We start from the raw sequence: 57,671 nt of genomic DNA on the forward strand, positions 1-57,671 counted from the left end.
ATGCTTGGACCAACGGCGCATACAGACCATTTTACCAGAAACAACCTGCCTCCGGTTGAGGACTGGCCGGAACTGTCATCCGGCGACATCACCTATCCCGAATGGCTCAATGCCGGCTATGAACTTTCCGATGCCATGGTGGAAAAAGGGTTCGGCGACCACACAGCTCTGATCGGCAACGGACGGCGGCGCACCTATAAGGAACTCACCGACTGGAGCAACCGCATTGCCCATGTGCTGGTTGAAGATTACGGCGTGCAACCGGGCAATCGCATATTGATCCGTTCTGCCAATAATCCGGCCATGGTTGCCTGCTGGCTGGCGGCTACCAAAGCCGGTGCGGTCGTGGTCAATTCCATGCCGATGTTGCGCCCAGATGAACTGACAAAAATCGTCAATAAAGCAGAAATCTCGCTGGCGCTGTGTGACACGCGACTGCTGGAAGATTTGCAGATTTGCGCGGCAAAAAGCCCGTTTCTTAAAACAGTGATCGGTTTTGACGGCACCGCCAATCATGATGCGGAACTTGACCATGCAGCACTCAACAAGCCGGTGCGTTTTGATGCGGTGAAAACCGGACGCGATGATGTGGCACTGCTGGGTTTTACCTCCGGTACAACCGGTGAGCCGAAGGCCACCATGCATTTTCACCGTGATCTGCTGCTGATTGCCGATACTTATGCGAGGGAAGTGCTGAATGTGCAGCCGGACGATATTTTTGTCGGCTCACCGCCACTTGCTTTCACCTTTGGTCTGGGCGGACTGGCCATTTTCCCGCTGCGTTTCGGGGCGGCGGCAGCACTACTTGAACAGGCAACACCGCCTAAGATGATCGAGCTGATTGAAACCTATAAGGCGACCATCAGCTTTACAGCTCCGACAGCCTATCGGGTGATGTTGCAGGCAATGAATGAAGGTGCCGACCTGTCATCCTTGCGCATTGCGGTTTCAGCAGGTGAAACCCTGCCCGCCCCGATTTATGAGGCTTGGATAGAGAAGACCGGCAAACCTATGCTGGACGGGATCGGCGCGACCGAGATGTTGCATATTTTTATCAGCAACCGTTTAGGCGATTCCGGACCTGGCCGCACAGGCAAGCCCGTTACCGGTTATCAGGCCAAAATCGTTGATGAAAATATGCAGGAAGTGCCGCGCGGGGAAATTGGTCGTCTGGCAGTGCGCGGCCCCACCGGCTGCCGTTACCTCGCGGATACACGCCAGAAGGCCTATGTGCGCGATGGCTGGAACCTGACCGGCGACAGTTTCTTTCAGGATGCGGACGGCTATTTCCATTTTGCCGCCCGTGCAGATGATATGATTATTTCTGCCGGTTATAATATCGCTGGCCCCGAAGTTGAGGCCGCCCTCCTCGCCCATGCAGATGTGCAGGAATGCGCTGTCATCGGCGTGAATGATGAAGAACGCGGCCAGATCGTTGAGGCGCATATTGTGCTTCGTAATGGTGCTCAGCCATCTCCTGAAACGGTCAAAGCCTTGCAGGATCACGTTAAAAAGCTGATCGCGCCTTATAAATATCCCCGCTCTGTCCGTTTTGTCGACGCGCTGCCGAAAACCGTTACCGGTAAAATCCAGCGTTTCATGCTGCGTAAGCAAGGCTGAACGCATCATGCAAATTTATCACTTGACCAAATCCATTCCATCCATATGTTTTAAGTATAAAATAAATTGTGTGCCACTATCCGATACCACCGCACATCATAAAAATGACTGTGGCCGTATAGCGGAAAACAGAGCATTCAAGGGGAGAATTTGACCATGCGTATCGTTTGTATCGGTGGCGGTCCGGCCGGACTGTATTTTGCCCTGTTGATGAAAAAGAACCATCCCGAGCATCACATCCGCGTGGTCGAGCGCAACAAACCCTATGACACATTCGGCTGGGGCGTCGTGTTTTCCGATGCGACGATGGAAGCGATGAAGGTCTGGGATGAAACCAGTGCGGCGGAAATTCAGGACGCGTTCAACCATTGGGACGATATTGAAGTGCTGTTCAAAGGCACACGCCAGCGCACAAGCGGTCATGGTTTTGTCGGTATCGGCCGCAAAAAACTGCTGAATATTCTGCAAAAACGCTGCGAAGATCTGGGCGTTGAGCTGATATTTGAAACCGATGTGGATGCAGATACGCAATATCCCGATGCGGATCTGATTATCGCCTCTGACGGGCTGAATTCTAAAATCCGTCACCGCTATGCCGATATATTCGAGCCGGATATGATCGTGCGGCCAAACCGTTATATCTGGCTTGGCACCAATAAGCTCTTTGACGCCTTTACCTTTGATTTCCGCAAGACGGATCATGGCTGGTTTCAGGCGCATATTTACAAATTCGACGACAAGACCTCGACTTTCATTATCGAGACCACAGAAGAAGCCTATCAGGCGCATGGTCTAGACGAGATGTCACAACAGGATTCCATCTCTTTCTGCGAAAATCTTTTCTCGGAAGTGCTGGAAGGTGCACCGCTGATGACCAATGCGCGGCATTTGCGCGGCTCGGCATGGCTGAATTTCAACCGGCTGATCTGCGGCAAGTGGAGCCATTATAACGGCAATTCCCATGTGGTGCTAATGGGCGATGCTGCCCATACCGCTCATTTTGCCATCGGCTCCGGCACCAAACTGGCGATTGATGATGCGATTGAACTGACCAACCAGTTTAACCTGCACGGTCATGACAAAAGTCATATTCCTGCAGCGCTGGAAACCTATGAGGAAATCCGCCGTGTGGATGTAGCGCGCATTCAGAATGCCGCACGCAATGCGATGGAATGGTTTGAGGTGGTTGGCCGGCGCTATGCGGATCATTTTGAGCCGGAGCAATTCATGTATTCCATGCTGACACGCTCACAGCGTATCAGCCATGAAAACCTGCGTCTGCGCGATAAAAACTGGTTGCAGGGCTATGAAAACTGGTTTGCCAGAAAATCCGGTCTGCCGGTAGAGAGCAACAGCAGTACACGTCATGTGCCACCGATGTTCACGCCCTATCAGCTGCGCGGTGTAACCTTGGCGAACCGTATCGTCATGTCGCCGATGGCGATGTATTCGGCAACCGATGGTCTGATCAATGATTTCCATATGGTGCATCTCGGTTCCCGTGCACTCGGCGGTGCCGGTCTGATCTTTGCGGAAATGACCTGCGTTTCCCCTGATGCGCGTATCACTCCGAATTGTCTGGGACTGTGGAACGAAGAGCAGCGCGACGGCTGGAAGCGTCTCGTCGATTTTGTGCATAAGAACAGCGATGCCAAAGTGGCTATTCAGCTGGGCCATGCAGGGCGCAAAGGCGCTACCAAACCCGCATGGGAGGGCATTGACCAGCCGGTTGATGAAGCAAACGGCTGGCCACTGATTTCGGCCTCGGCTGAGCCTTATCTGGTCAACAGCCAGAAGCCGAAGCCTATGACACGCGAAGATATGGATCGGGTAATTGCTGATTTTGTGCGCGCGACTGAGCTTGCCGCAAGCACCGGCGCAGACTGGCTGGAGCTCCATGCCGCGCATGGTTATCTGCTCTCCAGTTTCCTCTCGCCACTGACCAATCAGCGTGAGGATGAATATGGCGGCAGCCACACCAATCGTGCGCGTTTTCCGCTGGAAGTGTTCAAGGCCATTCGCGCGGTCTGGCCGCAGGATAAGCCGATTTCGGTGCGTCTCTCCTGCCATGACTGGGCGGAAGGCGGCAATACGCCTGATGATGCAGCGATTTTTGCGCAGATGTTTAAAGATGCCGGTGCCGATCTCATCGACTGTTCGTCCGGTCAGGTCGTTAAACATGAAAAACCGGTTTATGGCCGTCTGTTCCAGACCCCGTTTTCAGACAAAATCCGCAATGAGATAGGCATCCCGACAATTGCTGTTGGTGCGATATCGGAAGCCGATCACGCCAATTCGGTAATCTCCGCAGGACGTGCCGATCTTTGCGCTGTGGCCCGCCCGCATCTCGCAGACCCCGCTTGGGTATTGCATGAAGCGGCAAAAATCGGGCTGACCTCCGTGCCTTGGCCGAAGCAATATTACTCCGGCAAAACCCAGTATGAAACCAATCTGGCTCGTGAAGCCGCTGCGGCTGCCGCACTGAAATAACCAGAATGAGACCGGATATGAGCAATAATAAATTCCACGGCAGACATGTTTTAATCACCGGCGCGGGCAGTGGCATCGGTGCGGCAATTGCCCGTGACTTTGCTTTGTCCGGTGCCAATGTCACTTTGTCCGGCAGGCGGCATGAGCCTCTGGCGGCACTGGCCGCTGAACTCGATCAGACTGCGGGACGCAAAACCTGTTTTGTCGCCAGCGGTTTTGACGTGACGAATGCGCAGGCGATCAGCACAGGTTTGCAGGCGGCTCAAGCGGCTTTCGGACCCGTGAGTATTCTCGTCAATAATGCCGGTGAAGCGCCTTCCGCACCCTTTGAAAAAACCAGCCTCGAGATGTGGTCGCAGGTACTTGCGGTTGATCTGACCGGTGTTTTTCAGGTGACGCAGGCTGTGCTGCCGGATCTGAAAACCTATGGCGCAAATGCGCGTATCATCAATATCGCGTCCACGGCAGGGTTGACCGGCTATGCCTATGTCTCGGCCTATTGCGCTGCAAAACATGGTGTAATCGGCCTCACCCGCGCTTTGGCGCTGGAGCTCGCAACAAAAGGCATTACCGTCAATGCCGTTTGTCCGGGTTTTACCGATACACCGATTATCCGTGAAGCCATTGCACAAATCATGCAGAAAACCGGACGCTCTGAAGAAGAAGCGCTGGCACATTTTGTAAAAGCCAATCCGCAAAACCGGCTCATTAAACCGGAGGAAGTGGCACACACAGTCTTATGGCTGGCATCTCCTGATGCCGCCTCAATCAACGGACAGGCAATTGCAATTGCCGGTGGCGAGGTATTGGCAGGATGAGCGAACAAACCATCAGCATGAACAGTCATCTGAAAGCGTTCAAAAACTATCAGGCACAGCATTTTCTGTGGGAGGTGAGTGAAGACGGGCGCGTTGCCACCCTCACGCTCAACCGCCCTGATCGTAAAAACCCGCTGACATTTGAAAGCTATGCGGAGCTGCGTGATCTGTTCCGTGATTTGACCTATGCATCGGATATTCGTGCTGTAGTTGTGACCGGAGCGGGCGGTAATTTCTCTTCCGGCGGCGATGTTTTCGAGATCATCGAGCCTTTGACGAAAATGCCGATGCCGGAACTGCTGGCCTTCACCCGCATGACCGGTGATGTGGTGAAAGCCATGCGCAAATGTCCGCAGCCGGTGATCGCGGCTGTAGACGGTATTTGCGCAGGTGCCGGCGCCATTCTGGCAATGGCCTCAGACTTGCGTCTTGCCACCCATGAGGCGAAAACCGCATTCCTGTTTACCCGTGTCGGTCTTGCCGGTGCGGATATGGGGGCTTGCGGAATCCTGCCCCGCATTATCGGTCAGGGACGTGCGGCGGAGCTGCTTTATACCGGTCGTTTCATGTCGGCCACCGAGGGCAAAGACTGGGGTTTCTACAACCATCTGCATGATGGTGAAAACCTGCTGACAGAGGCACAAAAACTCGCCAAAACTCTCGCTGACGGCCCTTATTTTGCACATGGCATTACCAAAACCATGCTGGCTCAGGAATGGGCAATGGGCATTGACGAAATGATTGAATCGGAAGCGCAGGCGCAAGCCATCTGCATGGCGACACAGGATTTCCGCCGTGCATTTGAAGCCTTTGCCGCCAAACGCCGCCCTGAATTTGAAGGGAACTGAACCATGTCAGATACAGCCTGCCGCGAAGCCCCCGTTCATGAACATCTGGAACTGCCGTTTTTCGAGCAGCAGCAGCGTGATTTTGCTCAAAAGCTCAAGGAATTTGCCGCATCCGGTGTTTTGAAAAACATCGATCATCACGACACCGATGCTGCCTGCCGTAAACTGGTGAAACTGCTTGGGCAAGCAGGACTTCTCGATAGTGTCACCGGTAACAGCGGCAAGACCGAAATCGACTCCCGCTCGGTCTGTCTGGCGCGCGAAACACTGGCATGGCATGACGGGCTGGCGGATTTTGCCTTTGCCATGCAGGGGCTTGGCACCGGCGCGATCGGCCTTGCCGGATCGGATGAGTTAAAACAGCATATTCTGCCAAAAATCTCTTCCGGTGAATGGCTGTCGGCCTTTGCCCTGTCGGAGAAAGAAGCCGGTTCCGATGTCGCCGTCATGCAATGCGCCGCGACACAGGACGGCGATGATTATATTCTCAACGGCGAGAAAACCTGGATTTCCAATGGCGGCATCGCCGATGTTTACACCGTCTTTGCCCGCACAGGTGAGGCTGCGGGCACACGCGGCATCTCGGCCTTTGTGGTCTATGCCACCGATCCGGGCTTTTCCATTGCCGAGCGGCTTGAAGTGATCGCACCGCATCCGCTCGCTACAATCCGTTTTGAGAATTGCCGCATCCCAGCTTCACGGCGTTTGGGTGCAGGCGGCGAAGGTTTTAAAATTGCCATGCGCACGCTGGATATTTTCCGTGCTTCCGTGGCAGCCGCCGCCCTTGGCTTTGCCCGCCGCGCCTTGGATGAGGCTCTCAACCATGCGCGTAAACGGCAGATATTTGGCGCAACACTCAGCGATCTGCAACTGACGCAGGCAGCGCTTGGCGATATGGCGACAGAATTGGAGGCGGCAACCCTGCTGACCTACCGCGCCGCATGGCGCCGCGATGTGCAGAAACTGCCAACCACCCAGCAGGCGGCAATGGCTAAAATGGCGGCAACAGAATCCGCCCAGATGATTATTGACCGCGCTTTGCAGATGTTTGGCGGACGCGGTGTGCAAAGCGGAGCAATTACCGAAAAGCTCTATCGGGAAATCCGTAGCCTGCGTATTTATGAAGGGGCGACAGAGGTTCAGAAACTGATTATCGCCCGCGAATTGCTGAAAACGGTTTAAAGGGCGGATTATGGCTTTTCATACTACAAGACCCTTACGGTTCGGCGATTGTGATCCTTCGGGCATCGCTTATTTTCCGTCTTATCTGAATATTCTGATCGGGGTTCTGGAGGACTTCTTCGCCTCAATCGGCGCTGACTGGAAAAGCCTCAATCATGACCGGCAGATCGCAACACCAACAGTGCGGCTGGATCTGACTTTTGTAAAACCCGGCTTCCATGCCGATCTGCTGGACTTCACACTCAAAGTCACTGCGGTCGGTGGCAGTTCGCTGTCACTCGACCATGAAGTGCGCGCCAATGGCGATCTGTTATGGACGGCGAAACACAAGCTCGTCGCCACTTCAAGCAAAACTCATAAAGCCCGCGCATGGCCCGATGATATCCGCGCCGCGCTTCTCAATCATCTGGAGACAGTTCATGCATAAGATTTTACAGCCGGATAACTGGGTTGCCCCGATCGGCTATTCCAACGGTATCTCGGCACGCGGACGCACCATTTTTATCGGCGGGCAGATCGGCTGGAATGAACAATGCGAATTCGAAACCGATGATTTTGTTGAACAGGTTCACCAGACCCTGAAAAACATCGTCGCCATTCTCGCTGTGGATGGTGCAGGGCCGGAACATATTACCAGCATGACCTGGTATTTCACCGACAAGCAGGAATACAAAGCCAATATGCGCGGCCTTGGTCAGGCCTATCGCGATGTTATCGGCAAGCATTTTCCGGCAATGGCAGCAATGCAAGTTGCAGGATTGATTGAAGATCGTGCCAAGATAGAAATTCAAGCCACAGCTGTTGTGCCCGATTGAATAAGCGCCAGAAAAAGTGACTAAAAATCCGGACAGGACATATGATGCACAACCCTTCTGACACGCAGCAGCCGATCAGTTTTTCATCTGCCGTTACCGGTGTGGTGCAGGATCGTGTATTACATCTCACACTGGCAAACCCTCCGGTGAATGCGATTTCAGCCGCCATCCGCGAAGGATTGATGCAAGCGCTGGATTTGGCAGAGAAGTCTGCCGAGATCCGTGCCCTCACTTTGCGCGGTGAAGGCAAATTCTTTGCCGCCGGTGCGGATATCAAAGAATTTGATCTGCCGCCTAGCGAGCCGACTTTGCCGCAGGTGACAGCACGGATTGAAGCATCCGCTAAGCCGGTGATTGCCGCCATTAATGGTGCTGCCCTTGGCGGCGGTTGCGAGATTATCCTCGCCTGCCATTACCGGCTGGCTGTTGAGAAAGCCAAGTTCGGTCTGCCGGAAGTGAAGCTCGGACTTGTACCGGGTGCGGGCGGAACCCAACGTCTGCCACGACTGACCGGCCTTGATGCTGCAATCGACATGATCGCATCGGGCAAAACCATTTCTGCACAGGACGCGCTGCAGAATGGCCTGATTGATGAAATCGCAACAGCTGAGAACCTGACTGCCGCCGCACAAAAGGCAGCGCAACACCATATGGGCACAGAACCGCGCCGCACGCTGGCTTTGTCAGTTCAGCCTGCAAACACTGAACAGACAACGGCAAAAATTCTTGCCAAAGCGCGCGGGCGTCTCGCCCCTTCCGAGGCGGTGCGTCTGGTATCACTGGCGGCAACATTGCCTGTCCAGCAGGCTTTGGCTGAAGAACGCGCCACATTTCTGCGCCTTCGTGAAAGCGATGAAGCTAAAGCCTTGCGGCATGTGTTTTTCGCCGAACGCGAAGCCGGAAAGCATGATCTGCCTGCCGGTACGGTACCACGGCCGGTTGCTACAATCGGCATTGCCGGCACCGGTATGATGGGCTCGGCAATTGCAGTGGCTGCCCTTGCCGCTGGCTATCAACTTATCGGCTATGAGCCGACACAGGAAGCGGCAGATGCCGGTCTTGCCCGCATCACAGCACTGCTGGACAAGCAGTTTCAGTCCGGCCGCCTCAGTGAACAGGCATTGCAGCAACAGCGTGCCAATTGCATAGTCAGTGCTGATATCAGCGCGCTTGCCGGTGCTGATTTGGTGATTGAAGCAGTGTTTGATGATTTTAATGTTAAATCAGATCTGTTTCGCCGTCTGTCCGGCGTTGTGCGTGACGATGCTATTGTCGCCACCAATACCAGCTATCTCAATCCTGATGAATTAGCACAGCAAATCAGTAATCCGTCGCGGGTTATCGGCATGCATTTCTTCTCACCGGCGCATATTATGCGCCTGCTGGAAGTGGTCAATTGTGCAGAAACAGCGCCCGATGTGCTGGTAACCACGCTTGAACTTGCCAAAAAACTGAACAAGCTGGCTATTGTCTGCGGCGTTTGCGAGGGCTTTATCGGCAACCGGATTTTCTCTGCCTATCGCCGCGAGGCCGAGTTCATACTCGAGCAAGGCGCATGGCCGCATGAGATTGATGCGGCGCTGGAGCATTACGGCTTTCCCATGGGGCTGTTTGCGGTCTGCGATATGGCGGGACTGGAGATTGCCTGGGCAAAGCGCAAGCGTCAGGCGGCAAAGCGCAACCCTGATGAGCCTTACTGTAATATTCCCGACCGTCTTTGCGAGGCAGGCCGTTTCGGGCAAAAGAGCGGTAGAGGCTGGTATATTTATAGTGACGGCAAGCGACAGACCGATCCGGATGTCACCGCGATTATCGAAGCGGCACGGCTTGAAAAAAACATTACGCCGCGCTCCTTCACACCGGATGAAATCATCAACCAGCTTTTAAAGGCAATGGCCAATGAAGGTGAACAACTGTTGCGCGAGGGTATTGCAGCGCGCAGCAGCGATATCGATCTGGTGCTGGTTAACGGTTATGGCTTTCCCGCCAACAAAGGCGGGCCAATGTTTGCTGCACAAAACCATAAGGAACACTAATATGAGCGAAGCCTATATTATCGGCGGTGTGCGCACGCCAATCGGCCGTTATGGCGGTGCACTCTCATCGGTGCGGCCTGATGATATGGCAGCGCATACTATCCGTGAGGCGCTGGCACGTTTCCCGTCTTTGAGCGCAGAGATGATTGATGAAGTGGTGTTCGGCTGCGCCAATCAGGCCGGTGAGGACAGCCGCAATGTCGCACGAATGGCGGTCTTGCTCTCCGGTCTTGGTGAAACTGTACCTGCAACAACGCTCAACCGTCTCTGCGGCTCCGGTCTTGATGCGGTGGGCTATGCGGCGCGTGCAGTTAAACTCGGTGAGGCTGATATTATCATCGCCGGTGGTGTTGAGAACATGTCGCGCGCGCCATTCGTAATGCCCAAAGCCGATGCAGCGTTTCAACGGCAGAATGTGGTCTATGACACGACTATCGGCTGGCGCTTTATCAATCCGCAGCTCGACAAAAATTACGGCAGTGAATCCATGCCGGAAACCGCTGAAAATCTCAGCGCTGATTATAATATCAACCGCGCAGATCAGGATGCATTCGCGCTACTGAGCCAGCAGCGTGCGGCAGCAGCCATGCATAGCGGACGTCTGGCACAGGAAATTGCACCTTACACAATTGCAGGACGCAAAGGCACCAGTACAATTGTTGCTCAGGATGAGCAGCCGCGTGAAACCTCATTGGAAAAACTGGCCGCGCTTGATACGCCGTTTCGCCGTGGCGGCACAATCACCGCAGGCAATGCCTCAAGCGTGAATGACGGTGCCGCAGCGGTTATTATCGCCTCCAAACAGGCGGTTGAGCGCTACGGCCTGACACCGCTGGCACGGATCAGCGGCATGGCAACAGCAGGTGTTGCACCGCGCATTATGGGCATCGGCCCTGTGCCTGCCACACACAAACTGCTGCATCGCCACGGACTTACCATGACCGATATCGGTCTGGTTGAGCTGAATGAGGCTTTTGCCGCACAGGCTCTGGCCTGTATGCGTCAGCTCGGGCTGGATGATGATGCAGCGCATGTCAATCCGAATGGCGGCGCAATTGCGCTTGGTCATCCGCTGGGCATGTCCGGTGCAAGGCTGGCTTTAACTTCTGCCATTGAGTTGCAGACACGAGGTATAAATCACGCTCTGGCGACCATGTGTGTGGGTGTCGGTCAGGGCATCTCCATGCTGCTCAGCCAGCCCTGATAGTTTTATTACAACCTGACTGGTCATTTCCGGCAGCCTGATAATATTCCGAAGTCTGTGTGAGGCAAAATCTGCTGAAATTTCAAAACAGAACTTTTTTGCCACACTCAGGACTTTGTGAAACAAATTGTATATTTTTGCACTTGGCAAAACCGATTGCTCATTTATTGTGCAAATATCTGAAACACTGGCAAGAGGTATGAGATGCGTGTCTATCCATTTCCGTCGGTGCCCGGTGTTCGCGCGGGTGCTCCCAGACTTTAAGTCTTTGGCCCGTGCTACAGGCCAAGGCCTGTCCGCCCTCCCTGAAAGGGCGCTTTTCTAAAACTCTTCTTTTTTTGCCGCAACACTCAGCTGTTGTTTGTTTTGTCTTCGTTTTCAAGCATTGTCCGATGCATCGAAGCAGGATCAGAAATCAATCCGGTGAACTGATTTCCCTGCATAGCCGCTTCGCACTTTTGCTGAAAATGTTTTTAAAGGACCAGAATCCGACTCTGCGCGGTCTGGTATGTTTCATATGACCCGGTTTCGCATAAATTTCCGTGGGCCTGCCTTCCGCAATGTCCTCGGCTACACTTTCGGCCACTGGCGAAGTCAGCCTCTGCGGCTGACACTGATGATAATCGGTATGCTGCTTGCAACGGCCGCAGATGTTTTGACGCCGCTCTATTCCGGACGGCTGGTTGACGCGCTTTCGCTGAGCGGCGACAGCGCATGGTCTGCCGCAGTTGAGGCACTTATCGTTCTGCTGGCGCTTGGCGCACTGGCACTGATTACACGTCAGCTGACCTTCTATGTCATCACCGATTTCACGCTGAAAATCATGAGCGACATGGCGGCCAGTTCGTTCCGTAAATTGCAACGCTTCTCCACCGACTGGCACGCCAATGCCTTTGCCGGATCGACTGTGCGCAAAGTCTCGCGTGCAATGTGGGCAATGGATCTGCTGAATGATACGCTGATTATTGCATTGTTGCCATCGCTGCTGATGCTGGTCGGTTCGGTTGCGCTGCTGGCCTGGTACTGGCCGCTCATGGGTGTACTGGTTGCAATCGGCTCTGTGCTGTTCATTGTCTGCACGATCGTGATTTCGCTCGGTTTTGTCGCGCCTGCGGCAACACTGGCTAATAGCTGGGATACACGCATGGGCGGCGCGCTGGCCGATGCCATTTCGTGCAATGCTGTTGTGAAAGCCTTTGGTGCTGAAAAGCGTGAGGATGCACGACTTGCAAAAGTTGTCACCAAATGGCGCAGCCGTACACGCCGCACATGGCTAATCGGAACTCTGAACGGTTTTATTCAGGGGGCTAATCTGCTGATTATGCGCGGTGTTGTCATTGCTTTTGCGCTTTACTTGTGGAGCCAGGGCAAAGCAACGGCCGGTGATATCACCTTTGTTCTGACAGCATTCTTCATGCTGCAGGGTTATTTGCGTGATGTCGGCATGCATATCCGCAATCTGCAACGATCGGTGAATGATATGGAGGAGCTGGTGCAGATTGAGGCAGAACCTTACGGCATTGCCGACAAGCCGAATGCACCGGCCATTCAGATCAGCAATGGTGAAATCCGCTTTGACAAAGTGACTTTCCATTACGGTAATCATGAAGCAGCACTCTACCGCGATTTCTCGGTGAAGATTGAAGCCGGTGAACGGGTTGGTCTGGTCGGACATTCCGGTTCGGGTAAGACGACTTTCGTCAAGCTGATCCAGCGTCTCTATGATGTCAGCGGCGGTGCCATTAAGATTGACGGGCAGAATATTGCTCATGTCACGCAGGCATCGCTGCGTTCGCAGATCGCCATTGTGCAGCAGGAACCGATCCTGTTTCACCGGACACTGGCCGAGAATATCGCCTATGCCCGCCCCGGCGCGACACAGGCGGAAGTTGAGGAAGCAGCTCGTCTTGCCAGCGCCCATGACTTCATCAGCCGTCTGCCAAAAGGCTATGCGACCCTTGTCGGTGAGCGTGGTGTGAAACTCTCCGGTGGTGAGCGTCAACGTGTGGCGATTGCCCGTGCGTTTCTGGCCAATGCACCGATCCTTATTCTGGATGAGGCAACTTCCAGCCTCGACTCAGAATCGGAAGTGCTGATCCAGCAGGCAATGGAACGGTTGATGATCGGCCGTACAACACTGGTCATTGCACACCGACTTTCAACGGTGCGTGCACTGGACAGATTGCTGGTCTTTGACAAGGGCAAGGTCCTTGAGGAAGGCGATCATGATGCGCTTATCCGCAAACCGGGCGGCATTTACCGCCGGTTGTTTGAACGGCAGGCACTGGAACTGACCAAAGGGCTGGAAGATGTACTTCCTGAATAAGAAAGCGGGGCCTGACGGCCCCGTTTTCATATGCATCATATAGCTATACAGCTCAAATATGCGGCAGACTATTCTTCTGCCCGCGGATCAAAAAATGTTCGCGCTGTATCGACCAGCAATGGCGCGATTTCTTTGCGGACACGATCAACCGACCAGTCAGCCATCGAAACAGAACAGTGAATTGCTGCACGCGCTTTACCGCTGGACGACTTAATCGGTGCCGCGATACCGATTTCATTGAGCAGGATTTCCTCCACAGAGACAGCAAAACCATCCTGTCGCGCCTGTTCAACAAGCTCTGAAATTTCCCCGCGATTAACTGTTGTGCGTGGCGTGTATTCCGTCACCGGCCAGTTTTTTACAGCGTCTTGCCGTGCATCTGCATCCCATGTGGCGAGAATGGCACGGCCACCAGAAGTGTTCAGCGCCGGATGAGTACGCCCGACCAATGTACCTTCAAAATTGGTACGTTGCACCGGAAGACGCACCGAGTAAATAATTGATGTGTCACATATTTCTGCCAGATTGAACGACTGCCCGATTTGCTGCTGCAAGGCGAAAAGACGCGGCATGACCTGCGACGTCAGCGGCTCTGCAATGTAATGGGCATAGGCCATATGCAGCCATTGATTTGATAGCCGGTAACGGCGGCTATGATTATCACGGTTCAGCATGCCTTCCGCATAGAGCGTGGCGAGGATGCGCTGTACGCTGCTTTTCTCAATGCCCGTTATGCGCACAAGATCAGAAATACCCAAAACAGCATTTCCCTCCCCGAAGGCTTTCAACAGGGTCATCGCTTTTATTAGCGAACTGATAATTAAGGGATTTCTTTCGCTTTCACTCAATGGGGCACACTCCAGTCGCAAAAAACTCTTGACGCAGAAGGGAAAACTATGGTTCGATATTAACATGCGATCACAAGTATTGCAATACAATACAAAAGGGGAATGCCAATGAAAAATCAAAAAATCTTTGCCGTGGTTTTCAGCACGCCAAATAAGCCGGTAGCCGATATTTTTTAATTCAGCTTTGGCAGTAAACGGCTGAAGAATATTTCCGGTTTGCACGGTATCGCGTCTGCATCATTCCGCTTTGATGACGCGTAAACCGGCAATCCGTTAACAGGTGAAATCCCGCAGTACCCAGCTGATGCGTTCTGCACTGTCACCTCCGGCCACACCCCTCATATCCTAAAACGATTTTGACGGAGCAAAACTTGCTTGGTTTCATCCTCAAGCGGCTCGGCCTTGCCTTACTGGTTGCGCTGACCGTGTCTTTTATCAGTTTCTGTCTGCTCTATCTGAGCGGTGACCCTGCGACGGCCATCGCCGGAGAAGGCGCCAGTGCGCAGGACATTCAAACAATTCGCGAATTTTACGGCTTTGACCGCCCGATGCTGCTGCAATATGCGGACTGGCTGTGGAATGCCGCACATTTCAATTTCGGCCAGAGCTATTATTTCAAACTTCCGGTTGCAGATCTCATTTCCAGCCGGCTTGGCGTGACAATGCGCCTTGGTCTGACCGCTATCGTATTTGCGCTGCTCGTCGCCGTACCCCTTGGCGTGCTTGCTGCCAAACGTCCCAACTCACTGACCGACAAGCTGGCGCTGTTTATTTCTGTCGCCGGACAAGCAATGCCGAGTTTCTGGTTTGCGCTTGTGCTGATCTCGGTTTTCTCCATTGATCTCGGCTGGCTGCCTGCATCCGGTGCCAAGACATGGCAGCATTTTATTCTGCCAACCATTGTACTCGGCTATTATGCCATGCCTGCAATTATGCGCCTCACCCGCGCCGGTATGCTGGAAGTTTTATCGTCGGACTATATCCGCACTGCCCGTGCCAAAGGCTCATCCGAATGGCGGGTGCTGTTCACCCATGCGCTGCGCAATGCGATTATCCCTGTCGTTTCGCTGTCAGCCGTGCAAATGGGATTCATGCTCGGCGGTTCAATTGTGGTTGAATCTGTCTTTGCTTTGCCGGGTGCCGGACTGCTCGCATGGGAGTCGATCACCCGCAACGATCTGCCGACCGTTCAGGCGCTGATCCTGCTTTTCTCCATGTTTTACATCGTCTTCACACTGCTCGCCGACATTATGAATGCCTGGCTTGATCCCCGCATGAGGACCTCATGACCACATATTCTTCCATACCGACCGCAGAACAAATTCTGGAACCGTCCCCATCTGCCATTCTGCGCCGCCGTATTTTCGGTCATAGCGGCTTCATGATCGGCACGATCATCGTGGCAGTGATTGCACTGGTTGCAATCTTTGCTCCGATGCTTCTCAAATATGATCCCTATACGCAGGATCTGCTAAACCGTATGGTGCCGCCGGAATTCTTAGGCGGTAAATCCGATCACGTTCTGGGAACTGACCAGCTTGGTCGCGATTATCTCGCACGCTTGCTGCACGGTGCACGCGTTTCATTATTTATCGGCCTGTCAGCAGCTCTGATCTCTGGCATTATCGGCACAGCTATGGGCGTTGCAGCCGGTTATTTCGGCGGTCGTGTTGATGCTGTGGTGACATTCCTGATCAATGTACGTCTCGCAATGCCGGTTGTTCTGGTTGCACTGGCCGTTGTTGCCCTGTTTGGCGGATCGCTGACCGTTGTTGCCACCGTTCTCGGCCTGTTATTGTGGGATCGCTATGCGGTGGTCATGCGCGCATCAACCCTGCAGATCGCGCGACGGGAATATGTAGCGGCATCCTATGCCATCGGCACATCCACGCCGCGCATTCTGATCTCCGAAATCCTGCCTAATCTGATGAACAATCTGATTGTCGTGGCTACGCTGGAAATGGCGCATGCCATTTTGCTGGAAGCCGCCTTGTCCTTCTTAGGTCTTGGTGTGCAGCCGCCGACAGCCAGCTGGGGTCTGATGATCTCCGAGGGCAAAGACATGATGCTGTTCGAGCCATGGCTTGTGATGATCCCCGGTGTTGCGCTGTTTGTGCTGGTGCTGGCGATCAATCTCATGGGCGACGGCCTGCGCGACATTACCGCGCCGGGCGGACGGAACTGAGGGGAAAACCAATGACTGCTCCTATTCTTAAAGTTCAGGGCCTGACACTGGACATCCCCACCGCCGCGGGCACCCTTCATGCCGTGCGCAATATCAATCTCGAGGTTAAACCGGGTGAAACGCTATGTATCGTCGGTGAAAGCGGCTCCGGCAAATCGCTGACCTCGCTTGCGGTGATGGGGCTTTTGTCACCGGGTATTCAGCGCAATGCGACCGAAATGAGCTTTGACGGTATTGACCTGCAAAAAGCCACAGCACGGGAAATGCGTGCGCTGCGTGGTAACCGTATGGCGATGATTTTTCAGGAGCCGATGACCAGCCTGAATCCTGCCTATACGATCGGCAGCCAGCTGGCAGAAGCATTGCGCCTGCATAAATCTGTCAGCAAAGCTGAAGCATTGAAACGCGCCGCAGATCTTCTGCGTATGGTCGGGATTACCGCTGCAGAAAGCCGTCTCAATCAATATCCGCATCAGCTTTCCGGTGGTTTGCGTCAGCGTATCATGATTGCAATGGCGCTGATGTGTGAGCCGGAATTGCTGATCGCCGATGAGCCGACAACCGCTCTGGACGTGACTATTCAGGCACAGATTTTACGTCTTCTCAAAGACCTGCAGCAGAAAATGGGCATGGCGATGATCCTGATCACCCATGATCTCGGTGTCGTTGCGCGCATCGCCGACAAAGTTGCTGTTATGTATGCCGGTGAGCTGGTTGAGGCCGGTTCTGTCAGCGAAATCTTCCGCAATCCTGCGCATCCTTATACGCGCGGGCTTCTGGACTGCATTCCGATACCGGGGCGCATTAAACGCGGAGAACGGCTGGGCACAATTCCGGGGATTGTGCCAAATCTGGTTGGTCGTCATACCGGCTGCATCTTCCGCGACCGCTGCCCTGAGGCGATTGAAGCCTGCACCGGAACTATCCCGCAGCGTGATCTCTCCGCTCGTCATACATTACAGTGCGTCCATGCAAACGGCATGCGTCAGCCTGCGGAGGCTTTGCTATGAGCCAGCCAGTTTTACAACTCCATAATGTCTCCAAAATCTATCAGGTACGACAGGGCTTTTTCTCCGGCAAAAAACCACTGGCAGCAGTCAGTGATGTTTCGCTGACGGTAGAGCGCGGCTCGGTTCTTGGCCTTGTCGGTGAATCCGGTTGCGGAAAATCAACGCTGGCCAAAATCCTGCTCGGGCTGGAAAAGCCGACCAGTGGACACGTCGAAATTAACGGCGAAGACATCACCAAGCAAAACCGTTTTGAACTGTCCCGCCGTATTCAGCCGATTTTTCAGGACCCTTATTCCTCACTCAATCCGCGCAAAACCATCCGTCAGATCATTATGGCGCCGCTCGTGGTGCATAGTGTCGGCGATCAGGCATCGCGCGAAAAGAAGGTAAAGGAAATCATGGATGTCGTCGGGCTGCCATCGCGCATGCTCAATGCCTATCCAAACCAGATGTCCGGCGGCCAGCGCCAGCGTGTCGCTATTGCCCGCGCGCTGATTATGAAACCGGAAATTGTTATCTGCGACGAACCGACATCGGCACTCGATGTTTCCGTGCAGAGCCAGATTCTCAATCTGCTGGGTGACCTGCAGCGTGAACTCGGTCTGACCTATCTATTCATCAGCCATAATCTGGCGGTTGTTGAATATCTCGCGACACGGGTTGCGGTCATGTATCTCGGACGCATTGTTGAAGAGCGCGAAACTGAAGACATTTTCCGCAATGCCCGCCACCCTTATTCACGGGCTTTACTGGATTCTGTGCTGACACCGGAACCGGAACTCGGCGTACCGGACACACAGCTCGGCACAGAATATCCCAATCCGATCAATCCGCCTGCAGGTTGTGCCTTCCATCCGCGCTGCCCTGACCGCTTTACCCCCTGCGATCAGTCCCGTCCTGTCTTGCAGGAAAACGGTAGCGGTTGTGTCGCCTGCCACCTTTATACCAATGCCACTGCATTGCCTGCCTGAACTGATTAAGGAACTGAAATGCAAACCAGTCTTTCCCGTACACAAGTTACTCGCAAGAATGTCATCCGCACCAAAGGTGGTGTCGTAGCCGCACAAAACAGCCGTGCAGCACAAATTGGTGCGGCAGTGCTTGCAGCAGGCGGTAATGCGATGGATGCAGCAACCGCCGTTTCTTTCGCCATTGGTGTGCTTGAGCCGTGGATGTCAGGCCCTGCCGGTGGCGGCGCGATGATGGTTTGGGATGCAGCTTCCGGCAAAGCCCATGCCGTGACCTATGCAATGCGTGCACCTGTGGAGCTGAACCCTGCCGATTATCCGCTCTCCGGTGCCGGTAAAAACTCCGATCTTTTCCCGTGGGAAGCCGTGGTCGATGACCGCAACATTATGGGCGCAACTGCCGTTGCGGTACCGGGTGTGGTCGACGGTATCGGTCAGGCACATGCACGCTGGGGCACCATGCCTTGGGCAGAACTGCTGGCTCCGGCAATTAAACTCGCAAAAGAAGGCCTGCCGGTCGATTGGTACGCAGCACTTGTTATCGCAGGCGCAACCCGCGAGCTGGCCAAAGATCCGGATGCCGCAGCGCTGTTTCTGGAAGACGGCCAATGGCCGATGATCAATGGCTGGACGAGCCTGTCCGACAAGCGCGTTGATATGTCTGGTTATGCACCTTCGCTGACCGAACTGGCAGAACAGGGCTATCGCACATTCTATGAAGGCGATCTGGCACAGGCACTGGTCAAAGATGTCCGCGCAAAAGGCGGCTCATTATCAATGCAGGATCTGCGTGATTACCGTGCAACCATTGCCGATCCGCTGAGCTTTAAGCGCGGCGATGCGACTTTCTATGTCACACCGCATCTGACCGCAGGCCCGACCATGAGACAAGCCTTTGAAGCCCTGCCGGAAATCGGCAAAGGTCAGCCGGACGCTGATGCCTATACCGGCTACGCCAAAGCGCTGCGCCATGCCTATCAGCAGCGATTGGAAAATATGGGTGATGACGGCGAAGTGCCAAAAGCACCGGGCTGCACAACCCATTTTTCCGTAGTGGATCGCCACGGAAATATGGTCTCGATGACACAGACTTTGCTGTCATTGTTCGGCTCAAAAGTCGTCTCGCCCTCCACCGGCTTTTTGCTCAATAACGGCATTATGTGGTTTGACCCTGTGCAGGGCAAACCAAATTCCCTGCAACCGGGACGGCAGTGCCTGATGAATGTCTGCCCTGCACTTGGTGAGCAAGGCGAACGCCGCTTCGCCATTGGTGCATCGGGCGGGCGTAAGATTGTCTCGGCCGTTGCCCAGCTTTCCTCTTTCATCGTCGATTCCGGCATGGATATTGAAGGTGCTTTCCATCAGCCGCGTCTCGATATGTCTGCCGCCGATGTCATCATCGCCGATGACAGCTTGCCAGCGGATACAATTGCGAAACTGAATAAAGTCGCCAGAACCGTCACCACCCGCCGCACCGTCTGGCCTTTCGCCTTTGCCTGCCCTGCCGGTGTGATGCGTGAAGGCGATCTGAACTCCGGCTGCACCGAGATTATGTCGCCATGGGGTGATGCGGTCACCGAGGAGAACAGCCATGACTTTGCGTGAGACTGTTATCAGCCGGATCGAAACCTATTTCGACAACGGCACGATGAAATCCGAACTGGCCGCTTTGGTGAGCTATCCGACAGAAAGTCAGGTACCGGAAAGAAAACCGGTGCTGGCAGATTATCTGAACACGGCTATTACGCCGCGTTTGCAGGCCGCAGGATTTGAGATCAAAATCTATGAGAATCCGGTGGCTGAAGGCGGCCCGCTGATGATCGCCCGCCGCATAGAAGACGCCGCCCTGCCGACAGTGCTGATCTATGGCCATGGCGATGTCATTCATGCGCAGACCGAACAATGGCGCGAAGGCCTGTCACCCTTCGTTTTAACGGAAGAAGGTGATCGTTGGTACGGGCGCGGTACAGCCGATAATAAAGTGCAGCATCTGATCAATATTGCTGCACTTGAAGCCCTGATTACCGTGCATGGCAAACTCGGCTTTAACGCCACTATTCTGCTGGAAATGGCTGAGGAAAACGGCTCTCCGGGTTTGCAGGCCTTCTGCGCATCACACAAACAGGAACTCGCTGCCGATGTGCTGATTGCCTCCGACGGCCCACGGCTGCAACCGGACAGAGCCACAGTTTTCATGGGTGCACGCGGCGCAGTCACGGTTGATCTGATTGTTGAAAAACGCGATGGCGCGCATCATTCCGGCAATTGGGGCGGCTTGCTTGCCGATCCGGCGATGCGGCTCGTACAGGCGCTTGCGACAATCACCGATGAACGCGGCCAGATCCGCATTCCGGAATGGCGTCCAACCAGCCTGACCGATAATATCCGCGCGGCACTCCGTGATTTGCCGGTGGATATGGAAACCGGCCCGAGCGTTGATAAAGACTGGGGTGAAGCCAGTCTGACCCCAGCCGAGCGGGTCTATGGCTGGAACAGTTTTGCCATTCTCGCCATGACATCCGGTGTGCCCGAAGCACCGGTCAATGCCATCTCCGGCAAGGCACGGGCAACCTGCCAACTGCGTTATGTTGTCGGTACTGATGCGGACGACATTATACCCGCGCTACGCCGTCATCTCGATCAGCATGGTTATGAGGATGTCAAAATCACCCAACGTGAGGATGATGATTTTACCGCGACCCGTCTCGATCCGGATCATCCTTGGGCACGTTTTGTCGCGCAATCGCTGACAGATACTTCCGGCAACCCGCCGCATATTCTGCCTAATCTCGGCGGCTCGCTGCCCAATGAGTGTTTTTCGGAGACGCTTGGCCTGCCGACCGTCTGGGTGCCGCATTCCTACCGCGCCTGTTCACAGCATGCGCCGGATGAACATGTTCTGAAAAGCACTTGCCGTGATGCCTTGCGCTGCATGGCAGGGATATTTGCCGATATTGCTGAGGGCAAAAGCCCGCAGCCTTCAACCCGATAACAACAAAAAATGCCTGACCTTTTTAACCTTGCGTCGAAGTGGAGCGACACATGAGCTTTCATAAGAATTTTGCAATTCTGGCTACCCTTACCGCCAGCCTGTATCTGGGCGTATCCGGTGCGGCACTGGCCGATAAATCGGACGACACCGTCAATATCGCCTTTGCCAAAGAGCTGGACAACCCGAACACCTATTTCAGTTCAGCCCGCGAAAGCACCATTTTCGGCTATGCCGTCTGGGACACACTGGTTGAACGCGACCCGAAAACCCGCGAATGGGTCGGCAATCTGGCTGAGAGCTTCAAATGGGTTGATGATCTGACCCTTGAATTCAAACTGCGTCAGGGCGTGAAATTCCATAATGGCGATGCTTTCGGTGCTGATGATGTTGTGTTCACGCTGAACCATTTCTCCGATCCGAAAACTCCGGTTGCTATGCCGAACACCGTGGCATGGATCAAAAATGCAGAGAAGGTTGATGACCAGACCGTTCTCGTGCATCTGAAAGCACCATTCCCTGCTGCGCTCGATTTCCTTGAAAGCGCCATTCAGATTTATCCGGCAAAATATTATCAGGAAGTCGGCGATGCAGGCTTTTCCAAACAACCAATCGGCACCGGCCCTTATATGGTGGACAAGATCGAGCCAGGCAGCGGCTATACGCTGAAGGCTTTCCCTGACTATCATGACGGTGGCCCGCGCCAGAAACCACAAATCAAAAATGTGGAAGTCCGCAGCATTCCGGATACCAATACGCAGATCGCGGAAATGATGTCCGGCTCCGTGGATTTCATCTGGCAGGTGCCTGAAGACCTCACACAGAAACTCAAAACCCGCGACAGTTTCAATGTGGTTCAGGGTGAAACATTGCGCTTCGGCTACATTTCGATGGATGTATCCGGCCGTTCCAGTGCCGACACTCCGCTGAAAGATGTGCGCGTGCGTCAGGCAATCAATCATGCGATTGACCGTAAAGCCGTGCGTGATGCTTTCTTCGCGCCTTCCTCGCAGATCATCAATTCCATCTGCAGCCCGTTGCAATTTGGTTGTGAACAGGATGTGACATCCTACAATTTTGACCCTGCCAAGGCCAAAGAACTGCTGAAAGAAGCTGGCTATGAAAACGGCTTTACCACCACGATGTATTTCTATCGTGATAAAGCAGCCACCGAAGCTATGGCGCAGATGCTGGGCAATGTCGGCGTAAAGGTTGATCTGCAGATGCTGAAATATGCAGCACTCGCAGACAAACAGCTCAAAGGCGAAATCCCGATGGGCTTTGTCACATGGGGCTCCGGCTCGGTGGCTGATGCCTCTGCCTCGACATCCAAATTCTTTGACGGCTCCGATATTGATGATGTCAAGAATGCCGACCTGACAGCAACACTCAAGCAGGCAGACACAACCACTGATCCGGAAAAGCGTAAAGAATCTTACAGCAAGGCTCTGCGCCAGATCGCCGATCAGGCCTATTGGGTACCGCTCTGGACCTACACAACCAATTATGTGATGGCGAAAGACCTGAACTTCACTCCTACACCGGATGAGTTCGTGCGTTTCTATGACATGAGCTGGAACTAAGCCTTATGAGGTCGCAGCCTGTGCTGCGACCTCACCGGCACTTTTCGTTTTCCCGCATACAGAAATTACAGAGATCAATAATGTTACTCCAGCCCTCGTCACAACTTCGTCCGAAGATCCGGATCGACAGCGCAGAATTACGTATTGTAGAGCTGAAACTCCTCAACCCGTTTCGCATTTCTACTGGCGTGGCAACCAAAAAAACCTTCCCGCTTCTGATCCTGCGCAGCGGCAATATCGAAGGCTATGCGGAAGGTGTCTGCGATACCCTGCCTGATTATCTGCCGGAAACCACAGTTTCATCCATGATGATGATGCGGGACGTTTTCCTGCCGCAGATTATCGGCAAAGAATTCTCGACACCTTATGAATTAACCCAGATGATGCGGCACTGGCGCGATCACCAGATGGCCAAAGCTTGCGTGGAAATGGCCTATTGGGATTTATGGTCTAAAACCCTCGGTCTGTCGCTGTCCCATGCGCTTGGCGGCACCCGCAAAGATGTTGAAGTCGGTGTATCACTGGGTATCAAGGAAATTCCGGAATCCTTGCTGGATGTTGAACGTCATGTGCAGCAGGGCTATCGCCGCATTAAGCTGAAAGTCATGCCGGGTCATGATCTGAAACTGTTGGAAAAAGTACGCAACCGTTTCCCTGATATTCACCTGACCGTTGATGCCAATTGCGCCTATACGCTGGCTGATCTCGCTTTGCTGCGCCAGTTCGATGATTTTGATCTGGATTATATTGAGCAACCTTTGGCATGGGATGATCTGCAGGATCACGCAAAACTACAATCCATGATGCGTACAGCCATTTGTCTGGACGAATGTATCCGCACACCGGAGCTTTGCCGCAAAGCACTGGCCATTGATGCCGGCCGCGTGATCAATATTAAAGTCGGTCGTGTCGGCGGTCATGCCAATGCACGTCAGATTCACGATATTTGTCAGGCGCATGATGTACCGGTCTGGTGTGGCGGCATGCTGGAATCCGGCATCGGGCGTGCCCATAATATTCATCTCTCGACGCTGGAGCAGTTCAAACGTCCGGGCGATACATCTTCTTCTTCGCGCTATTTCGAGCGGGATATTGTTTGTGAGAAGCTGGAAACCGAAAACGGCATTATGCCAGTTCCGTCAAACGGGGCGGGTATTGGTGTCACTCTGGATTACGATTTCCTTGAGACCGTGACATTATCAAAAGAAGCATTTTAAGAAGACCTGATCCGGAGAAGCAAAAATCGTTTTTACTTCTCCGGTAGGTTGCAAAACGCTGGCATCGCATAGTTGCTCACACACGCAGGAGGCTGTTTTCTGCCTCTTGCATAAAGTTTTGAGCGTGAAATATCCGGCAATTAATTGCCTTGATACAATTATACAACATATTGATTTTTATAGAAGAAGCCCCCTATTTCTGCGTTGGGAACATAAGCGGTTTCGATAAATATCTTCAGGGTCTAGTTCTGGAGATAAAAATGAAAACAAAATTAATTTTACTTAGTTCCGCCGCAGCTCTGCTCACAGGATCGGCAGCATTTGCCGCGGATCCGGTTGTCGCACCGGAACCTGAAGCCGTTGAATATGTCCGTGTTTGTGATGCTTACGGACAAGGCTATTTCTACATTCCGGGTACTGAAACCTGCCTGCGCATTCACGGCTATGTCCGCTATGATCTCACGAGCGGCGACGATGTTTACGGACGCGGTTTTGAAGCTCGTGACGGCAAACTCTTTGCAAAGAACAACAAGCGTGACACTTATGAAGGTCTGGCTCGGTTCGCCCTGAAATTCAGTACCGCTTCTGAGACCGAGCTTGGCACGCTGAAAACCTATGCGGAAGCACGGTTTCAGTGGAAAGACGGTAAGGATGATAAATCTTCCGGCACATTACGCTTCGGCTATATAGAGCTTGGCGGCCTTCGGGTCGGTTTGGATGAGTCCGCTTTTGTTACCTTCCCCGGTTATCTCGGTAATGTCATGAATGATGATGTGATCCTTGCCGGTGGCTACCGTACCGGTTTGATTAGTTATACTGTCACCGGTGAAAATGGTTTGTCAGCCATTCTCTCCGTAGAACAGGGCGGGAATAGCGATATTGATGACGTACCATCTGATTGGGCCGGTGAAAAATGGGGCGCCACAATTCAAGACTATACGCCGCATGTCGTTGGTGGTCTGCGTTATGCACAAGGCTGGGGTTCGCTCACTGCTGTCGCCGCCTATGATGCCCGCAATAAAGAATGGGCAGGAAAAGTCCGCGGCGATCTGAATGTCACCGATCAGTTTTCCGTCTGGGCAATGGGTGGTTATAAGTCCAACAAGGATAATTATATCAATGTTCTGAATGATGATAATCAGGTCATCGGCCAGATTCGCGCCGTCAGCAGCTTCTACGGCACATGGGGCGGAGACTGGGCAGTATGGGGTGGTGCAGCCTATAAGCTGACCCCGCAGGCAGTCCTGAATGCCCAGCTTGCCTATGATGCTTCCAAAACATTCGCCGCATCAGCAAATGTATCATACGAATTGGTGCCCGGATTTGCGATCACACCGGAAGTTTCCTACACCAAATGGAAGGATGAAAAATCCATCCAGAACGGCAAAGATGCGGTTCAGGGCATGATCCGTTTCCAGCGCAGTTTCTGATAAATCTTACAAGCCCTGCAATATATTGCCGGTATATTTCAGCATATTGCAGGGTATTCATAAGAGTGCTTAGATGAACTGCCTTTTATAACGTAGAAGGACTGCGTTATTACAATGACACTCTGACTTCCAGTCATTTCAAGGCAGACGGCGGGCGAAAGCCCGTCGTTTTATTGTGACAGTTTAGCCCTGTGATGGTGCAAAACGGGCAACCAATGCATGACTGTCACCGCTATAGGTCAGGCGTACATAGGTCACCGGCAGTCCGGCATTCCAAGTCTGGCGCTCGATTACCAGACAGGCCGCGCCTGCCGGAATACCAAGAATAGCGGCTACATTCTCATCCGCTGCTACCGCACGGATTGCATGTTGCGCATTACTCCACGGCACATAGGTAACCAGCCACGGACTGGGCGATTGTTTGGAGAAATCCGTCTGCGCAGCATCAGGAACAGCACGCAGATTAATGATACGCTCTTCCAGTGCAAAAACCCGTTTTCCTGCATAATGGCGGCAGGTCAGCTCTATCAGCGGCGTATTGCGCTCGATATCAAGCTTTTTGCCGTCTGCTGCTGTGCTTTTACGATTAATCGATTTTTGCAACTCATAGCGATAAGGCAGACCCAACTGCTCCACCTCATCGCGTATATCGTGAATTTCCAAGATTGCCGCCTGTGATTGCGGCTTGGAAACAAAACTGCCGGAACGGCGTTTCCGCTCAATCATTCCGGCCTTGGCCAGTTGCGTCAGCGCCTTATTCACAGTCATGCGGGAGCAGGAATATTGCTCGGTCAGCTCGTGCTCAAAAGGAATACGATAGCCGGGCTGCCACTCGCCGGAGAGAATGCGGCTCTCAATATCATCCAGAATCCGCTGATGCAGGGATGAAGCCTGTTCACTGTCTCCGGAAGAAATATCCTGCATACTCAGTTTTACCCGCTTTTCGTCAATATTGACTGGCTCAGCTTTCCAGAAGTTCATGTAAAACTTTACGGAAACCGGTCTCTGCCTGTTCATGCAGGTGATGACGGCCGTTTTCAACCTGTTTTACACCGCGCACCCAGACATGCGCCGGTTTGGCGCGGTTGGCAAAGATCATGCCATCCAGCACCATGTCGCCTTTTGCATGGGGGATACGGCTGACATCCAGCGCCACGAAATCTGCTGATGCACCGGTTTTCAGCCCCTGCCCGCGCACACCCATAGCGATATTGCCACCTTCAAGCGCACCATCAAACAGCGCACGACCGGTTGAACCTTCCGCAACCGCCATCACATTACGGGCGCGATGTTGCAGACGCTGCGAATATTCAAGCTGGCGCAATTCATCCCCCAAACCGATCAGCACATTGGAGTCCGAGCCGACACCAAACTTGCCGCCTGCCTGTGTGAAAATACCGGCATTGAACGTACCATCGCCGAGATTGGCCTCAGTCACCGGACAAAGACCGGCGATCGCACCGGCTTTTGCCATGCCTGTTGTCTCGTCATCCGTCATATGGGTGGCGTGGATCAGGCACCAACGATCACTCAGATTGGCATTATCCAGCAGCCACTCAACAGGACGTTTGCCGGACCATGCAATACAATCTTCAACTTCTTTGATCTGCTCTGCCACATGAATATGCACCGGTGTCTCCGGCAGCATTTGTGTGACGATTTTCAGCTCATCCGGCGTCACAGCCCGCAGACTATGCGGAGCAACACCCAAAACCGCGCCGTCCATATTTTTCAGTGCAGTGCCGCAGCCATCCAGAAGTCGCTGATATTGATCTATGCTATTGATAAAACGGCGTTGCCCTTCATTAGGCACAGCACCACCAAAAGTTGAATGCGCATAGAAAACCGGCAACAGTGTGAGGCCGATACCACTTTTATTGGCCGCCGATGCAATACGTTTGCCCATCTCGGCCACATCTGCATAAGGCGCACCGTCACGGTCATGATGCAAATAATGGAACTCACCTACGCGGGTGAAGCCATTTTCCAGCATATCCACATAGAGCCGCAGAGCTACGGCTTCCGCCTGCTCCGGCGACATGGTCAGGGCAAAGCGATACATCACATCGCGCCAGCTCCAGAAACTATCGGCCGAAGGCCCGCGCTTTTCTGCCAGACCCGCCATGCCATATTGGAACGCATGGCTGTGCAGATTGGGCATCCCCGCCATGATAACCTCATAGCGCTCATCGCCGGATTGTGCGTCTGCACCGCTTTCAATCGCCGTGATTGTTCCGGCTTCAACCGTCAGGCGGACATTCTCAGCCCAGCCGCTTTCCAATAAAGCCTGTTGCGCATGGATGACATGTTTTTGCTGAAGCACGGTTCTCTCCTCCTGAAATATCCGGCTAAAAATTTCCTTTGCCATTTTTTAATATGTATATACATTATAGCCGGAGAGGGGAAGCGGGAAAACATTCATGACAAAAGATACGCTGAACGACAAAGGCCATATTTTCACCCATGCGCGTGTTGCGACGCTGATTGAAAATGCAAATGGTCTCGGCCTGATTGAAGATGCGGCACTCGTGGTTGAACAGGGCAGAATCGCCTATGTCGGCCCGCAATCCGAAATGCCTGCACTCTATGCGGATTATCCCGCAACCGACTGCGAAAACCGGTTGATTACCCCCGGTCTGATTGATTGCCACACACATCTGATTCACGCCGGCAACCGCGCCCATGAATTTGAACTGCGCCTCGAAGGCGCCTCCTATGAGGAAGTCGCCAAGGCTGGCGGCGGTATTGTTTCTTCCGTCAAAGCCCTGCGTGCAGCCAGTGAAGATGATCTTGTTCGCGAAAGCCTGCCGCGCCTCGATGCCCTGATTGCTGAGGGCGTAACAAGTGTTGAGGTTAAATCCGGTTACGGTCTCGATACGGAAAATGAAATCAAATCGCTGAAAGCAGCCAGACGTCTGACGCAAGAGCGCGATATCGCAATCCGCACCACTTTCCTCGGCGCCCATGCGCTGCCGCCGGAAATGAACGGCGACAAGTCAGCCTATATTGATGTGATTATCAATGAGATGCTTCCTGCCATCGCAGCAGAAGATCTCGCCGATGCCGTCGATGGTTTCTGTGAAGGGATCGCTTTCCTGCCCGATGAAATCGCCCGTGTTTTTGATGCTGCAAAAGCGCATGACCTACCGGTCAAACTCCATGCAGATCAGCTGTCCAACCTGCATGGTGCCAAATTAGCCGCTTCCTATCATGCGCTGTCCGCCGACCATGTGGAATATACTGACGCGCAAGGCGCACAGGCCATGGCCAAGGCCGGCACAGTCGCAGTGCTGTTGCCCGGCGCCTATTATTTTATCCGCGAGACGCAAAAACCGCCGGTTGAAGCCTTCCGCGCAGCAGGCACAAAAATGGCGCTGGCGACCGATAATAATCCGGGCACATCCCCGCTGACCTCCCTGCTTTTGACCATGAATATGGGTGCAACCCTGTTCCGTCTCACCGTCGATGAATGCATTGCCGGTGTGACCCGCGAGGCCGCCCGTGCGCTCGGCATTCTGGCTGAAACCGGCACAATCGAGACCGGCAAATATGCCGATCTGGCAATCTGGGATGTGCAGCGCCCTGCAGAGCTTGTCTATCGCATCGGCTTTAACCCGCTCTGGAAGCGGGTTTTCCGCGGCAACTAAAATATCCGAATATCTGCGCATGTGATGAATGCGCTTTGAAGAAAGTACCCGCCATGAGCATTATTCTGAAACCAGGTTCTGTATCACTCGCCACACTTGAAGATATTTATCGCAACGGCACAGTTGCTCATCTTGATCCGTCTTACCATGCAGGTATTGCCAAATCCGCCGCGCGCATTGCGGAAATCGCCGCAGGCGATGCGCCGGTCTACGGCATCAATACCGGCTTCGGCAAACTGGCTTCCATCCGCATTGCACCGGAAGATGTGGCAACACTCCAGCGTAATCTGATCCTGTCCCATTGCTGCGGCGTGGGTGCGCCTCTGGCTGAAAATATTGTGCGCCTCATCATGTCGCTCAAGCTGATTTCGCTTGGTCGCGGTGCATCCGGCGTACGTCCTGAAATCATCGCGCTCATCGAAGCCATGCTTGAAAAAGGTGTCATTCCGGTTATTCCGGAAAAAGGTTCCGTCGGTGCGTCCGGCGATCTGGCACCGCTGGCACATATGGCTGCGGCCATGATCGGCGAAGGTGAGGTTTTCTATCAGGGCGCACGGATTTCTGCCGCTGCCGCCCTGAATAAAGCTGGTCTGACACCGGTTGTTCTGGCAGCCAAAGAAGGTCTCGCGCTGATTAACGGCACGCAGACCTCCACCGCGCTTGCACTGGCCGGTCTGTTCCGCGCTCATACAGCCTTGCAGGCAGCGCTGATTACCGGCGCTCTGTCGACCGATGCTGCCATGGGCTCCACCGCACCGTTCCACGCAGACATCCACACGCTGCGCGGCCATAAAGGCCAGATCGATACCGGCGCAGCCCTGCGCAAATTGCTTGAAGGCTCCGTGATCCGTGACAGCCATCTGGAAGGCGATCAGCGCGTGCAGGATCCGTATTGCATCCGCTGCCAGCCACAGGTCGATGGTGCCTGTCTTGATCTGCTGCGACAGGTCGCGGTTACGCTTGAAATTGAAGCCAATGCGGTCACCGATAATCCGCTGGTGCTTTCCGATGACACAGTGGTCTCCGGCGGCAATTTCCATGCCGAGCCGGTGGCTTTTGCAGCCGACCAGATTGCACTGGCAATTTGTGAAATCGGTGCCATTGCCCAGCGTCGTATTGCACTGCTGGTTGACCCTGCTCTCTCCTTCGGTCTGCCTGCGTTTCTGGCGAAAAAGCCGGGACTCAATTCCGGCCTGATGATTGCAGAAGTCACCTCCGCCGCCCTGATGTCGGAAAACAAACAGATGGCGCATCCGGCCTCGGTCGATTCAACACCGACTTCTGCCAATCAGGAAGATCATGTGTCGATGGCCTGCCACGGCGCCCGCCGTTTGTTGCAGATGACCGACAATCTCAATGCTATTATCGGCATTGAAGCCCTGACCGGTGCCCTCGGCGTGGAACTACGCGGCCCTTTGGAAACCAGCCCTGAACTGAAAGCGGCAATCGCTGTGCTGCGTACCAAAGTGCCGACGCTCGAGGTTGACCGTTATATGGCTGATGATCTGGCTGCCGCTGCGGAAATCGTGGCTGACGGCTCGCTGAATGCAGCTATCACGAGCGGTATTCTCCCTGAAGTATTCCCGTCATGATGACTAGTTTTAGAAATACTTCAGTTTTTTTAGCCGCATTGTCCTTACGCAAAACCGGTTCCCACTTTTGCGGGAAATGCTCGAGTCTGGAGGCCTAAATGAGCGCATTTGAAGTTCATCAGGGAACCTCGCCGGTAATTCTCGGCCTGCCCCATACCGGCACAGATGTGCCGGAGGATATCTGGGCGCGCCTCAATGAGAATGGCCGCATTCTTGCCGATACGGACTGGCATATCCACAAGCTCTATGACGGGCTGCTGGATAATGTAACGACAGTGCGCGCCACATTCCACCGCTATTGCATTGATGCCAATCGTGATCCGGCGGGTGTGAGCCTCTATCCGGGGCAGAACACAACGACACTGATACCGGAAACGGATTTTGATGGTCTGGCGATCTGGAAAGACGGTGAGCAACCGGCTGAGGCCGATATTGCCGATCGCATCTGCCGTTTTCACAAGCCCTATCATGAAGCACTGGCGGCAGAAATCGAACGCGTTAAGGCCATTCACGGCGTGGCCATTCTCTATGACTGCCACTCGATCCGCTCGCATATTCCGTTTTTGTTTGAAGGCACATTACCGGATTTCAACATCGGAACGGATAATGGCAAGACCTGCGCACCGGCCATTGAAGCAGCAGTCTTCGGTGTAGCGAAACAGGCTGAAGGTTACACGTCCATCCTCAACGGCCGTTTCAAAGGCGGCTGGACAACGCGCCATTACGGCCAACCGGAAACGGGTGTGCACGCCATTCAGATGGAACTCGCGCAATCGACACATCTGGCAACAGAAGCCGTGCCATTTGCCTATGACGAGGCCAAGGCAGCCAGATTGCGCAGCCATCTCAAAAACATTTTGCAGCAGCTTGAAGCCGCCGCTGCCAATCTCAAATCTAAATAAGGGAACATTCGATGACTAATCCACGCCATAATGAACGTGAAATCCGCCCTGCAACGGGCACGGAAATCACCGCCAAAAGCTGGCTCACTGAAGCGCCGATGCGCATGTTGATGAACAATCTGCATCCTGATGTTGCCGAGCGTCCGCATGAGCTGGTGGTCTATGGCGGTATCGGCCGCGCCGCCCGTACATGGGCAGATTTTGACAAGATTGTTGCCAGCCTGAAAGATCTGGAAGGCGATGAAACACTGCTGGTACAGTCCGGCAAGCCGGTCGGTATTTTCCGCACCCATAAAGATGCGCCGCGCGTTCTGATCGCCAATTCCAATCTGGTGCCGCATTGGGCAAACTGGGATCATTTCAACGAACTGGATAAAAAGGGACTGGCTATGTATGGCCAGATGACCGCCGGTTCGTGGATTTATATCGGTGCGCAAGGCATTGTGCAGGGCACTTATGAAACCTTTGTTGAAGCCGGTCGCCAGCATTTCGGCGGCAATCTCAAAGGCAAATGGATTCTCACCGGAGGCTTAGGCGGTATGGGCGGTGCGCAGCCGCTGGCGGCTGTGATGGCCGGTGCCTGCTGCCTCGCGGTTGAATGCGATGAAACCCGCGCGGATTTCCGCTTGCGTACCCGTTATGTCGATGAAAAAACCCACAGCCTTGATGAAGCGCTGGCACGTATTGATGCATGGACAAAAGCCGGTGAAGCCAAATCCATTGCGCTGATCGGCAATGCGGCAGAGATTTTCCCTGAACTGGTGAAGCGCGGCGTCAAGCCGGATATCGTCACAGACCAGACCTCCGCGCATGATCCGGTCCATGGCTATCTGCCGATCGGCTGGAGTGTTGCTGAATGGCGTGCGAAGCAGGAAAGCGACCCGAAAGGCGTTGCAAAGGCAGCGCGCGCTTCGATGAAAGTTCAGGTCGCCGCGATGGTTGATTTCTGGAATATGGGCATTCCGACCCTCGATTACGGCAATAATATCCGTCAGATGGCGCTGGAAGAAGGTCTGGAAGACGCATTTGCCTTCCCGGGCTTTGTGCCTGCTTATATCCGTCCGTTATTCTGCCGTGGTATCGGTCCGTTCCGTTGGGCAGCACTTTCCGGCGATCCGGAAGATATTTACAAGACCGATGCCAAGGTCAAGGAACTGCTGCCGGATAATAAGCACCTGCATAACTGGCTGGATATGGCGCGTGAGCGCATTGAGTTTCAGGGTCTGCCGGCCCGTATTTGCTGGGTTGGTCTGGGTGACCGCCATCGTCTCGGTCTTGCCTTCAACGAAATGGTCAAGAACGGCGAGCTGAAAGCACCGGTTGTGATCGGCCGTGACCATCTGGATTCCGGCTCCGTGGCTTCGCCAAACCGTGAAACCGAAGCGATGAAAGACGGCTCCGATGCCGTGTCCGACTGGCCGCTGCTCAATGCCCTGCTCAACACCGCATCCGGTGCCACATGGGTATCGCTGCATCACGGTGGCGGCGTTGGCATGGGCTTCAGCCAGCATGCGGGCATGGTGATCTGCGCTGACGGTACTGAAGATGCCGCCCGCCGCCTTGAGCGCGTGCTGTGGAATGACCCTGCCACTGGCGTGATGCGTCATGCCGATGCCGGTTATGACATTGCAGTCGACTGCGCCAAAGAACAGGGCCTGCGCCTGCCGGGTATTCTCGGCAACTAAACACTGAATGAAAGGCAGCCTTTGAGGGGGCTGCCTTTCAAATTTCTAGTTCCGGCTTTGGGAGAGGCCGTATCACACAAGGACAAAAAAGCATTTAAGATCACGGAATCTCCTTCTGCATGAATAACAATAATCAGGGGTAATCATGACAGATACAACAATCGGCAGCAGCGGCGGCTCACGCGGCGGGGCTGCTCTCAAACTCATCTTCTTCAGTTTTATCGGCATCTTCTTTTTCTTTGTACCGGTGACGATCGGCGGCAAATCCACCATTCTGCTCGACCATGCAGCGACCGCTATCGCCACACAATTACGGCCTGCGGCGCTGACTTTTGTCTGCCTGCTGATTGCCTATGGCGCGCTCAGCCCGTTTGTCCGCGGGACATGGAATAAAAACCTGACCGAGACGATTTTCTCCGTTTTGCGTGTGCTGGGTCTGGTGCTCACAATCATGTATCTCGCCGGTGTCGGGCCGGCATTGCTGTTCACGCCGGATATGCTGCCGTTTCTTTTTGACAAGCTGGTGCTCTCCGTCGGCCTGATCGTGCCGATTGGTGCCTTGGCACTGGCATTTCTGATCGGTTACGGATTGCTGGAATTCACCGGCGTGATTGTGCAGCCTGTAATGCGCCCGATCTGGCGCACACCAGGCTGGTCGGCTATTGATGCGGTGGCCTCTTTTGTCGGCAGCTATTCGCTGGCTTTGCTGATTACCGACCGCGTTTACCGCGAGGGCAAATATACCGCGCGTGAAGCTGCAATTGTTGCCACCGGCTTCTCGACTGTTTCAGCAACTTTCATGATTATTGTCGCCAAAACACTTAATCTGATGGATGTATGGAACCTGTATTTTTGGACAACTTTCTTCGTGACTTTCATCGTTTCGGCGATTGTCGCGCGCCTGTGGCCGCTGGCCAAAATGGATCATCCGGCCACCCGCGACACACCGCTGCCGGAGGGTAAATCCCGCATCGCAACCGCGATTGATGCCGGTCTGGAACAGGCAGAGAAAGCGCCTCACATTCTGCCGATGCTGCGTGCGACTTTTCTCGACGGCTTGCGTATGGCTTCGATGATCCTGCCAAGCATTATGGCCGTTGGTCTGCTCGGCCTGCTGGCCTCCAAATATACACCGGTCTTTGATGTGCTGGGTCTCGCGCTCTACCCGTTTACATGGATTGCGCAATTGTCAGAACCAATGCTGGCGGCGAAATCCATGGCGTCAGGTCTGGCTGAAATGTTCCTGCCTGCCATCCTACTGAAAGATGCAGATGTGACGCTGAAATTTGTGGCCGCAGTGGTTTCCGTCTCGCAGGTATTGTTTCTCTCGGCCTCTATCCCTTGTGTGCTTGCAACTTCAATCCCGCTCAAATTCCGTGATCTGATTGTGATCTGGTATATCCGCACGGCACTCAGCATTCTGCTGACAGCGCCTGTGGCGCTCTGGGCGGTTTCCAACGGCTGGTTACAGTAAATGCAGCTTCTCAAAAATCATCAGCACCGCCGGATGCCGTGGAAAAACGGCGGCGGTGTTACCGTTGAAATCGCGGTTTTCCCTGCCGATGCGTCAGTCGATAATTTCGACTGGCGTATCAGCACGGCAACTGTGGCCAGTGACGGGCCGTTTTCGGTTTTTACCGGCATCGACCGCACTCTGTCCGTACTGGAAGGCGACGGGATTATCCTGTCTGTTGAAGGGCTGGACGATCAGGAACTGAAGGGCGAGACGCCGCCGTTTTCCTTCCCTGCCGACAGTCCAACCAGTGCGAAATTGCTCGGTTCTGCCATCACCGATCTGAATGTGATGACACGACGCGGACGCTTTACGCATCAAGTCAGTCGTCATCAGATTTCAGCTGAGACAGCTGTGTCCCTTTCTGGCGCAACCGTGCTGGTCTTTTGCAGCAGCGGTGCAGTTAAGGCCGGTGAGATACAGCTTGAAGTCAATGATTGTCTGCGGTGTGAGCAATGCAGCAATGCAGAGCTTCAGCTTTCCGGCAGCGGCACAGTCTTTGTGATTGCGCTTAATCCAGCCTGATCAGCCAGCCATGTTTTGCAAGTCGCAATCATGGTGCTCACAGGCTGATCGCAGGACAGCATCAGTGTCGCCGGTTCGCCTTGCGGGTTTTCAAAACTGGCCAGCTGTGAAATGAGTAAAGATGCGGGCATGAAGTGCCCGTGTCTCGCCTGCAAACGCGCAGCAATCATGGCGGGATCACAAGTCAGACAGATGAAATATAAAGGCTCGCCGGTCTGCTCACGCAGCAAATCCCGATAGGACTTTTTCAACGCTGAGCAACTCGCCACCGCACCGTTAGACAGTGCTAAAATCTGCTCGGAAATCGCCTGAAGCCAAGGCAGGCGGTCAGCATCATCCAACGGCTCACCCGCCTGCATTTTCGCTATATTTTCAGTCGGGTGCAGATCATCGCCTTCAATCAAAACCAGTGCCAATGTCTGCGCCAGAGCACCGGCCAGAGTAGACTTGCCGGAACCGGAAACGCCCATCACAATAATACGCACCGGTTCCTGCTTTCTCATTCATTGTTCCGTTATTTACGGCAGGAAATCATTGGTAAAATAGGCGGAGAAATCCGGTTTTTCCTGCACAACAGCACCTTCTTTATCATAGAGAATCTGCGCTTTAAATAAAAACTCACCCATCGCATTCATGGTTTCAGGGCGCATTTTGCCGATTGTACCATCACTGTCGCGCAGGAAATGTCCGTCATTGAGAGCCTTCAGCGAGGCGCGGATCAGCTTGTCATCGGTCAGCACATCCTGATTACCGCGAATGAGAATATCCGCCGCTTCATCCGGATGATCGGCAGCAAAAGCATAGCCGCGTTGTGTGGCACTCAGGAAGGCTTTTGCCGCATCAGAATTTTCACTGAGATATTTGCCTGATGAGACCAGCAATGTCGTATGCTGATCCGGCACACCATAATCAGAATAGCGGAATGCCCGCTGTTTCACACCTTCAAGCTCGTTTTTCACGCCTTCCCATGTCACGATTTCCAGTGTGAAATCCACAGCGCCATTGGCCAGCGCCTCATAGGCCGAGGTGCCGAGTGTCACAATTTCAAACTCACCTTTACCACCATCAGCGCGGATCATACTGGCAATCATCCTGCGCTCCCAGTTGGAACCAAAACCGGCATAGGTTTTGCCATCCAGATCTTTCGGAGACTGAATATCTGCCCTGTCATCCATAAAGACCAGTCGGCCGGTTTCATGCTGCACAACTGCATAGGTTCCGACAAGATCAGCACCAGCAGTGCGCTGCGCGAAAAGACCGGTAGAACCGACAATACCGAAATCCGCCGCGCCACTGGCGACCAGCACACCCGCTGATGTATCGGAATAAGGCAGGATCGTTACATCCAGACCAGCTTCTTTATAAAAACCCTGATCGCGGGCAATGAACATGCCGATATGATTGGTGTTCACTGTCCAGTCGAGGGCGACAGTCACTTTCGCCGGATCTTTGGCGAAAGATGTGACCGGCAGCAGGCTCATAGCACCGGACAGAGCCAATGCGGATAACAGGCGGCGGCGATTGAGAATTGCCATGATTATTTCCTTACACATTCAGGAGGAGATCTAGAATTTCGGCTTCCAGCGCGACAGCTTTTTCCAATGCGGTTTTGTGCATAGAGTCCCGTCTCGGACGCGGCAGATCGACAGTCACCTCATGCACAACCCTGCTCGGGCGTGCCGACAACACATAAATCCGGTCTGAGAGATAAACGGCTTCACGCACATCATGGGTAATCAGCAGTGCCGTCCAGCGATGACTCTGCCACATGCTCTCCAGCCAGTGCTGCATCGAAGCGCGGGTCAGAGCATCCAGCGCACCGAAAGGCTCGTCCAGCAGCAGCATTTTCCGTTGCTGGACAACTGTCCGCAGCAAGGCTGCCCGCTGGCGCATACCGCCTGACAACTCCGCCGGATAGGCCTGCTCAAAACCGGCAAGGCCAAATTCCTCAAACAATGGCTCAGCTAATTGGCGGGCATCCTTGCGGCTCATGCCCTGCACTTCCAGCCCCAGCGTGGCATTATCTATCATCCGCCGCCACGGCATCAGCGCATCGCGCTGCGGCATGAAAGCGAAAGCATCCCTTGCCTGTGCCAATGGTGCGCCATCAAACATGATGCGCCCTTGCGAAAGCTGTTCCGCACCGGTCAGCAGATTGAAAATCGTCGATTTTCCGGCACCGGACGGCCCCAAAACCGAGACAAACTCGCCTTCCGCCACATGAAGGGAAATATTGCGCAGAACTTCCAATGCGCCAAAGGACTTGGCGACAGATTGCAATTGCAGACGTGTCATTGCCCTGCCCCCCGTTCTGTTTTCAGCCACGGGGCGACCCATTTCTGCACCAGCAAAGTCAGACCAAACAGGCTCAAAGTCAGCGTAGCGCTGATAAACACTGCAGCCAGCACCAGATCAGGCCGGAAGTTATTTTTGGCATTGAGAATATAGATGCCCAGCCCTTTCAGCGCGCCCGCATATTCAGCAAATATCGCACCGACAACCGCATAGGTAATTGAGATGCGTAAGCCGGCGAAGAAGTAAGGCAAAGCCGAAGGAATACGCGCTAGGCGGAAAATCGTCCATCTGCCTGCGCCCATTGAGGCCAGCAAATGCTCAATTTCTTTATCCGTCGCAGCATAGCCCTGCACCAGTGCCACAAGCATCGGGAAAAATGTGACCAGAGAGACCAGCAGAATTTTCGGCAGCAAACCAAAGCCAAACCACAGCACAATCAAAGGCGCAATGGCGATCAGCGGCAGGGTCTGGCTAATGATGAAAACCGGAAACAGCGCGCGCCGCAACAGAATATACCGGTCAATCAGTACGGAGAGCAGGCAGGCAGTGATGACCGAGCAGCTGAAGCCGATCAGCGTTGCACGGATTGTCGGCAGCGTATTGTCCCACAAAGCCTGACGATGCAGAAACATCTGCTGAAGAATCCGGCTTGGTGCAGGCAAGACGGAAGGTGCGATGTCTGACAGCGCGACATAGCTTTCCCAAAACAGAAAAACCGCACTGACCGACAAGATGGCAGGCAGAAATATAGCGATATAATCAGACGATTTGCGTGCAGATTGCGGGCAATCTGCAGCGGCAGCTTGATAAACAGACATGATAAAATTCCGGTGACAAGAATACGGGTAAAACTTGCAGCGAAATTCTTCAGGTCAGCCGGAAATAGCCCGCCGGAATTACCGTGACAGTATTAAGGGAAATTTGTGCGCCAGAAAACATGGTCCGCCTCGCTCCGCTAGTATTACCCAGATCAGCTTTAGAGTCCGCCAGTTTGACACTAGCATCTCAGCCCCGGCACTACGGAGCCCCCCTGTGGATGCGCGAGATTAAGCACATATTGCAGTCGTTTGAAAGGGTATAAATAAAAACGGCGCATATGATTGCTCACATGCGCCGTTTCATTCCAATTTTCAGAAGAAATTATTTCTTCACTTCAGCAGCCACTGTATCCAGTGCCTTGGCAAAAGCGCCAACCATTTCATCAACCTGCTTTTCATTGATAATCAGCGGCGGGCAAAATGCAACAGTGTCCAGCATATTGCGGCAGATAACGCCGTTGTTCAGCAGCGCATTATTTGCCATCAGGCCGAGATTACCGGCTTTTTCAAGCGGTTCTTTGGTCTGCTTGTCAGCAACAAGTTCAACCGCTGCGATCAGGCCTTTACCGCGTACTTCACCCACAAGCGGATGATCGGCAAGTTCGCGCAGACGCTTCTGCATATGCGCGCCGACTTCACGGGCATTAGCAACCAGATTATTTTCTTCAATAATCTTGATATTTTCATTGGCAACAGCTGCAGCAACCGGATGCGCACCACCGGTATAACCATGACCGAAAGTACCGATACGATTGCTCTCGTCAGCCAGCGGTGCAAAGACTTTTTCATTCACTACAAGTGCCGAGATCGGCAGATAAGAGGATGAAAGCTGCTTGGAGAAGACCATAATATCCGGCTGCATTTTGAAGGTCTCGGAACCGAACATATTACCGGTACGGCCGAAACCGCAGATCACTTCATCCGCAATCAGCAGAATGTCATATTTCTTCAGAACAGCCTGAATTTTACCCCAATAGCTGTCCGGCGGTACCACAACACCACCGGCACCCATGATCGGCTCGCCGATGAATGCAGCAATGGTTTCAGGGCCTTCTGCCAGAATCATTGCTTCCAGATCAGCAGCCATACGGTCGGTGAACTGTTCTTCCGTTTCACCCGGCAGCGCCTCGCGCCAGTAATGCGGGCAGGATGTGTGCAGAATATTGGCAATCGGCAGATCGAAAGACATCTGGTTTGCAGGCAGGCCGGTGAGGCTTGCAGCAGCAATGGTCACACCATGGTAACCGCGCTTGCGGCTGATGATCTTTTTGCGCTGCGGCTGGCCGAGTGCATTGGAACGGTACCACAGCATTTTAATCGCGGTATCATTGGCCTCGGAGCCGGAATTGGTGAAAAACGCCTTGCTCATCGGCACCGGCGCCATGGTCACCAGCTTCTCCGCCAGATCAATCACAGGGCCGTGGGATTTATGGCCGAAATTGTGATAATAAGGCAGTTTCTGCATCTGTTTGGTGGCAGCATCCACGAGACGCTGTTCCGAGAAGCCTACGCCCACGCTCCACAGACCGGCCAGACCTTCAATATAGCGCTTGCCGTTATTGTCCTCGACATAGATCCCGTCACCTTTTTCAAGGATCATCGGTCCGATTTCCTGATGACGACGCGCATTCGTATAGGAATGAAGGTGATACTGAATATCACGCGCTTCAGGTGAATTCGGCTGCTTATCCATAGTTCCCTACCTGGTTTATTTCAGAACGGTTTTTGTTTTCCGAACCGGAAACCGTTCATCGCTTTGCTCGGCGCAGTTCTAAGCTAAAACCGGTTCCGCTTTTGGCTTAAAACTGCTCTGAAATTTCTCCGCTGAAGCGATGATCTGAAATAAAATCCCGCCTCCCATTTGATGCATCATGTTTTTTATATAATAGTTTGTCAAGCATATCGCAGAGCCCAATTTATTGTTGCGACAGGCTTGATAAACAGCGTAATCAATAACATTGCCGTGATTTTATTCATGGTTATGATGAGTCATTTTATTCGAAACATTTCCGGCAAAAACAGGGCCGGATATGAAGTGAGATCATAAAAACAGAACAGTTCGCTCACTGCGGGGGACATATCTTGCATGAATGGCATTTCAGAACTTCAGACGCTAGAACACCATAATCTCGGCGAAATCGTCTATCGCAAACTCTCTCAGGCGCTGATGCGCGGACAATTCGCGCCGGACACAAGGCTGACAATCCGTGAATTGGCGGCATCACTGGGTACCAGTGTCACGCCAGTGCGCGATGCATTGCTGCGGCTCATTCAGGATGAAGCGCTGATTCAGAAAACACCGCGGGATATTCGCGTACCGGTGCTGGATCAGAAAAAATATGAAGAAATCCGCGCCATCCGTGTGCGTCTTGAAGGACTTGCCGCCAGACAGGCAGCTCAACAGGCCAGTAAAAAAGACATAGCCCGCCTCTGGAAACTGGTCGAAGATAATGACAAGGCTATGAAAAAGCAGCTCTGGGGCGATGCCTTGGCGATGAACCATATTTTTCATTCGGCCTTGGTGGAAGTAGCCGACATGCCGGTGCTCAATTCCATCATCAACCGGCTATGGCTGCAAATGGGACCACTAATTGCCGATGCCTATAAACATGGCGGGCGGGCAATGATTGATGACCATTATAAAATCGTGGAAGCGATTGAAAATCGTGATGCGGATGCTGCGGAAGCAGCAATCGCTCATGATATTCTGACAGCCAGCGATCTGATTATCAGCCGCATCCGCTTGCACAGTCCGGACAGCTGATCCACAATCTTTTTCAGGCTGAACGGTTTGCCCTGACAAAATCCTGACAATTCATTTGCCCGTTATGCACAGTCAGCGGATTTATCATTACAAATCGTTAAGCTTGGTAAAAAAACAGTTTTCTTGCTTTTTTTCATCGCCAAGCTGTGACAAGACTGCAACCACGGCATGACAGCCGGTGTTTGCCAGGAGTATGTTTTATCTCTCCGGTGTCTTGATTTTATCGCATTGTTGCGCACATCCGGTGAGAATACCGGGCGGGTGCGGCAATGCTCCGGCTGTTATTTATATTTCAGGGATATTGCCATTTCATGACTGTGCTGTTTTTGCGTCTGGCAACGTTGAGCATAACGCTTCCGGCTCTCGCGTCCTGTGTCGCTGTCGGCCCCGACTATCAGACTCCGTCCACTTTATTGCCCGCTTCCTGGAGCGGACAAAAATCTGCACCGGCCAAACCGGCGCAGCTTGCACAATGGTGGAAACGTTTCAATGATCCGGTGCTGGACAATCTGATCGGGCAGGCAGTTCAAGGTAATAATGATGTTGCACTGGCAAAAGCCAAAATCCGCGAAGCCCGTGCCTCCTATCAGCAGGCAGGCGGTGCGTTATATCCTGTGCTTGACGGCTCAGGCAGCGCAAAGCGTTCCAAGAGCGGCGACAGCGGTGAAAGTACCGGTCTCACTGCCGGTCTGAATACCAGCTGGGAGCTTGATCTTTTCGGCGCCAATCTCCGCTCTGTGGAAGCCGCGCGCTATGGTCTGGATGCCGAGCAGGAAAATATGCATGCGGTTCTGGTGACCATGATCGGTGATATTGCCAGCAATTATGCGGAGTTGCGCGGCTTGCAGGCACGCATTGCATTGACAGAACGCACCATAAAATCTCAGCGTAAAACCGCTGAACTGACCCGTGCACGGTTTAATGCCGGTGATATTTCCGAAGTCGATCTGGCCAATGCAGAAGGACAAACCAGCAGTACGGAAGCGCAAATTCCGGAACTGAAAACCGCCTATGCCAAGAGCCTGCATCGCCTGTCGGTATTGACCGGACAAGCGCCGACGGCACTGACCGCTATGCTTGAAAAAACGAAGCCTGTTCCTGCGGTTCCGGCAATCGTGACGGCCGGTATCCCCGCCGATCTGTTGCTGAACCGCCCTGATTTGCGGGTTGCAGAGCGCAATTATGCACGCTCCACCGCAGTCATCGGCCAGAGACAGGCAGCTCTCTATCCGAGTGTCAGCCTCACCGGTAATATCAGTACTGCGGGAGCGCGGATCGGCGATCTTGGAAAAGGCTCCACAATCAGCTGGGGTTTTGGCCCGAGCCTGACCGTTCCGCTGTTTAAAGGCGGCCAGCTCAATGCCGCAGTCGATGCTGCGAAAGCCAGCCGCGATCAGGCCTTTATCAGCTATCGCAAGGCAATTCTGACCGCTTTGGAAGAAGTTGAGAATGCCAGCGTGTCGCTTAATCAGCGGCGTATTCAATATGCCAAGACACAAAAAGCTGTGCAGTCTTACCGGCGGGCAACGGAGCTTTCCCGTGCGCTCTATGAGAGCGGATCAACAAGTTTCCTTGATCTTCTGACATCCGAACGTTCACTCTATTCGAATGAAGGCAGCCTGATTCAACTCAGGGTCAGCCTGTTGCAGGATTATATCAACCTGCAAAAGGCACTGGGTGGCGGCTGGGACGGTACCATTATAACAGACAAAGCTGAAATTCAGGACGGCTATACAGGGCCGCATCTGGTAACCCAAAAAAGAATACCCTGAAATGAAGTTTCAGGCTGATGAGGTATAGATGAACGGTAGTTCCAAAAAGAAACGCGGTTTTGCTAAAAAATGGCTCTTCTGGTTGATTGCAATCGCAGGACTGGCTGCTGTTCTCTATTACTTCACTGCGGATTATTTCAAAACTGAAACCCCGCAGATCATGACTTATACAGTGCGCAAGGGTGATATTGAAACCACAGTCCTTGCCACCGGCATTCTCAAACCTGCACGACTGGTAGCTGTGGGAGCACAGGCTTCCGGCCGTGTGCTGAGCCTCAATGTTAAAGCCGGACAGCTGGTGAAAAAAGACGATCTGATTGCCCAGATTGACGCCACCACCCAGCAGAATGATCTGCGGAAGGCGAAAGCGGAAGAAGTTCGCAATCAGGCAGACCGTGAAGATAAAATTGCCCAGCTGGAACTGGCCAAACAGGATCTGACCCGTCAGCAGCAGATGGTATCGCGCAATGCCATTTCGCGCGCCGATTATGACAAGGCCGTTAAAGCCGTTAAATCCGCCGAAGCGCAGATCGCATTGAGCGATGCCCAGATCGTGGTGTCAAAAATCGCTGTTGAAACGGCTGAAGCCAATCTCGGCTATACGCAAATCCGTGCGCCGATTGACGGCACAATTCTGGCCACTGTTGTACAGGAAGGCCAGACGGTGAACGCTGTGCAATCGGCACCGACCATTGCCATTATCGGCCAGCTCGACACCATGACTGTTGAAGCCGATATTTCTGAAGCCGATGTGGTGAATGTCAAAGAAGGGCAGGATCTTTATTTCACAATCCCTGGCCAGAGTAACAAGCGTTACACAGCCAAATTGCAGATTCTGGAACCCGCGCCGCAATCCATCGTCAGCGATAAGAGTTTTGGCGGCACCAGTGCGGCGAGCAGCAGCACCAGCACAGCCTCAGCCATTTACTACAAGGGTATTTTTGACATTGCCAATCCTGACGGCGTGCTGAAAACCTATATGACTGCTGAAATTCATATCATTTTGGGTCAAGCTGATAATGTTTTGCTGATCCCTTCCACCGCGCTCTCTGAGCCTGATGAAAAAGGTAAAGTCACGGTGCGGGTGATGGAGCAGAACGGGACTATCAGCGAAAAACCGGTCGAAACCGGCCTGAATGACAAGGTTCTGGTTGAGATTGTCTCCGGCCTGAAAGAAGGCGAGAAAATCGTCACCGGCGACAGCGCCGGCGGACCGGCAGTTCCGCGCAGCCGCCGCGGCCGTTCCATAAGGTTCTGATGATGGATAAGCCGCTGATTACCCTCGAGCATCTTTATCGTCATTACCCTTCGGGCGATGGTTTCACCACTGTGCTGAAAGATGTCAATCTGACGATCGGCCATGGTGAAATGGTGGCGATTGTCGGTGCTTCCGGCTCCGGCAAATCCACTCTGATGAATATTCTGGGCTGTCTCGACAGACCTTCCGAGGGCAAATATTTCATCTCGGGACGGGAAACCTCCGATCTTGATGCCGATGAACTCGCCCAGTTGCGGCGCGAGCATTTCGGTTTCATTTTTCAGCGCTATCATCTGCTCAATGAGCTGAGTGCTGTCGGCAATGTTGAAATCCCCGCAATTTATGCCGGTCAAAACCGCGAAGACCGGCAGGAGCAGGCCATTCACATACTCGACCGGCTTGGTATGGGAGACCGGACTCATCACCGACCCGGCCAGCTTTCCGGCGGTCAGCAGCAACGTGTTTCTATTGCCCGTGCACTGATTAATAATGCCGATGTTATTCTGGCCGATGAGCCAACCGGTGCTCTGGACAGCCATAGCGGTGAGGAAGTTCTCAAAATCCTTGAAGAGCTGCACCGCGAAGGCAAAACGATCATCATCGTGACCCATGACCGCAATGTCGCCGAGCGGGCGCAACGGATCATTGAGATCAGCGACGGGGAAATCATCTCCGACACGACCCGCGACGAGAAGGCTGCAACTGCGCAGGCACCTGAGAGCGACATTGCCGCCACAACGGGGACAGGCAAAGGCGGGCACTCATCACTGGGCACACTAGCTGATCGTTTCGGCGAAGCTTTTCTGATGGCGCTGCGCTCGATGAATGCGCACCGGCTGCGCACTTTTCTGACAATGCTCGGTATTATTATCGGCATTGCTTCGGTTGTCTGTGTTGTGGCACTCGGCAAAGGCTCACAAAAGCAGGTGCTCGACCAGATCAGCAGTCTCGGTACCAATACGCTGGAGATTTTCCCCGGACGCGGCTTTGGCGACCGTATGTCTGCCCGCATCACCACTTTGACGATTGATGATGCCAATCAGCTTGCCAAACAACCCTATATTATGGCCGCAACGCCTACGGTTTCCACACCGGCCACAGCGCGTTTTGGCGGCGTGGAAGCAAATGCCCTGATTAACGGCGTCAGCGACCAGTATTTTGTCACCCGCGGCAGTAAGATTGCTGAAGGACGCTTTTTTGACGAGCAAAGCGTTCAGGATATCGCGCTGGATGCGGTGATTGACGAGAATACGCGCAAAACCCTGTTCACGAATTTCCACGGCAGTCCGGTCGGCCAGATTATCATTCTCAAAAATGTGCCGGTCAGAATTGTCGGCATCATGCAGCCGGAACAAGGCGGGTTCGGCTCCAGTGAAAACCTGTCCATCTATCTGCCCTATACCACAGTGCAGACCCGTATGACCGGTTCACGCGTTTTGCGCAGCCTCACATTGCGCATCAGCGATGACACATCTCCTGAACTGGCAGAAAAAGCCGTTACAGCTTTTCTGATCCAGCGGCATGGTGAGCAGGATTTCACCATCCTGAACACTGATGATATCCGCAAAACCATCACCAGCACAACGCAGGCACTCACCCTGCTGGTCTCAGCCATTGCGCTGATTTCGCTGCTGGTCGGCGGTATCGGCGTGATGAATATTATGCTGGTTTCCGTGTCAGAGCGGATCAATGAAATCGGTGTGCGGATGGCTGTCGGCGCAAGGCGCAGCGATATATTGCAGCAATTTCTGATCGAAGCCGTGCTTGTCTGTCTGATCGGCGGCTTTCTCGGTATTATGGTGGCAATGGGCTTCGGCTGGCTGTTCAGACAATTCAATACACCATTTGAACTGATCTATTCACCATTCTCAATCATCGCCGCATTTATCTGCTCAAGCCTGATCGGGATTTGTTTCGGCTTCCTGCCCGCGCGCAATGCCTCCAAGCTTGACCCTGTGGCAGCTCTTGCCCGCGACTGATTATGTTAGATGTTGCAATCAGTGTTTGGATATATTCTTAACGCTGCTTTGATACCACATATAGTAACCGAATGCTGATCCCGCTATAATCATAATATGATTGATCTCATTATCAGACCTTACCAATCCAGTGACTTTGCCGCATGTCTGGCAGTATTCACCAGCAATGTGCCACTCTATTTTGCACCAGAAGAATATGCAGATTTTTGTCAACATTTGGAGTGCGTCAATCATGCAGACAAGCCCTATCTGGTGCTGACGCACAAAGATTCCATCATTGCCTGCGGCGGTCTAGTGATTGAGACAACAAAACGTCAGACCGGATTATCCTGGGGTATGGTAGACAGAAATTTTCATGGGCAGGGATTAGGAACCAGCCTAACAGAGGCAAGACTGGCTCTGGCGCGGGTTACACCGAATATTGATGAGGTAGTATTAGAGACTAGTCAACATACCCGCAGATTTTATGAGGGTTTTGGTTTCACAACTGTAAAAGTAATCCCGAACGGCTTTGCAGACGGTCTAGACCGCTGGGAAATGAAACTGCGTTTGTATAAATAACAAGGGCAAGGCTTTGCGTATCGCCCCTGCCCCACACGTGCAAGCGTAAATCATTACACTAACAATTTTAATTAAAATACAATTTAAACAAACTATATAAATTATAAATAATTTTAAAATTATATTGTCTTATAAAAACGTTTATACTTTAATAATTTTCGTTTTACATAAGAAAGAATAATATTAGTTCTAGTTGTATTTTTACTACATCATTTTGATTGAATTTAAATATACTGATTACTCATGCTTTAATAAGGAGTCATTGCGTGAAAAATAAATTTTTACTTTTAACTGTTGCGTTTTTTATTTCAAATATCAATATTTCTCATGCGGCTGATGTCGTTTACAATAGCCCTGAAGCACCTGCCTATGATGAATCCTCAATCTGGGGTGGTGCCTATATCGGCGGTCAGGTCGGGTATAATTGGGCGAAGACAAAGCTATACGGCTATAATAGCGATCTGTCTGCAAACTCAAACGGCTTTATGGGCGGTCTTTATGCCGGTTATAACTGGGAGTTTTCAAACGCTTATTTATTCGGCCTTGAAGGCGACATTAATTATTCTGATTTGAGCAAAGATAGCGATATTCTCATCGGTACACGTAATTATGTCTGGAACAGTCGCGTTGAATGGGAAGGCGCGCTCCGCGCCCGTTTTGGTATCAATTATGAACGCTGGCTGCCTTATGTCGCCGGTGGTGTGGCTTTTGCAGGTATTAAACATAATCTGACAACCGGAAACACCGATCTCGGTACAACATCCAATACCAATGTCGGCTTCACACTCGGTGCGGGTGTTGATTACGCCCTGACCAATAATCTGTTGCTGCGTGCGGAATATCGCTACAGCGACTATGGCAAAAAAGGCATCGACGATAATGATCTGGTGGAGGCAAAACTCACCACCAACAATATACGGCTGGGTATAGCCTATAAATTCTAAGACCTCAGCTCTCAAAACAGCATCTCCGGAATACTCAATCAATATTCCGGAGCTTTATTATTCTGCTACCCTCACGGCTCCAACGATGCTGGCAGCATTACGTCTTGCCAGTCACCGATAAAACGCTGTCTGCGCATCTGATCCTGCGCCGCCAGCAAGGAAGGTCCGATCCGTATCGGCCTGCCAATGCCCGATGTCAGCAAAGATCCCGGTGCATTAATGTCTGACGGCGGCACACCATCCCACGGAAATGAAATCCCTTCCTGCAAAGCAACCGCCTTCCCTTGCGGTGAAAGCAGATAATCCAGAAAACTTTCCCCGAGGCGGTAGTTTTTTGCGTAACGCGGCAGCAAGACACCCCTGCTGAGAATATGCGTATAATCCCGCATCATCGTTATGCGTAATTTGGGATTCCGCTTTTGCGCGGCATAAGCATAAGAGCCCAGAATATTATAACCGATATAGAGTTCGCCGCTTTCCAGCCTGCGAAGCACATCATTATTACAACAATATAATGCGCTCTCTGTCCGGCTCATACTTTCCAGCAACCGCCCGTAGGTCGCGGATACTTGCTGCGCATCAAGAAAAGCAAGCAAATAGCCTATGCCGGATGTCCGCAAATCATAGGTTCCGACACGGCGGAAATAATAATCATTTTTCCTGCGCAGCAGATCAGCCAGTTCGCCATGTGTTGCGGCCATTTCATCCGGTGCCACATAATCGCTGTTATAGACCAGAACGGCCGGTTCAAAAGTGAAGCCGTAAACTTCATTGCGCCACTGCGTCCACTCAGGAACATTGACCGTATATTGCGACTGATAGGATCGGGCGCATCCGTCATTGGCGAGTTTGACCAGATGATCGACAGAGGATGATAAAATGACATCAGCAAAAGATGTTTTAGCCATACAGGCCGCATCCGCATCTTCGTAAAGATCATTGGTTACACGATCATTATAGGCAACAGCTATATCCGGTCTTTGCTTTTGAAAGTCCCTGATTAAAGGCGCAATCGCCGCTGTATCCATCGCTCCGCTGATTTGCAGGCGCTCTGTTTCTGGTTTCAGGGCAGGGAAAAGACTGAATGTCCCCTCGGAAGCGCTGACAGGAGATGCAAAACCAGTCACAAACCAAACTGCCAGCACAGATAATCTCACGGCCTGACCTTTGCTCATCATGTGTCCTGCCCCAGCGGAATATCCAGAATGACACAGAAATTGCTATGCGCAGTTTTCTCCCTGAAGCGGATCAGACCGCTATGGGCGGTTGCAACTTCCGAAGCGATGGCAAAACCCAAACCGGAATTACCCTCATGCGGCTTCGATGTCATGAAGCGCTCTACAACATGTGCCCACTTTTCAGGCGGGATACCCTCCCCGTCATCAGCAACCTCCACCAGAGCACGGTTGTTTTCTGCGGAAACCCTGACCGCAAGTTCAGCCTTACTGCCATGGCGCAGGGCATTATCGATAATATTGGCAATTGCCTCGCGCAGACTGACAATATCCCCCGCTACCGGCACTTGCTTTTGCGCAGCCTCAAATGACACCACAATATCAGGGTTAACTGTCACCGGCACAGCCATGCGGAAAGCCTGTCTGGCGACAATGACCAAATCTGTCTTTTCCAGATGCACTGTCCCTGCCCTGTGAATGACCATGGCATGATTGAGCAACTGCCCCGTCAGTCTTGATAATTCCGTGATACGAACGCGCATACGTTGCAGGGAATGTTGTGCATTTGCAGGCAGCGTTTCGGTTTCCAGCATATCTGCCTGCGCTGCCAAAGCTGTCAGAGGCGTGCGTATCTGATGTGCCGCATCGGCAATAAAGCGCTGCAGCAGCATCACCCTCTGGTCGAGCCGGTTCATAAAATGATTGATTGAGCCGATAAACGGCTTCATTTCGGTCGGTATATCAAGATCAAGCGGGGTCAGATCCTGCGGATCGCGTTTATGCAGCGCGCTGCCAAGCGCCGCCACGGGTTGCAGCGAATAGCGTATCGCCAGAATTCCGGCGATCAGCGCCAGAAAACTCATCAGAATAACGAGCAGAATCGCACGGCTGGTAATCTCCTGTGTCAGCGCATTTCTGGCTTCAGTCGTTTGCGCCACCAGCACATAGGCCCATCCGGATAAAGGCGGGTCCGACAAAACACGGGAGACAACCACGAGACGCACAGGCGTGTCACGATAAACATCATTGAGAAAAACCGGCCCCGTCCGCGCCGCAGTATAATCAATATAACCGGCCAGATCGCGATAACCCGTCAGGGTCTGCCCTTCCGTATCAATCAAGCGATAAAAGATACGGTCTTCCTGTGAAAATCCCAGCAATTCAAAGGCCGAAACCGGAAGACTTGCATTCAGCTTGCCATCCTCGATGGACAGGCTGCCGGCCATTTGCAAAGCAGCACCGAGCAGCAACCGGTCATAGGTCTGACTGGCAGCACTGCGCCCGTAATACCATGCAGCGGTGATGAGCAAGGCCGCGCCGATAGTCAGAATGATCGTGACCCGCAGAACCAGCCTGCCAAAAAGCGAATGCTCACGTGCCATTATCTGCAACCATCTGGTAGCCGATGCCGCGCTGTGTAATGATCCTGACGCGTGCGCCCTCGATCTTTTTTCTCAGACGGCTGATATAAAGCTCAACAGCATTGCTGTTTACCTCTTCATCAAAACCGTAGAGATGATCCATCAGCTCACCCTTGCTGAACAACCGCCCCGGCCTTGAGAGCAGCAGTTCCAATATTGCGATTTCACGCCTTTTCAGCTGAATTTCTTTTGTACCCACCGAGACCGAGCGGCTTTGCCGGTCAAGAATAAGGTCGCCACAGGTGATGAGATTGGTGGCACCACCGTTTTTACGACGTAACAGCACCCTGATACGAGCCTCAAGCTCGCGGAAATCAAAGGGCTTCACCAGATAATCATCCGCGCCGATATCCAGCGCACCAACACGGTCTTCAACCTCGGAACGCGCCGTCAAAATCAGCACCGGCGTCATATTACCGGTCTTACGGATATGTTTCAGTATCTCGAAACCGTTCATGCCGGGCAGCATAACGTCGAGAATAACCAGATCATATTCGGTAAAGCCGAGAATTTCCGCAGCCACAGCACCGTCTGTTTGCCAGTCAATCAGGTGACCGGTTTTTTGCAGGCGCTGGCTGATTGCCTCCCCGACATCAGTTGTGTCTTCCACCAAAAGAATGCGCATAATACCGAGTTAACATGAGAAAAGCGCAGCGCACAAGAACGAGAAAATCTATTTTCGGTGACAGTCTCATGACAGGTTCATATGGAAGTTTCGCCCGATCACAGACTGGGAGGAATGTCTGTGATGCCGGTGACTGCGGTCTTCACACCGCGATGTAAAACTGCCGGTTGTCGTTCAGATATTGCGAGGAACCGCCAGCAGAGCGGATGAGAGGGAGCGCATATGAAACATCTATTTATCGGTGCATTGGCCGTTGCCGGAGTGGCTTTCACTGCGGGAGCAAGTGCTCAGGCCGAACCGTCAAAACCGGAATGTCTCGCGGGGGCGAAGCCAGGCGGCGGTTTTGATCTGACCTGCCGTCTGGCAGCAAATGCACTGCTAGCGACAAAAACAATCAATAAACCAATGGCTGTCACCTATATGGAAGGCGGCGTCGGCGCAGTTGCTTATAATCATGTCATCGGCAAACGCGCAGCCGATAATAATATGATCGCAGCAGCCTCCACCGGCTCGGCGCTGCTGATCGCACAGGGCAAATTCGGTAAATATGATGAAAGTGCCGTCCGCTGGCTTGGTGCTCTCGGCACAGATTACGGCGTGCTGGTTGTGGCGGCAGATTCCCCTTACAAAAACCTTCAGGAGCTGATTGCAGCCTATAAGGAAAACCCTTCTGACTTTGCAATTGCCGGCGGCGGTGCGGTCGGATCGCAAGACTGGATGAAGGGTTCGCTGTTGGCCAAAAATGCCGGTCAGGATCCGAAACAAATGCGCTATGTCGCGCTTGAAGGCGGCGGCGCGGTACTGACTGCTCTGGAAGGCGGCCATGTCAAAGTCGGCGCCGGTGATGCTGCGGAAATGTCAAAGCATCATGCCGCAGGCAAAGTGCGTATTCTTGCGGTGATGGCACCGGAGCGTCTGCCGGGTGATCTCAAAGATGTGGCAACTGCCCGCGAACAGGGCGTTGAAATCGACTGGCCGGTCTGGCGCGGTTACTATGTCGGCAAAGATGTCTCCGACGCTGATTATAAATGGTGGGTCGATGCTTTTGCCAAAATGGCAGAAACACCGGAATTTGCGCAAGAGCGTGAAGCCCGCGGCCTTTATGCCTATACCCAGATCGGGCAGGCTTTTGACGATCAGGTTAAAGCTGACGTAGCACGCTTTAAAACACTGGCCAAAGAAGCAGGTATGTAAACACAGCCTTGCGGGTGGCGCGGCCTCCATTCCGTGCCGCCTGCATAGCGGCTCCGCACCCTAACTGATCCCGCATCCTGAGCTTTTGCCGGTATTGCAGGACCAATCTGTTTCACTTCTAAACTTCTCTGGCCGTGTCCGGATATGCAGCAGCATCTTCGCAAAGCCATGAACAAATTATGCGGCAACCGCCTTACCGGCGGCGATGCAGGAGGCAATTTATGTCCGAAAACTCAGTCAATTCAAAACGTACAGGACTGATTTATGCGGCCTGTTTTCTGGTGCTGGCCGTGGTTTACGGCATCGGTGGCAGTCGCATTGACTATGCTTTTGCGTCAGATCCGCTCGGACCAAGGGTCGTGCCGGTGATGCTGGCAATCATTCTCGGGTTGCTATGTTTCTTTTATCTCAGAAATCCGGGCGAGGCTGAAGATTTTCCGCGCGGAGCCACATTGTTGCGGGTACTGGCCGTGCCCCTGACACTGGTTGTGGCCGTGCTTATGCTTGAAACCGCGGGGTTTCTGCTGACCGTTTTCTTCATCGTTACCGTAATTGCAGCCCTGTTTGGCGCACCGCTGAAATTCGCACTGGCAGGTGGCGCAGTACAAGCCCTGCTCTGGTGGTTTGTGTTTTCCTATTTGCTCGAAGTCTATCTGCCCAAGGGCATTGTTTTTGGCTGATTGGCCGTATCTCAGCCGGCCATTTTTCCGCCGAAAGGAATTTCTCACATGAATCTTGATTATCTCTGGAACGGTTTTGCCGTTGCCCTGACAACTCAAAATCTTCTCATCGGCCTGATCGGTGCTTTTATCGGCACTATGGTCGGTGCCCTGCCCGCCATCGGCCCCATTAACGGCATCGCTCTGCTGCTGCCGATTGCCTATACAATGGGTCTGCCGCCGGAAAGTACGATGATCCTGCTGGCAGCCATTTATTGCGGTGCAGAATATGGTGGTCGTATTTCCTCAATCCTGCTCAATGTCCCGGGTGATGCCGGTGCAGTGATGACTGCGCTGGACGGAAATCCGATGGCGCGTCAGGGACGTGCCGGTGAAGCGCTGATGCTGTCCGGTCTGGCTTCCTTTGTCGGCGGTATGATCGGCGCAACAGGTCTAGCACTTTTTGCACCACTGCTATCCGGTATTGCGATCGGCTTTGGTCCGGCCGAATATTTTGTACTGATGGTGTTTGCCTTTGCCACACTCGGCTCCATGGTCGGTTCACAACCTGCCAAAACACTGATCGGCTGTGTACTCGGTCTGATGCTGGCAACTGTTGGCCTTGACGCAACCTCCGGTGCCTATCGCTTCACCTTCAATGAACCGGAACTCGGCGATGGTATTGAATTTGTTGTGCTGGTGATTGGTCTCTTCTCGATCTCCGAAGCATTACTCATTCTGGAAAATCAGGCTAAAGGCCATACTGTTATCCGCAATATGGGACGTATGTTTGCCCGCTGGAGTGATGTTGTGCGCTCAACCGGCGCAACATTGCGCGGTTCTTTCATCGGCTTCATCGTCGGCGTTTTGCCCGGCACCGGCGCATCCGTTTCCAGTGCTGTTTCCTATACAACTGAAAAACGTATCTCCGACACGGAAGGTACTTTCGGCAAAGGCGATGTCCGCGGCCTTGCGGCACCGGAAGCGGCGAATAATGCAACAGCCTGCGGTGCCTTTGTGCCAATGCTGACACTGGGTGTACCGGGATCAGGCACCACTGCCGTTATGCTCGGTGCGTTGATGCTCTATAATATTCAGCCGGGCCCGATGCTGATTGCCGAACGCCCTGAAATTGTAGGCGGTCTGATTGCCTCCCTGTTCATCGGTAATATTCTGCTGCTGTTACTCAACCTGCCGCTCGTCAATATATTTGCGCGTCTTCTGACTTTGCCGAACTGGATTCTGGTACCGGGTATCCTCATCCTCTCAATTATCGGTGTCTATTCCAGCCATGCATCTGTCTTTGCTGTGCTGTTGATGCTTGCAATCGGCATGGTCGGCTGGCTGCTGCGTAAAGCGGGCTTTGATATGGCGCCGATTATTCTGGGTTTTGTGCTTGGCAATATGATGGAAGTGAACCTGCGCAATGCACTGGCCATCAGCGGCGGAGATATCTCCATCCTGTTCCAGAGTAAAATCTCGCTGATCCTCTGGATACTGGCCGCAGCCGTGGCAATTATTCCGGCGGTACTTGCCCGCAGGACACGTCAGAAAAAACGCCTTGCTGCCGAAGTCGCCTGATTACGCAGCCACAGAACAACAAGAGGGGGAGCAGATTTGCTCCCCCTCTTCATTTTCATAAGGATTTGTCATTTTTTTATGTTACGGATTGGCTTGCTCCGGCAATTGCAAATCCTTTGAAGAGTGTCTCATGTCACTGACTGATATTGTGTTTATCGTTATTCCGATTGTTGCCGCGATGCTTATTGCCCTGTCGGTCAGTACAGGAAAATTGCGCAGGGAATATTATTGGGCGATTATTCCTCTGGCCGCAATTGCGATGATTACGCTGCTGCTGACGGCTTGAAGTGTTCCTGCCGCTTCAAACACATCAGCGGGATATTTTCGGATAAGTGATGCTCTCAACATTCTCCGTCATCATTCTGTGGACATTATATTTCTCGGTTCCCAAACCGCCAGAACCGGAAATGTGCAGCGCAGAAGACGGGGATCATGCTTTGTCTGAAAAGCAGATAGAAACTTGGACGCTGCAGACCGCACAATGCTCCTGCTTTATCTCTCTGAAAGGCACAGAGCAGAGCGAGTTTTCAATAGTGGTTGTCAAAGCAACACCGGACCAGACGGTGCCGCTGTTATCCGCCATGCTGTCAGTCGTTCAGGAATTTCCGAAAAATACCGGCCGCTATCCGGTTTTTATCAATGACCGCGAAATCAAAGCCGAAGCCATGCCCCTCGCCGGTACATTAACGGTTGAGCTGAACGGGGAACCGGACTGGATCAAACTGATCTCAACAGCAAAAAAGCTGCAAATCGGCCCTTATTATTTTGCATCTGCACAGTCGGAAGCGGCCATGCAGGAGCTGACCGCGTGTTACAAATCACTCAGCGGAAAAATACAGCACTGATTTTCACATAAAGCCAAAACAAACGACAAAGCGGTAATTAAACAGGTTCAAAGCTAGGCAGTGGAGAATTAAAGTGGTGCCCGGAGACGGATTTGAACCGCCGACACGCGGATTTTCAATCCTATTTGAATCATTGTTTTTAAACAATAATTTTATAAATATGTTACGTTATGTTGCACCTCTAAGCAATGCATTTTGAGCTAATGCCAGTTCGTCAGTTGCGTTATCAGATGGGAATAGGTGTCCATATACGTCAGCCGTAACATTGATTGTTGCATGCCCCATTCGTGATTGAACCACTTTTAACGGCATACCAAGGCCGCCATCCTCTTTGCGATTGATCAGCCATGAAGCAAAGAAATGACGCGTGCTATGCAGACCAGAATATTTTGCTTCCAATATCGGCCGCCCATCCTCATCGAGTTTACCGGTGTTAAGAACAACGCCAGCCTTAATTTGCGTTGGCGCCCAGCCGCGTCGACGAATGTTCGCTAAACTTTCGACCGTTCCAGCCCCCGTTGGGAAGCATAGATTTAATACTCCGTGCGGGCATTCTTTTTTCCATTCTTTCATTGCATCAATTACAATTGGTGGCACAGGAATGGTTCGTTCGCCTGCCTCAGATTTGGGAGCACCGATTTCATTAAACCGGTCTGCACGTTGGCTTACATGCACCTCACCTTTCTTCAGATTAACATCACTCCACCGTAAGCCTCGCAACTCAGACGCTCGCAACCCAGCGAAGATTGCCATCAAAAACAAAGGTCGCCACCTGCCTTCAAGTGCCATGACGATTGACCGGATTTCCTCTGTGGTTGGAATGTCCACCCCGACCTTCAGCTTGCCTTTCTTTCGTTTTTCAATACGGCGATCCGTACCGGAACTACGAGTTTTTGATTTTTCACGCACAACATTGCGAGCAACTAAACCCCGATCCTGTGCGTCTGACAACAATGAGCCGAGGCTCACCAATATCTTTCGAACCATTGCAGGAGAACGACCCTCATCACGCAATCTATCTTCGAATGCGCGTACCGCAGCGATATTTAATTTCGAAAGTTTGGTAGCGCCGATAAATGGAGAAATATGCAGATTTACATGCTGCGCATACTGATTAGCCGTAGAGCGCTCAAGCCCGCGCGCATCAACTGCAGACAGCCATAATTCGCCAGCCTTCTGAACAGTAACACTTTCAGATTCAGCAACGTGCGTACCATGACGAACCTCACCACGAACGGTCAAAAGGAAGTCATCGGCATCCTTTTTCCGAGTGAATTGCTTAAACCTCCGCTTGCCTTCACCGTCGCGGTACTCGGCAAGCCAGGCGTTCTTCCCGGATGGTAATGTTCGTTTTCGTAAAGCCATGGTTACACGCTATTTGACACGCAGAATGTATGCAACAGAAGGCGCCTATCAATTCGAATATGGGACGCTTAAACAGACGTTACTCCCGTAATTCACAACGTCTATTAGCTGTTTAGAATCTGTCTTGACTCTTCTTAAGATTGAGAACATTTGTAGAACAGAATTGAATTTTTAAAAACTTACCGACCTTTTGCGCACTCGTTTGCGCCACGGATTTGTTGTGCCATGCGTAAGCCAGAAACAATTGAACGTCTCTACCTCGACTTTGACGGCTTTTTTGCGAGTGTAGAACAGCAATGCGATAAGCGCCTGCGTGGTCGGCCTGTTGGCGTTGTGCCATTCGAAGGCACAGATCGTACGGCCGTAATCGCCTGTTCAAAAGAAGCGAAAGCCTATGGCGTCAAAAACGTCATGAAGATTAAGGATGCCAAAGCACTCTGTCCGGACCTAATTTTGGTCGGGCAGAAACCAGACCTGTATCGCCGCGCCCATAACGCCCTGCTCTGCGAGATTGAAACGGTTATCCCCATTGATACGGCTAAGAGCATTGATGAGTTAACCTGCATATTGGATGAGCGCGGGCGGAGAGATCCGGAAGGCTTGGCACTTCAGATCAAGCAGAGGATTGGACAGAATATCGGGCCATACATCACAAGTTCAATCGGCTTCGCAGCCAACCGGCAGCTGGCAAAGATGGCCTGTAAAGCTGGCAAGGACGCCAGCAAGAAGGCTGGCCAGTATGGCAATGGCTTAGCAATCTGGCACCCCCATATGATGCCGGAGCCGCTGTTTCAGGTGAAGCTGGAAGACGTTCCGGGCGTCGGCCACAGCATGAAAATGCGGCTGGCTCATAGTCAAGTGATCACAACCGAGCAGCTATACAACCTGCAGCCAAAACATATGCGCAAAATCTGGCGCAGTGTGAATGGTGAACGGCTGTGGATGGCGCTGCACGGCTACGACATTCAGGCCATGCCGCAGA

At 52.9% G+C, this 57,671-nt stretch carries 49 protein-coding genes and 1 riboswitch (1 of these 50 running past the window's edge); of the genes, 37 read left to right on the top strand and 12 right to left on the bottom strand.

What is annotated here, in order from left to right:
• From LDL70_RS15740 to LDL70_RS15785, 10 genes are all read left to right on the top strand, one after another.
• Positions 1-1,620 (top strand): AMP-binding protein, encoded by a 1,620-nt coding sequence (locus tag LDL70_RS15740; RefSeq protein WP_225688882.1) that lies wholly within the window; start codon positions 1-3, stop codon positions 1,618-1,620.
• Between the two features lie 156 nt (positions 1,621-1,776).
• Positions 1,777-4,110 (top strand): bifunctional salicylyl-CoA 5-hydroxylase/oxidoreductase, encoded by a 2,334-nt coding sequence (locus LDL70_RS15745; protein ID WP_225688884.1) that lies wholly within the window; start codon positions 1,777-1,779, stop codon positions 4,108-4,110.
• Between the two features lie 17 nt (positions 4,111-4,127).
• Positions 4,128-4,928: an SDR family NAD(P)-dependent oxidoreductase gene (locus LDL70_RS15750; protein ID WP_225688886.1), complete on the top strand. Its 801-nt coding sequence runs from the start codon at positions 4,128-4,130 to the stop codon at positions 4,926-4,928.
• Entirely contained in the window at positions 4,925-5,776 is an 852-nt protein-coding gene (locus LDL70_RS15755; protein ID WP_225688888.1) for an enoyl-CoA hydratase family protein, read from the top strand. Before LDL70_RS15750 ends, LDL70_RS15755 begins: the two co-directional genes overlap by 4 nt.
• Positions 5,777-5,779: 3 nt before the next feature.
• Complete coding sequence (locus tag LDL70_RS15760; RefSeq protein WP_225688890.1) at positions 5,780-6,958, top strand: acyl-CoA dehydrogenase family protein; 1,179 nt, start codon at positions 5,780-5,782, stop codon at positions 6,956-6,958.
• Between the two features lie 10 nt (positions 6,959-6,968).
• Entirely contained in the window at positions 6,969-7,385 is a 417-nt protein-coding gene (locus LDL70_RS15765; protein ID WP_225688892.1) for a thioesterase family protein, read from the top strand.
• Positions 7,378-7,773 (top strand): RidA family protein, encoded by a 396-nt coding sequence (locus tag LDL70_RS15770; protein ID WP_022709570.1) that lies wholly within the window; start codon positions 7,378-7,380, stop codon positions 7,771-7,773. The genes LDL70_RS15765 and LDL70_RS15770 overlap by 8 nt, the downstream gene beginning before the upstream one ends.
• Before the next feature lie 41 nt (positions 7,774-7,814).
• Positions 7,815-9,809: a 3-hydroxyacyl-CoA dehydrogenase NAD-binding domain-containing protein gene (locus LDL70_RS15775; RefSeq protein ID WP_225688894.1), complete on the top strand. Its 1,995-nt coding sequence runs from the start codon at positions 7,815-7,817 to the stop codon at positions 9,807-9,809.
• A 1-nt stretch (position 9,810) separates the two neighbouring features.
• The gene (gene pcaF, locus LDL70_RS15780; protein ID WP_225688896.1) at positions 9,811-11,013 is read left to right on the top strand and encodes a 3-oxoadipyl-CoA thiolase; all 1,203 of its coding nucleotides are present in this window, start codon (positions 9,811-9,813) and stop codon (positions 11,011-11,013) included.
• Positions 11,014-11,530: 517 nt separating this feature from the next.
• The gene (locus LDL70_RS15785) at positions 11,531-13,339 is read left to right on the top strand and encodes an ABC transporter ATP-binding protein (RefSeq protein ID WP_028233289.1); all 1,809 of its coding nucleotides are present in this window, start codon (positions 11,531-11,533) and stop codon (positions 13,337-13,339) included.
• A gap of 68 nt (positions 13,340-13,407) precedes the next feature.
• Here the strand turns inward: LDL70_RS15785 and LDL70_RS15790 are convergent, their stop codons facing one another.
• The gene (locus tag LDL70_RS15790) at positions 13,408-14,253 is read right to left on the bottom strand and encodes an IclR family transcriptional regulator (RefSeq protein WP_225689280.1); all 846 of its coding nucleotides are present in this window, start codon (positions 14,251-14,253) and stop codon (positions 13,408-13,410) included.
• A gap of 305 nt (positions 14,254-14,558) precedes the next feature.
• On the opposite strand from LDL70_RS15790, the gene LDL70_RS15795 reads away from it, so the two are divergent.
• From LDL70_RS15795 to LDL70_RS15835, 9 genes are all read left to right on the top strand, one after another.
• A complete protein-coding gene (locus tag LDL70_RS15795; RefSeq protein ID WP_075656749.1) occupies positions 14,559-15,476 on the top strand; it encodes an ABC transporter permease in 918 nt (305 codons plus the stop codon).
• Positions 15,473-16,372 (top strand): ABC transporter permease, encoded by a 900-nt coding sequence (locus tag LDL70_RS15800; protein WP_225688898.1) that lies wholly within the window; start codon positions 15,473-15,475, stop codon positions 16,370-16,372. The genes LDL70_RS15795 and LDL70_RS15800 overlap by 4 nt, the downstream gene beginning before the upstream one ends.
• Before the next feature lie 11 nt (positions 16,373-16,383).
• Positions 16,384-17,382, top strand: coding sequence for an ABC transporter ATP-binding protein (locus LDL70_RS15805; protein ID WP_225688900.1), 999 nt, complete (start codon positions 16,384-16,386; stop codon positions 17,380-17,382).
• Positions 17,379-18,353 (top strand): ABC transporter ATP-binding protein, encoded by a 975-nt coding sequence (locus tag LDL70_RS15810; protein WP_225688904.1) that lies wholly within the window; start codon positions 17,379-17,381, stop codon positions 18,351-18,353. The genes LDL70_RS15805 and LDL70_RS15810 overlap by 4 nt, the downstream gene beginning before the upstream one ends.
• 18 nt (positions 18,354-18,371) lie before the next feature.
• Positions 18,372-19,955: a gamma-glutamyltransferase family protein gene (locus LDL70_RS15815; RefSeq protein ID WP_225688905.1), complete on the top strand. Its 1,584-nt coding sequence runs from the start codon at positions 18,372-18,374 to the stop codon at positions 19,953-19,955.
• Entirely contained in the window at positions 19,942-21,342 is a 1,401-nt protein-coding gene (locus LDL70_RS15820) for a M20 family metallopeptidase (RefSeq protein WP_225688907.1), read from the top strand. Before LDL70_RS15815 ends, LDL70_RS15820 begins: the two co-directional genes overlap by 14 nt.
• Before the next feature lie 50 nt (positions 21,343-21,392).
• Positions 21,393-22,922 carry an ABC transporter substrate-binding protein gene (locus LDL70_RS15825; protein WP_225688909.1) on the top strand — a complete coding sequence of 510 codons (1,530 nt, stop codon included), beginning with the start codon at positions 21,393-21,395 and terminating at the stop codon, positions 22,920-22,922.
• 80 nt (positions 22,923-23,002) lie between these two features.
• Positions 23,003-24,139, top strand: a complete 1,137-nt coding sequence (menC, locus tag LDL70_RS15830; protein WP_225688911.1) for an o-succinylbenzoate synthase — start codon at positions 23,003-23,005, stop codon at positions 24,137-24,139.
• Positions 24,140-24,399: 260 nt separating this feature from the next.
• Positions 24,400-25,569 (top strand): porin, encoded by a 1,170-nt coding sequence (locus LDL70_RS15835; RefSeq protein WP_225688913.1) that lies wholly within the window; start codon positions 24,400-24,402, stop codon positions 25,567-25,569.
• A gap of 183 nt (positions 25,570-25,752) precedes the next feature.
• Here the strand turns inward: LDL70_RS15835 and hutC are convergent, their stop codons facing one another.
• Positions 25,753-26,493 carry a histidine utilization repressor gene (gene hutC, locus LDL70_RS15840; protein ID WP_225688914.1) on the bottom strand — a complete coding sequence of 247 codons (741 nt, stop codon included), beginning with the start codon at positions 26,491-26,493 and terminating at the stop codon, positions 25,753-25,755.
• A 37-nt stretch (positions 26,494-26,530) separates the two neighbouring features.
• Entirely contained in the window at positions 26,531-27,892 is a 1,362-nt protein-coding gene (locus LDL70_RS15845) for a formimidoylglutamate deiminase (protein WP_225688915.1), read from the bottom strand.
• A 97-nt stretch (positions 27,893-27,989) separates the two neighbouring features.
• On the opposite strand from LDL70_RS15845, the gene hutI reads away from it, so the two are divergent.
• The 6 genes from hutI (at position 27,990) to LDL70_RS15875 (ending at position 35,433) form a co-directional block, all read left to right on the top strand.
• Positions 27,990-29,216, top strand: a complete 1,227-nt coding sequence (hutI, locus tag LDL70_RS15850; protein ID WP_225688917.1) for an imidazolonepropionase — start codon at positions 27,990-27,992, stop codon at positions 29,214-29,216.
• A gap of 53 nt (positions 29,217-29,269) precedes the next feature.
• Entirely contained in the window at positions 29,270-30,808 is a 1,539-nt protein-coding gene (gene hutH, locus LDL70_RS15855) for a histidine ammonia-lyase (protein WP_225689282.1), read from the top strand.
• Positions 30,809-30,906: 98 nt separating this feature from the next.
• The gene (gene hutG / locus LDL70_RS15860) at positions 30,907-31,710 is read left to right on the top strand and encodes an N-formylglutamate deformylase (protein WP_225688919.1); all 804 of its coding nucleotides are present in this window, start codon (positions 30,907-30,909) and stop codon (positions 31,708-31,710) included.
• Positions 31,711-31,721: 11 nt separating this feature from the next.
• Positions 31,722-33,395 carry a urocanate hydratase gene (hutU, locus tag LDL70_RS15865; protein WP_225688921.1) on the top strand — a complete coding sequence of 558 codons (1,674 nt, stop codon included), beginning with the start codon at positions 31,722-31,724 and terminating at the stop codon, positions 33,393-33,395.
• Between the two features lie 145 nt (positions 33,396-33,540).
• Positions 33,541-34,869: a YjiH family protein gene (locus tag LDL70_RS15870; protein ID WP_075656777.1), complete on the top strand. Its 1,329-nt coding sequence runs from the start codon at positions 33,541-33,543 to the stop codon at positions 34,867-34,869.
• Complete coding sequence (locus LDL70_RS15875; protein WP_225688923.1) at positions 34,870-35,433, top strand: HutD family protein; 564 nt, start codon at positions 34,870-34,872, stop codon at positions 35,431-35,433.
• Here the strand turns inward: LDL70_RS15875 and LDL70_RS15880 are convergent.
• From LDL70_RS15880 to LDL70_RS15900, 5 genes are all read right to left on the bottom strand, one after another.
• Entirely contained in the window at positions 35,382-35,936 is a 555-nt protein-coding gene (locus LDL70_RS15880; RefSeq protein ID WP_225688925.1) for a gluconokinase, read from the bottom strand. The two genes, LDL70_RS15875 and LDL70_RS15880, sit on opposite strands and share 52 nt — an antisense overlap.
• Before the next feature lie 15 nt (positions 35,937-35,951).
• Positions 35,952-36,968, bottom strand: a complete 1,017-nt coding sequence (locus LDL70_RS15885; protein ID WP_225688927.1) for an ABC transporter substrate-binding protein — start codon at positions 36,966-36,968, stop codon at positions 35,952-35,954.
• A 10-nt stretch (positions 36,969-36,978) separates the two neighbouring features.
• Positions 36,979-37,728, bottom strand: coding sequence for an ABC transporter ATP-binding protein (locus tag LDL70_RS15890; protein ID WP_225688929.1), 750 nt, complete (start codon positions 37,726-37,728; stop codon positions 36,979-36,981).
• Complete coding sequence (locus tag LDL70_RS15895) at positions 37,725-38,546, bottom strand: ABC transporter permease (RefSeq protein WP_225688931.1); 822 nt, start codon at positions 38,544-38,546, stop codon at positions 37,725-37,727. Before LDL70_RS15895 ends, LDL70_RS15890 begins: the two co-directional genes overlap by 4 nt.
• Positions 38,547-38,657: 111 nt before the next feature.
• Positions 38,658-38,770, bottom strand: a riboswitch (TPP riboswitch).
• A 98-nt stretch (positions 38,771-38,868) separates the two neighbouring features.
• Positions 38,869-40,239 carry an aspartate aminotransferase family protein gene (locus LDL70_RS15900; protein WP_225688933.1) on the bottom strand — a complete coding sequence of 457 codons (1,371 nt, stop codon included), beginning with the start codon at positions 40,237-40,239 and terminating at the stop codon, positions 38,869-38,871.
• A gap of 402 nt (positions 40,240-40,641) precedes the next feature.
• On the opposite strand from LDL70_RS15900, the gene LDL70_RS15905 reads away from it, so the two are divergent.
• From LDL70_RS15905 to LDL70_RS15930, 6 genes are all read left to right on the top strand, one after another.
• Positions 40,642-41,310 carry a GntR family transcriptional regulator gene (locus LDL70_RS15905; RefSeq protein WP_028233297.1) on the top strand — a complete coding sequence of 223 codons (669 nt, stop codon included), beginning with the start codon at positions 40,642-40,644 and terminating at the stop codon, positions 41,308-41,310.
• A 311-nt stretch (positions 41,311-41,621) separates the two neighbouring features.
• Positions 41,622-43,082: an efflux transporter outer membrane subunit gene (locus LDL70_RS15910; RefSeq protein ID WP_225688935.1), complete on the top strand. Its 1,461-nt coding sequence runs from the start codon at positions 41,622-41,624 to the stop codon at positions 43,080-43,082.
• Positions 43,083-43,110: 28 nt separating this feature from the next.
• Positions 43,111-44,340, top strand: coding sequence for an efflux RND transporter periplasmic adaptor subunit (locus LDL70_RS15915; protein ID WP_075656791.1), 1,230 nt, complete (start codon positions 43,111-43,113; stop codon positions 44,338-44,340).
• 2 nt (positions 44,341-44,342) lie between these two features.
• Positions 44,343-46,319, top strand: a complete 1,977-nt coding sequence (locus LDL70_RS15920) for a MacB family efflux pump subunit (RefSeq protein WP_225689241.1) — start codon at positions 44,343-44,345, stop codon at positions 46,317-46,319.
• A gap of 96 nt (positions 46,320-46,415) precedes the next feature.
• Positions 46,416-46,880 (top strand): GNAT family N-acetyltransferase, encoded by a 465-nt coding sequence (locus LDL70_RS15925; protein WP_225688937.1) that lies wholly within the window; start codon positions 46,416-46,418, stop codon positions 46,878-46,880.
• A 266-nt stretch (positions 46,881-47,146) separates the two neighbouring features.
• Positions 47,147-47,824 carry an outer membrane protein gene (locus LDL70_RS15930; protein WP_225688938.1) on the top strand — a complete coding sequence of 226 codons (678 nt, stop codon included), beginning with the start codon at positions 47,147-47,149 and terminating at the stop codon, positions 47,822-47,824.
• Between the two features lie 71 nt (positions 47,825-47,895).
• On the opposite strand, the gene LDL70_RS15935 is transcribed toward LDL70_RS15930, so the two are convergent.
• The 3 genes from LDL70_RS15935 to LDL70_RS15945 are packed head-to-tail and all read right to left on the bottom strand — an operon-like array spanning position 47,896 to position 51,045.
• Positions 47,896-49,002: an ABC transporter substrate-binding protein gene (locus LDL70_RS15935; RefSeq protein ID WP_225688940.1), complete on the bottom strand. Its 1,107-nt coding sequence runs from the start codon at positions 49,000-49,002 to the stop codon at positions 47,896-47,898.
• Positions 48,999-50,381 (bottom strand): sensor histidine kinase, encoded by a 1,383-nt coding sequence (locus tag LDL70_RS15940; protein ID WP_225688942.1) that lies wholly within the window; start codon positions 50,379-50,381, stop codon positions 48,999-49,001. The genes LDL70_RS15935 and LDL70_RS15940 overlap by 4 nt, the downstream gene beginning before the upstream one ends.
• On the bottom strand, positions 50,371-51,045 hold the full coding sequence (locus LDL70_RS15945; RefSeq protein ID WP_151159535.1) for a response regulator transcription factor: 675 nt from the start codon (positions 51,043-51,045) through the stop codon (positions 50,371-50,373). Before LDL70_RS15945 ends, LDL70_RS15940 begins: the two co-directional genes overlap by 11 nt.
• A gap of 222 nt (positions 51,046-51,267) precedes the next feature.
• Between LDL70_RS15945 and LDL70_RS15950 the strand changes: the two genes are divergently transcribed.
• The 5 genes from LDL70_RS15950 to LDL70_RS15970 all read left to right on the top strand — a co-directional run bounded on the left by LDL70_RS15950 (position 51,268) and on the right by LDL70_RS15970 (position 55,324).
• Entirely contained in the window at positions 51,268-52,239 is a 972-nt protein-coding gene (locus tag LDL70_RS15950; RefSeq protein ID WP_151159534.1) for a tripartite tricarboxylate transporter substrate binding protein, read from the top strand.
• Positions 52,240-52,460: 221 nt separating this feature from the next.
• Positions 52,461-52,919 carry a tripartite tricarboxylate transporter TctB family protein gene (locus tag LDL70_RS15955; protein WP_022709606.1) on the top strand — a complete coding sequence of 153 codons (459 nt, stop codon included), beginning with the start codon at positions 52,461-52,463 and terminating at the stop codon, positions 52,917-52,919.
• A 48-nt stretch (positions 52,920-52,967) separates the two neighbouring features.
• Positions 52,968-54,479: a tripartite tricarboxylate transporter permease gene (locus LDL70_RS15960; RefSeq protein WP_225688944.1), complete on the top strand. Its 1,512-nt coding sequence runs from the start codon at positions 52,968-52,970 to the stop codon at positions 54,477-54,479.
• 130 nt (positions 54,480-54,609) lie between these two features.
• The gene (locus LDL70_RS15965) at positions 54,610-54,765 is read left to right on the top strand and encodes a hypothetical protein (RefSeq protein WP_225688946.1); all 156 of its coding nucleotides are present in this window, start codon (positions 54,610-54,612) and stop codon (positions 54,763-54,765) included.
• Between the two features lie 49 nt (positions 54,766-54,814).
• Positions 54,815-55,324, top strand: coding sequence for a hypothetical protein (locus tag LDL70_RS15970; RefSeq protein WP_225688948.1), 510 nt, complete (start codon positions 54,815-54,817; stop codon positions 55,322-55,324).
• 168 nt (positions 55,325-55,492) lie between these two features.
• Here the strand turns inward: LDL70_RS15970 and LDL70_RS15975 are convergent, their stop codons facing one another.
• Entirely contained in the window at positions 55,493-56,689 is a 1,197-nt protein-coding gene (locus tag LDL70_RS15975; RefSeq protein WP_116088440.1) for a site-specific integrase, read from the bottom strand.
• 225 nt (positions 56,690-56,914) lie between these two features.
• Between LDL70_RS15975 and LDL70_RS15980 the strand changes: the two genes are divergently transcribed.
• Positions 56,915-57,671, top strand: the 5' portion of a protein-coding gene (locus LDL70_RS15980; protein ID WP_116088439.1) for a type VI secretion protein ImpB. The gene runs 518 nt beyond the window's last position; the window shows 757 of its 1,275 coding nt (coding positions 1-757); its start codon is at positions 56,915-56,917; the stop codon falls past the right edge of the window.

This window comes from Pseudochrobactrum sp. XF203, from assembly GCF_020341615.1.
Classification (GTDB): Bacteria; Pseudomonadota; Alphaproteobacteria; order Rhizobiales; family Rhizobiaceae; genus Pseudochrobactrum; species Pseudochrobactrum saccharolyticum.

Excerpts from the sequence above, each read along its gene's own strand:
- LDL70_RS15940 (WP_225688942.1), bottom strand. The coding sequence starts at position 50,381 with ATGGCACGTGAGCATTCGCTTTTTGGCAGGCTGGTTCTGCGGGTCACG.
- LDL70_RS15810 (WP_225688904.1), top strand. The coding sequence starts at position 17,379 with ATGAGCCAGCCAGTTTTACAACTCCATAATGTCTCCAAAATCTATCAG.
- LDL70_RS15885 (WP_225688927.1), bottom strand. The coding sequence starts at position 36,968 with ATGGCAATTCTCAATCGCCGCCGCCTGTTATCCGCATTGGCTCTGTCC.
- LDL70_RS15965 (WP_225688946.1), top strand. The coding sequence starts at position 54,610 with ATGTCACTGACTGATATTGTGTTTATCGTTATTCCGATTGTTGCCGCG.
- menC (WP_225688911.1), top strand. The coding sequence starts at position 23,003 with ATGTTACTCCAGCCCTCGTCACAACTTCGTCCGAAGATCCGGATCGAC.
- LDL70_RS15770 (WP_022709570.1), top strand. The coding sequence starts at position 7,378 with ATGCATAAGATTTTACAGCCGGATAACTGGGTTGCCCCGATCGGCTAT.
- LDL70_RS15950 (WP_151159534.1), top strand. The coding sequence starts at position 51,268 with ATGAAACATCTATTTATCGGTGCATTGGCCGTTGCCGGAGTGGCTTTC.
- LDL70_RS15760 (WP_225688890.1), top strand. The coding sequence starts at position 5,780 with ATGTCAGATACAGCCTGCCGCGAAGCCCCCGTTCATGAACATCTGGAA.
- LDL70_RS15925 (WP_225688937.1), top strand. The coding sequence starts at position 46,416 with ATGATTGATCTCATTATCAGACCTTACCAATCCAGTGACTTTGCCGCA.
- LDL70_RS15900 (WP_225688933.1), bottom strand. The coding sequence starts at position 40,239 with ATGGATAAGCAGCCGAATTCACCTGAAGCGCGTGATATTCAGTATCAC.
- LDL70_RS15825 (WP_225688909.1), top strand. The coding sequence starts at position 21,393 with ATGAGCTTTCATAAGAATTTTGCAATTCTGGCTACCCTTACCGCCAGC.
- LDL70_RS15955 (WP_022709606.1), top strand. The coding sequence starts at position 52,461 with ATGTCCGAAAACTCAGTCAATTCAAAACGTACAGGACTGATTTATGCG.
- LDL70_RS15805 (WP_225688900.1), top strand. The coding sequence starts at position 16,384 with ATGACTGCTCCTATTCTTAAAGTTCAGGGCCTGACACTGGACATCCCC.
- hutC (WP_225688914.1), bottom strand. The coding sequence starts at position 26,493 with ATGCAGGATATTTCTTCCGGAGACAGTGAACAGGCTTCATCCCTGCAT.
- LDL70_RS15880 (WP_225688925.1), bottom strand. The coding sequence starts at position 35,936 with ATGAGAAAGCAGGAACCGGTGCGTATTATTGTGATGGGCGTTTCCGGT.
- LDL70_RS15765 (WP_225688892.1), top strand. The coding sequence starts at position 6,969 with ATGGCTTTTCATACTACAAGACCCTTACGGTTCGGCGATTGTGATCCT.
- LDL70_RS15975 (WP_116088440.1), bottom strand. The coding sequence starts at position 56,689 with ATGGCTTTACGAAAACGAACATTACCATCCGGGAAGAACGCCTGGCTT.
- LDL70_RS15820 (WP_225688907.1), top strand. The coding sequence starts at position 19,942 with ATGACTTTGCGTGAGACTGTTATCAGCCGGATCGAAACCTATTTCGAC.
- LDL70_RS15920 (WP_225689241.1), top strand. The coding sequence starts at position 44,343 with ATGGATAAGCCGCTGATTACCCTCGAGCATCTTTATCGTCATTACCCT.
- LDL70_RS15775 (WP_225688894.1), top strand. The coding sequence starts at position 7,815 with ATGATGCACAACCCTTCTGACACGCAGCAGCCGATCAGTTTTTCATCT.
- LDL70_RS15875 (WP_225688923.1), top strand. The coding sequence starts at position 34,870 with ATGCAGCTTCTCAAAAATCATCAGCACCGCCGGATGCCGTGGAAAAAC.
- LDL70_RS15910 (WP_225688935.1), top strand. The coding sequence starts at position 41,622 with ATGACTGTGCTGTTTTTGCGTCTGGCAACGTTGAGCATAACGCTTCCG.
- LDL70_RS15935 (WP_225688940.1), bottom strand. The coding sequence starts at position 49,002 with ATGATGAGCAAAGGTCAGGCCGTGAGATTATCTGTGCTGGCAGTTTGG.
- pcaF (WP_225688896.1), top strand. The coding sequence starts at position 9,811 with ATGAGCGAAGCCTATATTATCGGCGGTGTGCGCACGCCAATCGGCCGT.
- LDL70_RS15750 (WP_225688886.1), top strand. The coding sequence starts at position 4,128 with ATGAGCAATAATAAATTCCACGGCAGACATGTTTTAATCACCGGCGCG.
- LDL70_RS15745 (WP_225688884.1), top strand. The coding sequence starts at position 1,777 with ATGCGTATCGTTTGTATCGGTGGCGGTCCGGCCGGACTGTATTTTGCC.
- LDL70_RS15815 (WP_225688905.1), top strand. The coding sequence starts at position 18,372 with ATGCAAACCAGTCTTTCCCGTACACAAGTTACTCGCAAGAATGTCATC.
- LDL70_RS15970 (WP_225688948.1), top strand. The coding sequence starts at position 54,815 with ATGCTCTCAACATTCTCCGTCATCATTCTGTGGACATTATATTTCTCG.
- LDL70_RS15800 (WP_225688898.1), top strand. The coding sequence starts at position 15,473 with ATGACCACATATTCTTCCATACCGACCGCAGAACAAATTCTGGAACCG.
- LDL70_RS15915 (WP_075656791.1), top strand. The coding sequence starts at position 43,111 with ATGAACGGTAGTTCCAAAAAGAAACGCGGTTTTGCTAAAAAATGGCTC.
- hutI (WP_225688917.1), top strand. The coding sequence starts at position 27,990 with ATGACAAAAGATACGCTGAACGACAAAGGCCATATTTTCACCCATGCG.
- hutG (WP_225688919.1), top strand. The coding sequence starts at position 30,907 with ATGAGCGCATTTGAAGTTCATCAGGGAACCTCGCCGGTAATTCTCGGC.
- LDL70_RS15740 (WP_225688882.1), top strand. The coding sequence starts at position 1 with ATGCTTGGACCAACGGCGCATACAGACCATTTTACCAGAAACAACCTG.
- LDL70_RS15960 (WP_225688944.1), top strand. The coding sequence starts at position 52,968 with ATGAATCTTGATTATCTCTGGAACGGTTTTGCCGTTGCCCTGACAACT.
- LDL70_RS15890 (WP_225688929.1), bottom strand. The coding sequence starts at position 37,728 with ATGACACGTCTGCAATTGCAATCTGTCGCCAAGTCCTTTGGCGCATTG.
- hutU (WP_225688921.1), top strand. The coding sequence starts at position 31,722 with ATGACTAATCCACGCCATAATGAACGTGAAATCCGCCCTGCAACGGGC.
- hutH (WP_225689282.1), top strand. The coding sequence starts at position 29,270 with ATGAGCATTATTCTGAAACCAGGTTCTGTATCACTCGCCACACTTGAA.
- LDL70_RS15870 (WP_075656777.1), top strand. The coding sequence starts at position 33,541 with ATGACAGATACAACAATCGGCAGCAGCGGCGGCTCACGCGGCGGGGCT.
- LDL70_RS15895 (WP_225688931.1), bottom strand. The coding sequence starts at position 38,546 with ATGTCTGTTTATCAAGCTGCCGCTGCAGATTGCCCGCAATCTGCACGC.
- LDL70_RS15785 (WP_028233289.1), top strand. The coding sequence starts at position 11,531 with ATGACCCGGTTTCGCATAAATTTCCGTGGGCCTGCCTTCCGCAATGTC.
- LDL70_RS15945 (WP_151159535.1), bottom strand. The coding sequence starts at position 51,045 with ATGCGCATTCTTTTGGTGGAAGACACAACTGATGTCGGGGAGGCAATC.
- LDL70_RS15835 (WP_225688913.1), top strand. The coding sequence starts at position 24,400 with ATGAAAACAAAATTAATTTTACTTAGTTCCGCCGCAGCTCTGCTCACA.
- LDL70_RS15790 (WP_225689280.1), bottom strand. The coding sequence starts at position 14,253 with ATGTTAATATCGAACCATAGTTTTCCCTTCTGCGTCAAGAGTTTTTTG.
- LDL70_RS15755 (WP_225688888.1), top strand. The coding sequence starts at position 4,925 with ATGAGCGAACAAACCATCAGCATGAACAGTCATCTGAAAGCGTTCAAA.